Source organism: Anaerotalea alkaliphila, assembly GCF_010179735.1.
Lineage (GTDB): Bacteria > Bacillota > Clostridia > Lachnospirales > Vallitaleaceae > Anaerotalea > Anaerotalea alkaliphila.
Genome location: NZ_JAAEEH010000006.1, coordinates 57,672 through 98,235 on the forward strand (window position 1 = coordinate 57,672; position 40,564 = coordinate 98,235).

Below are 40,564 nucleotides of genomic sequence, written 5' to 3' on the forward strand. Positions count from 1 at the left end.
GACCCACAAGGCGTTCTTCATCGCCCTGCTCTACGGCCTGGTCATCGTGGGCGGTGCCTCCGGAGTCGCCGGCGCCATCCAGGCTCTGCTGTACAGGGGAATGAGCAGCAAGGTTTACATGTATATCGGGACCGTGGCAGGCTTCCTGGCCTTTACAATCTTCCTCGGGTATTTTCCGGACTTCCGCAAGGGGGAGGTCGACGAAAGGCGGGAGACGGCCCAGAAGCAGCCGCGGTTCATCGAGGTCCTCTTCGGGTACATCATGGTCCCGATCGCCCTGGCCCTGACGGTCGTCCTGCTGATCTGGTCCGGCAGGACCGTCGTGACCGGGGAATGGCCCCCGTTCCTGCGGCTTTCCGGCATCGCGGCAAGCTATGCGGTGGGCGGCATCTGGCTGCACATCATGGTCACACAGCACGAATCGGGATTGGCGAAGTTCTACCGGTTGGCTTATCCGGTTTCCGCACTGGTGATCCTGGTGTTCGAGGCTAGGGCCCTGCTGGTCCAGCTGGGAAGGTCGGGCCTTAAGACGGAAGAGTATTCCTTCGGCCTGATCTGGATCATCGCCGTGCTGGCGGCGGTCCTCCTGCTGCTGCTGAAGGCCAATGCCCATACCCCCATCGCCCTGCTGACCTGTGCGGTTGCCGTGTTCTCGGTCCTTCCGTTGCTGGGCTACCATGCGCTGCCGGTGGCGGCCCAGGTCAACCGTCTGGAAACCCTCCTGGTGGACCAGAGGATGCTGGAGGGCGGCCAACTGCTGCCCGCTGCCGCCGAACCGGAGCTTTCGGTGCGAGAGGCCATCACCGATGCGGTCAATTTCCTTGCCTACATGGAGGATGCGAGACTGCCGGCATGGTTCGACAAGCGCCTGGCTGAGGGCAACGTGTTCCGGGACCGGCTCGGGTTCGAGCAGGCCTGGCCGGAGCGGGATGAATTCTATCCCTCCGATCCGGGAGGATATATGGGAACATCCCTGTACCTGCAGGCGGAGGCCATCGACATCGGCGACTATGGATGGGCGGTCAACCTGCTGCAGGAAAAGGGGGGGACCTCGGCCAGGGTGGACGGCAGGAGGGGCGACTACCGGATCCATTGGACGGTGGACCCTCCGACGGGCATACCCAGCCTGAAGGTCGAACTGGACGGCCGGGTGATCCTGGAGGAGGACCTGAACGACTATATCGACCGGATTACCGGAAAGTACCCTCCGGGCCGGGCGGAACCCTTCCAGGCTACGCTGGAGGACATGAGCCTACGGCTGGAAACGCCGGAGGTGGACATCCTGCTGGTGTTCGGCAATGTGGACATCCATGTGGACACCCGGCAGGATACGATCAACTACTGGATCAACCTGAATGCGCTGTATCTGAGGGAGAAATGACTTCGATGCGCCGGCTCAGGGGCGGGTGGCTGTAGGTCAGCCTGACGACCCAGGGATGGGAATCAATTGGGAGATATCCATGGCAAACCGCCTTTCCAAGACCTGCGTTTTGTGCTAATTGCCGTTTGTTTTCTTCTAGTAGTTGGATTTCGCCTGTGCTATATTCATAAGTAGGAAGCGGCAAACTTACGGGGCCTGCTGCATCTGGTTCCGGAATTCCCGGGGCGAATAGCCTATGATCTTCCGGAAGAGCCGGGAGAAGTAGTTCGCATCATAAATCCCTACGGCGGCGGATACGTCGCTCATGGGCAGGGACTCATCCTTCAGGTATTCGATCGCACGGATGATCCGCAGCCGGTTGATGTATTCCACCGGCGGGAGCCCTGTGGCCGACTTGAAGATTGCCCGGAAGTGGCCGGGACTCACGTTCTGGAGGCGGGCGTATGCCGAGAAGTCGATGTGCTCGGCCAGATGTTCCTCGATGAACTGCTGGGCGGCAGCCACGATTTCCCGCCGGGGGTTCTCCCCACCGGGCAGGAGGGCGAATTGGCTCTGCCTAGCCCGGGAGATGGCGATGAGAATCAGGTTCAGGTAATCCTGCTTGACCTGCTGGAAGCCGAAGCCCTGTTCCGTCTGTTCCAGGAGCATGGTGTCCATCATCGACTGGAGGCGCTCCGCTTCCGGCGGGGACAGGTGGATGATGTGCTGCCGGTTCAGGTCGGCCGGGGAGATGGGGTTTCCGGTCTCCGGTTCGGCCAGGTTGCTGAGCAGGCTGCCGAATTGCGTATCCCACCAACCCGGCATCTGTTCAGGATAGAACTGGCAGTTGTACATGCAGACGGGTGTTTCGATGACATAGGCATGCTCCTGGTGGGGAGGGACGAGAAACACATCCCCAGGAATCAAGGGCATGGAGATGTCCTTGTACTGGTGGATGCAGGAACCCTTTGTGATCAGCACGAACTCCTGGAACGTGTGGCGATGGTCCGGCACGGACTCCATCGTCTGGAACACCTCCACGGTTATGCCGCTTGCGTCGGTTCGGGTACAGTTATAGTATGGGATCATTGCTGACCGCTCCTTTTCTTTTGAGGTTGGCATTATCATTATAAAGCATAATAGGAGGAAATGAAATGAAAATTGGTTTCAATGAAGGATGCAACCGTTTTTGCGAAGGACATTCCGTATTGAAGGATCTGGACCTGTGCGAACAGAACGGATTCGACTACATCGACATCCAGTCCGAGTGCCTGGACAGGGACCTTGCGGCAGGAAAGTACACTTTGGAAGAACTGGGTGAGTGGTTCAAGAACCACAAACTGAAAATGCTCTCCTACAATGCCCTGATCTTCTTCAACATGAAGCAGACCCAGGAGGAAAAGGACGCTGTAATGGCGCAGCTGGATGAAATCATCCGCCGCTGCCTGATCCTGGACTGCAAGATGATCGTCGTGGTTCCCAGCATGGACATCACCGTGGAAGCCACCATTCCTGAAATCCGCAAGGATGCGGTTGCCGTGATCAAGGAAATGCTCAAGAAAGTGGAGCCCCATGGAATCAAATTGTCCATCGAATTCGTGGCACATCCCCAGATGACCATCAACCGTTTCGAAGACGCCTATGCCATCGTGCAGGAAGTGGATTCCCCGCTGGTTGGCGTCACCCTTGACCAGTACCATTTCCATGCAATGGCTTCCGAATGGGCCGCGCTGGAGAAGGCGGACGGCAAGAAGATCTTCGTATGGCATCTGAACGACATGGAAGACGTGCCCTGCGGCGCCAAGTACAACACGGACGAGAAGCGCCTGTGGCCTGGAGACGAAAGAGGCTGCCTGGACCACCAGCGTTTTGCCGACACGTTGAAGAAGATCGGTTTCGAAGGGGATGTCTGCACCATCGAAGTTTTCCGTCCCGACTACTACAAGCTTTCCCAGGAAGAGAATGTCAAGACGGCAGCGGAAGTCACCCGCGCGCATGTTGCGAAATACTGCGGCTGATTGTCAGTCTGGAAAGAAACCATCCCAGGATGGGATGAATAGAGGAAACGAAGCCCGCGGCATATGCCGCGGGTTTTCATTTTCCTGGAAGTCCTGTATAATGGAGGCATTGAACACCTTATTGCGGATGAGAAGGGGAGGGCCATAGGGGCTTGCCCGGTTGCGCATGGGATGGTACAATGAAGTGGTTTTGAACATACTGAAACAATCCGGGAGAAGCGATGGAACCAATTAGAGCTGTACAGACCAAGGACAATATCGCAAGGATTTTGCGGAACGGAATATTTTCAGGGGAACTGGTGGACGGGGAAGAACTGGTCCAGGAGCTCGTCGCCGAAAAGCTGGGCGTGTCCCGGATGCCTGTCCGGGAAGCCCTGCAGATGTTGGAACAGGAGGGATTCCTGGAACGGCTTCCCAACCGCCACATGCGGGTGGTCGAAGTGAAGCATAGGGAGATCCTCCAGAATTTTCGGGTCCTGGCCGCTGTGGAGATGGAAATCGCGTTGCTCCTGTTGCTGGAGAAGAAGGACCTGGCGCCCCTGGCGCACTCCCTGGAGGCCTGCAGGACGGCGGCGGCACAAGGAGAGCCGGAGGAATGCGCAGGGTGCGAGATGGATTTCCATCTGCAGCTCTCCGGACTGCTGGAGAACAAGACCCTTTCCCGGCTGCACCAGCGGTTGCTGGGGGGACAGTTCGCCTATGCCTTGCAGTCGGTACCCCGCAACCCACAAATGGCGCTGAAGGGCTTGGAAGCGGTCCTTTGCGCCATGGAAGGAAAAGGGCAGGAAGGCTTGCGCACGAGCCTTGACAACTATTTCGACGAGATTGCGGCAGGCATGGGCAAGGAGGTCAAACCATGAAGAATCTACATCCCATCAAGATGCTGCCCGCCCGGGAGCAGGTCGCTTCCGCATTGCGGAAGGCGATCCTGTCCCGGGAGCTGCAGGAAGGCGAGGAGATCACCTTGGAGAGCACGGCGCAGCAGCTGGGGGTGTCCAGCACGCCGGTGCGGGAAGCGTTCCAGATCCTGGCCCGGGACGGCCTGATCAAGCTGCGCCCGAACAAGGGGGCGGTGGTGCTGGGTGTGAACGAAAAGACGATCCGGGACCATTATGAGACCCGGGCGATCCTGGAACGGGAAGCGGTGGCACTGGTGTGCCGGAATGGCGCAGACATCTCGGACATCGTACACGCCTACGGGCAGATGGTCCGGAGCCTGGAGGAAAACGACATCGAGGCATACACCCACTACAACCAGATGTTCCATTGGGCAATCTGGACAGCCGCGGGGAACGACAAGATCAAGGCGCTGCTGGCGGCGATCTGGAACGGCCTTCCCTTGGGGAGGAAGTCGACGGAAGCGGACTACGCCAGGATTTCCTGCGATGAGCACAAGTCGATTGTGGAGGCCATCCGGAAGCGGGACGCCGAGAAGGCCAAGGAGCATATGAACGCCCACATCCTTCGGAGCATGGAGAACATATTGGCCCGGTTCGAGTAAATGCCTATTGACAAAAAGCCATCAGAAGAATATGATGGTAACTATAATTGGATACATTATCATAAATCACATATCACATATCGCGAACGATATGGAGCGGCCTTTGGAGGCTAGAACAGGAGGAAGTCGTTGTGGGAAAAGTGAAGGCAAAGGATGGCATGGTTTTTTTACACGCGGACAAAGTCCGTTGGAATCCTACGGTCCAGGAACTGGTGGAGACGGCGGTGGAAAGGGAAGGGTGCCTTGTGGCGGAAAACGGAGCCCTGTGCGTCAACACGGGGGCCTATACGGGAAGGTCTCCAAAGGACCGGTTCATCGTGGACGAGGCCTCCGTCCACGACCACATCGACTGGAACAGCAGCAACCTGCCGATCCGACCGGAGGATTTCGAGCGGCTGTACGAAAAGGCCATGGCCTACATGCAGGATAGGGAGCTGTACGTGTTCGACGGCTATGCGGGCGCCGACGGGAAGTACGGGATGCCCCTGCGGGTGGTGAACGAGCATGCCTTCCAGAACCTGTTCGCCCGGCAGATGTTCTTCAAGACCTCCGAAGGGGCCGCCAAGGCGCGGGAGCCCTACAAGCCCGGCTTCACTGTGGTTTCCCTGCCCGGCCTGAAGGCGGATCCGGAAACCGACGGAACCCGTTCGGAAACCTTCATCGCCATCAGCTTCGAGAAAAGGATGGTGCTCATCGGCGGAACCCTGTACATGGGGGAAATCAAGAAGGCCGTATTCACCGTCATGAACTACCTGCTGCCCTTCCAGGGCGTCCTTCCCATGCACTGCTCGGCCAACGTGGGGGAAAGGGGGGATGTGGCCCTGTTCTTCGGACTCTCGGGGACAGGCAAGACCACCCTGTCCGCAGACGGGGACAGGAGACTGATCGGGGACGACGAGCACGGATGGACAGGGGAAGGCGTGTTCAACTTCGAGCAGGGATGCTATGCGAAGTGCATCAACCTGTCCGAGAAGGGGGAGCCCCAGGTATGGAAGGCCATACGGGAAGGGGCCTTGCTGGAGAACGTGGTGGTGGCCCCCCGCACGGGGCAGCCGGACTACCGGGACAACAGGCATACGGAAAACACCAGGGCCGCGTATCCCATGGAGAATGTGGCCGGGGCCGTGCCGGATGGGAAAGGGGGGGTGCCGGAGACCATCCTGTTCCTGACCTCGGACGCCACAGGGGTGCTTCCGCCCATCTCGAAGCTCACCAGGGAACAGGCTGTCTACCATTTCCTGTCCGGATACACCAGCAAACTGGCCGGGACGGAGCGGGGAATCGTGGAACCCAAGGCGACCTTCTCCACCTGCTTCGGGGAACCCTTCATGATCCTGAAGCCCCAGGTGTATGCGGAGTTGCTGGGAAAGAGAATGGAAGAGCATGGGGTGAAGGCGTTCCTGGTGAACACGGGGTGGACCGGCGGAGCTTACGGAACGGGTACACGGATGAAGCTGGAGCACACCAGGGCGATGGTCCGGGCGGCGATCGGCGGGGACCTGGACAGGGCGGACACCTTCACCCATCCGGTTTTCGGTCTGCGGATTCCCCTGGAGTGCCCGGGAGTGCCGGAGGCGGTCCTGAATCCAGCCAACACTTGGGAAAGCCTCAGTGCCTACCACAGGAAGGCGAAGGAACTGGCCCGGCGGTTCGAGCAGAACTTCCGGAGGTTCCAATAGGACCATGCGTATTGAGGCGGACGCGCCAAAAAGGCTGCAGGAGAGACTCCTGCAGCCTTTTTGGCGCGCGTTCTTCGGTTCGGGGTCCGGATGGACCGGTTGTGTCACTGGGGATCGAAGGTGTAACCGATCCCCCATACGGTCTTCAGATGCCTGGGGGTCTGGGGCTGTTCCTCGATCTTCTTCCGAAGATGGCTGATGTAGACCATGATGGAGTTGTCGTCGATGACGGCGTCGTTCCACACGTTCTCGTACAGCTGGTTCTTGGTGAAGACCTGGTTGGGATGTTCCAGGAAGAACTTCAGGAGCTTCAGCTCCTTGGAGGACAGCTGGAGTTCCCGGTCCTCCTTGTAGACCTTGTAGGATTCCGGATCGAAGGTGAAGACGCCGCAACGCAGCACGCCGCCGCCCTTCCCCGTGCCCATCAGCCGGAGGTTGCGCCTAAGGTGGGCCTTGATCCTGGCGGACAGCTCCACCGGGCTGAAGGGCTTGGTGATGTAGTCATCCGCGCCGATGCCCAAGCCCAGGATCTTGTCGTATTCGGCCCCCCGGCCGGACAGGATCACAATGGGCACCATGGGATCGATCTCGTGGAGCTGGCGCAGGACATCCAAGCCGCTTTCCGTACCCAGCATGACATCCAGCAGGACCAGGTCATAAGAGGTGCCCTGCATCCGCTGCTTCGCCTCCGCTCCGGAGGCGGCTTCCGCCACGGATAGGTTCTCGTATTCCAGAGCGGTCCGGACCATCCTGCGGACAAGGGGGTCGTCGTCGACGATGAGGATTTGGGGTTTTTCCATGGTTCTACACACCTTCTCTAAATTATATATCTTAAAAAACTTTAAGGAACCATACATGATTTGTTAAGACGGCCCATGTACTATGGGTATTACAGACAATAAATGCTGAAAAAAACAAGAACAACTGTCTCTTTTGACTGCTGCGGGATTTTGCAAACACAAGCATCGACATTGTGCTACTATGTAGGTACCAGCCTGCAACCTAGTTTATCAAAAATAAACCAATAGCACAACGTTTTTCAACAGAAAGTTGGAAGGAGCATTTTTATGAAGAGCCAGAAAAATAAAATTGCTGCGATTCTCTTGTTTTGCGTGATGATAGCCGCAGTCGGAAGGGCAAGCCAGGTGGCCTATGTGAACTTCAGGGACACCGTCGTCGAACAGCAGCAGCAGCACCTGCTGACGATCGCCAAATCCATCAGCAACAACATGCGCCTGTACATGGAAGGGAAGTCTACGAGCCTGAAGATCCTCGCTTCCACGCCGCGGGTGGTCAGCTTCATGGCGGACCCTGCTTCCGCACATTACCGGGAAGACATCGGGGAAATCCTCCGGTCGGTTCGGGAGGAGCAGAAGCTGAAGGAGATACTGCTGATCGACACCGACAGGAACATCCGTCTGGAACAGAAGGAGGGAAGGGAAGCATCCGTCGTGCTGCAGAGCTTGCAGGTGCAGCACGACATCGAAAGGGTTTTAGAGTCCGGGGAAGCCGTGGTCGGCAGGGTCTACCGTAACCAGGATGGGGAATTCCTTGTGGATCTGCTGCAGCCGGTGCTGGAGGAGGGCCGGCTGGTGGGCGCCTTCATCGCGGTCATCTCCGCAGGCGACATGTATGAGGAGATCGTAAGGCCTGTCCGTGCCGGGGAACAGGGATACGCCATGGTGAAGGACCAGGAGGGGACGATCATCATGCATCCCGTGGAAGAGCAGGTCGGGTACGATGTGATCGACACCAGAAGGGAAGTGTATCCGGAACTGGATTACATCGCCTTGGAGCAGCTGATCGAACGGCAGCTTGGGGGCGAGGAAGGGACGGCGGTCTACGAATCCTACTGGTGGACCGCAGAGGAGTTGGAGAAGATCACCAAGCTGAGCGCTTTCACGCCGTTTCGGCTGGCGGAGGACAATTTCTGGGTCGTCGCCGTGGTGATGTCCTATTCGGAAATACAGCTGCCGATCATGAAGTATCTGGCGGTGGTCATCCTCATGGCCCTGCTGCTTGTGGCTGTCCTCTCGTGGACGATGTACATGGCGGTCCGCATGAAGAAGAACCAGGAAGACAAGGAGGCTTATGCGCTGGAGATGCAGTACCTGAAGAAAATCAACGAGTCCTCCGAGGAGCTCAGGAGGAAGGACAAGGAGCTGCAGCATTCCAACAAGTTGCGGACCATCGGCACGCTGACAAGCGGAATCTCCCATGAGTTCAACAACCTGTTGACGCCCATCATGGGGCATTCGGAAATCATCCTGCACCACATGGACAAGACGAGCCCCTTCTACGAAGGCATCCGGGACATCCACGACTCCTCGGTCAAGGCAAAGGAACTCATCAGCCAGATCCTCGTTTTCAGCCACAACGAGAACGCCCCTGTGGAGGAAAAGAGCTTCAACCTGAACGCCCTGGCAAGGGAGACGATCAGATTCTTCAAGCCGATCCTGCCATCCAGCATCAGCGTCGTGGAGGACATCGAGGAAGGGGAGGCGCTGATGACGGGAAACGATACGGAAATCAGGCAAGTCCTCATGAACCTGTTCACCAACGCCTTCTACGCCATGAAGGAGAACGGCGGAACATTGACCGTCGAGGTCCGCAAGGAAGCGCAGGAGACGGACGGACAGAAAGCTGGGGAACCCGGCCATGCCCGGATTCTCGTGGCGGACACGGGTTGCGGCATGGACGAGGATACCTTGAGCCAGATGTTCGACCCCTTCTTCACCTCCAAGCCTGTGGGGGAAGGCACCGGCTTGGGGCTGTCCATGGTCCATGGCATCGTGGAGAAGTATGAGGGCAGGATCCATGTGGCCAGCGAGCCCGGCAAGGGAACTTCCTTTGAAATCCTTTTGCCGCTGGGCGGAACGGAGCGGGTCCAGGAGGAGGCTGAGGGCCAGGACGGCTGTCTGGGGAGCGAAAGCGTGCTCCTGGTGGACGACAACCGGCTGATCACCAAGGTCCTGGGGAAGGGGTTGGCCCATTGGGGATACAAGGTCAAAAGCTTCAATGAGAGCGTGGAGGCCTTCCAGCATTTCCATGGAAACAGGGAGCAATACGACATCCTGGTCCTGGACCAGTCCATGCCGCACCTCACGGGACTGAACTTCGCAAGGAAGGCGCGGCAGATCCAGCCGGACATCCGGATCATCCTGATCACCTCCTACAAGGACAAGACGGTGGACAGGGCGGTCAAGGACAGGACGGTGGACAGGATCCTGATCAAACCGTTCCTGACGAAGGAACTGGGCAGGTGCATCCGGCAACTGATGGACGCAACCTAAGGAGGTACCGTGTGGACTATATGAATTACAAGGAAAGGCGTGCCCTGATGCACATGAAAAGCGAAAAGGAGGAGGTCCTCCGTTTCCTGGACGGGCAGGGCATCGGGTTCGAGGAGGATGTGGAGTACACCATGGTCTTGGAGGAAGGGGAGAAGGTCGTAGGAACGGGATCCCTGAACCGCAACGTGCTCAAATGCATCGCCGTGGACGGGGAACACCGGAGCATGGGACTGATGAACAGGATTGTCGGCCATCTCATCCAAGAGGCGTATCAGCGTGGGGAGACCCACCTGTTCGTCTACACCAAACCCTCCAACGAGGTGCTCTTCACCCAGTTGGGATTCCACAAGATCATTTCCCTCCACGACGAGGTGCTCCTCCTGGAAAACAGCGGGGACGGATTTTCCGACTACCTGAAGGCCCTGGGCGGTTGCAAGGTCGAGGGGGAACGGATCGCCTCGATCGTGGTCAACTGCAATCCGTTCACGAAGGGACACCGGCATCTCATCGAAAAGGCCGCGGTGGAAAACGACTGGCTGCATGTCTTCGTCGTCTGGGAAGGGAAATCCCTTTTTCCCTCGGATGTCCGCCATGCCCTGGTGGAGGAGGGGACCAAGGACATCAGAAACGTTACGGTGCACAGGGGGAAAGACTACATCATCTCAGCGGCCACATTCCCGTCCTATTTCCTGAAGGAAGGCCAAGACGCCGTGGAGATCCATGGGAAGTTGGACCTCTGCCTGTTCGCGGCATTCATTGCACCGGCCCTGGGAATCACCCGGAGGTATGTGGGGGAGGAGCCCTACTGTCCGGTGACCAAAAAGTACAACGAAATCATGAAGGAAATCCTGCCGGCATACGGGATCGAGGTGTGCGAAATCCCCCGGTTGTCGGCGGATGGAGATGCGATCAGCGCATCCAAGGTAAGGCGGTTGATCCGAAGGGACGACTACATGTCCCTATGGAGGATCGTTCCGGAAACGACCTACCGGTTCCTATTGTCGGAGGAAGGCAGGAAAATAGCCGCCACCATCAAAGAATCCCAAAGCAGACATTGACAGGAGAGGTGAAGGAATGGACATCGTAAAAACAGGCATTGCCGGCACGCTGGAGTCCAGCGACTTGATGGTGACCATCAAGGAATCCGGGGAGGATGGAATCCATTTGGAATTGAAAAGCACGGTGCAGCAGCAGTTCGGAGAGGAAATCAAGGAGGTGGCCCTGGCCGTCCTGCGTCAGTATGGCGTCAAACGATGCAAGGTGAGCATTGAGGACAAGGGAGCCCTGGACTGTACGGTGATCGCACGGGTGCGAACTGCTGTCAGCAGAGCCTGCGGGAATGTGAAATACAATTGGGAGGTCGGGCGATGATCAGTCGATTGAGGCGTACGATGCTGTATGCGCCGGGCAACAACGCCGGCATGGTGCGGGATGTCCACATCTATGGTTCGGACTCCATCATGTTCGACCTGGAGGATTCGGTTTCTGTACACGAAAAGGACTCGGCCCGTTTCCTGGTCTACCAGACGCTGCGTACCATGGATTATGGAAGGAAGGAAACCGTGGTCCGTGTGAACGGCCTGGACACACCCTATGGCCTGGAGGATTTCAATGCGATTGTCCGGGCGAAGCCGGACATCATCCGGCTTCCCAAGACGGAAACGCCGGAGGATGTCATGGAAGCCGACCGGCTGATCACCGGCATCGAGGAGGAGATCGGCATGGAGGTGGGAACCATCAAGATGTTCGCGGCCATCGAGAGTGCCTTGGGCATCCTGAACGCCTATCCCATCGCCAAAGCCAGCAAACGGCTTGTGGGTATCGCCATCGGCGCGGAAGACTATGTGACGGACCTGAAGACCACCCGGTCGAAGGAGGGCGTGGAGCTGCTGATGGCAAGGAGCCAGATTGTGGTGGCTGCCAGGGCGGCGGGCATCTCCGCCATCGATACCGTTTTTTCGGATGTGGATGACGAGGAAGGCCTGATTCGGGAGACGGCGCTGGTCAAACAGCTGGGATTCGACGGGAAGTCGGTAATCAATCCGCGGCAGATCGATCCGGTGCACAAGATCTTCACTCCTGGCAGCAAGGAGATCCACAACGCACTCAACGTCATCGAAGCCATCAAGGAGGCGGAGGCCAAGGGGTCCGGTGTGATTTCCCTAAACGGGAAGATGATAGACAAACCAATTGTTGACAGGGCAAAAAGGGTTCTTGACCTGGCCGTTGTCGCCAGGGCGTACAATCCGGAAAGTGGTGAAGTGCTATGCTGAATGCAGTCGATCGGGAAATCCCCGAATATCTGGAAGGTTACGGAAAGATGAAGCTGTTCGACAAATTCAAGGAAGGGTCCGTCAAGGATCTGGACAGGTTCCAGGACCGGCTTGTCTATCCGAACCGCAAGAAGATCATCTCTTCCATCAAGAGGGCGGTGGAAGCCGTCGGACTGAAGGACGGGATGACGATCTCCTTCCACCACCATTTCCGCAGTGGCGACCTGACCATAAATCTGGTGTTGAACGAGCTTGCCTCCATGGGGTTCAAGGACCTGATCGTGTCCGCCAGTTCCCTGACGGACGTGCACGCGGCCTTGATCCCCCTGGTGCGGGAGGGGGTCATCCGTAAGTTCGAGACCAGCGGCCTCCGGGGAGGGCTGGCGGAATTCATCTCCAACGGAATGATGGAAATCCCCATCCAGATCCGCTCCCATGGAGGCCGGGCCCGGGCGATCGTAAACGGGGACCTGCACATCGATGTGGCCTTCCTGGGTGTGTCCTCCTGCGATGTCTACGGGAACGCCAACGGATTCACGGGACAGAACGCCTGCGGTTCCCTGGGATATGCGAAGGTGGATGCGGAATACGCCGACCACGTCGTCATGATCACCGACAACCTGGTGGAGTGTCCGAACATCCCCTTCAGCATCCCCCAGAACCAGGTGGACCATGTGGTGGTGGTGGACAAGGTGGGGGATACCGCGGGAATCATGTCCGGGGCGACCCGTTTCACCAAGAACCCCAGGGACCTGCTGATTGCAAGGCATGCGGCGGATGTGGTGGAAGCCTCGGGATACTTCTACGACGGGTTCTCCCTGCAGACCGGTTCCGGAGGGGCCTCCCTTGCGACAACAAGGTTCCTGAGCGAAAAGATGGCCCGGCGGGACATCAAGGCCAGTTTTGCCTTGGGAGGCATCACCGGACAGATCGTCAAGATGCATGAGGAAGGCCTGATCGGCAAGCTGCTGGACGTACAGAGTTTCGACCTGACGGCCGTGCAGTCCTTAAGGAAAAACCCCAACCACTATGAGATCAGCGCCGCATACTATGCCAACCCCGACGACGAGGGAAGCGCGGTCAACCAGCTGGACGTGGTCATCCTGAGCGCCCTGGAGATCGATGTGGATTTCAACGTGAACGTGATGACCGGTTCCGACGGGGTCATCCGGGGAGCCTCGGGAGGCCACTGCGATACGGCTGCGGGGGCCTGCGTCACCATCATCGTGGCCCCCCTGCTGCGGGGAAGGATCCCCACAGTCTGCGACCGGGTCCATACCATCATCACCCCCGGAAAAACGGTGGATGTGCTGGTGACGGACCAGGGAATCGCCGTCAACCCCCTCCGGCCGGAACTGCAGGAGCGCCTGATGAAGTCAGGACTGCCGGTCTGTTCCATAGAGGACCTTAAGGAGCGGGCCTACAAGCTGACAGGGGTTCCCCGGGAGATCCGGGTGGAAGACAGGATTGTGGGCGTCGTCAACTACAGGGACGGCTCGGTCATCGACGTCATCCGACAGGTGGCAAAATAGGATGGGAGCAAAAAAGGATCCCTCCGGCAGGCCGGTCAGTCTGGACGAGCTGCTGGAGGCGAGGGAGCGGAGGAAGCGCAAGCAGGAGGAGCTACTCCTAAGGTATGGGGGCGCCCTGATATCCTTCATGGTCAACATGCCCGGGGCATGCAAGGAGACCCTGCTGTCCAGAAACCTGCACGCCCTGGGGGATGCATGGATCCTGGAAATGGTACGCGGGCAAAACATGCCGCTGCTGCATAGGGAGATCGTTGAAAAGAACACCGGAACGGAAGGGTACTACTGCATCGGGATTCCCCCCATGGAATTGAAAAGGGAAGCGCTGAAGGTGGAGGAAGGCCGGCCGGTGGGAAGGCTCCTGGATATCGACGTCCTGGACCAGGAGGGGAACATCCTGTCAAGGAGCCTGTTCCACCTGGAGAAGCGAAAATGCCTGCTCTGCGGGGAAGAAGCCGCAGTCTGTGCCAGAAGCCGGAAGCATGCCCATAAGGACATCCTGGAGCGCATGGAGGAGATGTACCGGGAAGCGGTGCAGGCAGGCGACACGCAAGCTATTTGAAGCCGCAGATGCGGCTTGCAAGATAGACAAGATACAGAGGAAACCAAACAATACATTGAAAATCGGGAGGATTAGAAAAATGGTGAAGATGAAGAAAATGATGGCGGCGGTTGCGCTGACGGCGGTTGCGGCACTGGCTTTGACGGGATGCGGAGAAAAATCGGGGGAATACCCCACCGGCAAGATCGATTGCGTGGTTCCGGGAGGCGCCGGCGGCGGATGGGACACGGCCATGCGCACCGTGGTGAAGACACTGCAGGACACCGACCTGGTTTCCGTGCCGATGCCTGTGACCAACCTGCCCGGCGGCGGCGGCGGAGTCGCCCTGGCGGACCTCCAGAAGAAGGTGGGAGAGGACCGGGTGCTCACAATCTACTCTCCCCCGCTGCTGCTCATCAACCTGAATGGTTCCTCCGAATACGGCTATGAGGAGCTCACACCCATCGCCCAATTGATGACGGATTACGGCGCCTTCGTCGTCTCCAAGGACTCCAAGTACAAGACGATCAACGAGGTCATGGAGGCCCTGAAGGCCGACCCCACCAGCGTGAAGTTCGGGGGCAACTCCGCCGCGGGCAGCATGGACCATCTGCAATTCCTGGTGGCCGCCAAGGCTGCGGGAATCGAGGACCTGGAGAAACTGAACTACATCAGCTTCCAGAACAATGAGGGGGCGGCCCAGCTCCTGGGAGGACACATCGACATGCTGTCCACCGGTCTTGCCGACGTCTCCGCGCTGATCGAAAACGGCGACCTGGTGGGTCTGGCGTCCACAGCGGAGGAGCGTGCGGGAGAAGGCGTGATCGGAGAGATTCCCACACTGAAGGAGCAGGGAATCGACGCGGTGTTCTACAACTGGAGGGGACTGTTCGGACCCAAGGACATGCCTGCGGAAGCGGTGGCTTTCTGGGAAGAGACCTTGGCGACCATGGTGGAAGCACCGGAGTGGAGCGAGGCCTGCGCAAAAAACGGATGGTCCCAGACCTTTGCGAAATCGGAGGAGTTCAAGACGAACCTGGACCGATACAATGAAGAGTACAAGGTGATCCTGGACGAGATCGGAATGCTGAAGAAGTAAACAAATAACCCCTACGGGGACAATTACGAGGTGAATCGATTGAACAAGCATTTGAAAGCCGGAATCGGCACATCGGTTTTTGGGTTGACCTACACCCTGGGGGCCTGGGGCCTGCCCAGGTCGACCGTGGGCAACCCCATGGGACCTGTCATCTATCCCCTTTTCCTGGGGGGCATACTGACCATCCTGGGACTGCTGTCCATCATCATGGGCATCAGGGAACAGAAGGAAAAGGGTGTTGAAAAGCAGGAAGGCTTCAAGGTGACGCAGACAGGCAAGCTGATCTTCATCAGCTGCGCCGCCGCCGTCCTCTACGCATTGACGTTCCAAGGACTGGGCTACGTTCTGGCCACATCCCTGTTCATGATGATCGTGATGTTCGCATTGAACGGCAGGAAGCACTGGAGGTCCAACATTACCGTATCGGTTGCCTTCAGCATCGGGGTCTATCTGCTCTTCTCCAACCTGCTGTCCATACCGCTGCCCACCATGCCGTTTTTAGACATATAGAAAGGAGGTAGAATCCATGCTTGATATTTTTCAGAATCTGTTGATGGGCTTTCAGGTCGCATTGACACCCGAGATGCTGTTTTGGGTAACCCTGGGAGGCGTGCTGGGCACGATCGTAGGCATGCTGCCTGGACTCGGGCCTGCAACGGGTGTTGCGGTGCTGTTGCCCATGACCTTCACCATGGGTCCCACGGCTGCGCTGATCACCATGTGCGGCATCTACTACGGCGCCATGTTCGGCGGATCCAGAAGCTCCATCCTGATCAACACCCCGGGGGACGGCGCCGCCCTTGCGGCAACCTTCGACGGGTATCCCATGGCAAGGACGGGAAGGGCGGAGGCCGCCCTGGCCATGTCGGGGATCGCCTCCCTGATCGGGGGACTGATCGCTGCGGTGATGATGGTCTTCATCGCAGCCCCCGTGTCCCGCTTCGCCATCAAATTCGGACCGGCGGAATATTTCCTGCTGATGATCGCGGCGCTTTCCATGACGGCGTCCATGTCCAAGAAGAACGTGGTCCGGGGATTCATCTCCATGTTCATCGGGCTGATGATCGCCACGGTGGGACTGGACGCCCAGACGGGCACCAACCGGTTCACCTTCGGGATCATGGAGCTCCAGGGAGGCATCGACTTCCTGATCGTCATCATCGCCATCTATGCCCTGGGGGAAGTGTTCAAGAGCTACAAGAGCATCCAGGAAGGCAAAGTCAAGATGCAGACCAAGTTCGGCAAGATCTGGATCACCAAGGAGGACTGGAAGAAGTGCTGGCGGCCCATCCTTAGGAGCACGCCTCTTGGCTTCATCATCGGGGCCCTGCCCGGTGCCGGCGGCACCATGGCTTCCCTGATGGCCTACAACAATGAAAAACAGCTCTCCAAGAACCCCGACGATTTCGGCAAAGGGGAAATCGTGGGGTTGGCGGCCCCGGAAGCCGCAAACAATGCATCTTCGGTGGGTGCGCTGATCCCCATGCTGACCCTGGGGATTCCCGGCTCGGGAACCACGGCGGTCATGATGGGTGCGCTCCTGATGCTGGGACTGCAGCCCGGTCCCCTGCTCTTCACCAACAATCCGGATGTGGCCTGGGGACTGGTCGCCAGCATGTTCGTCGGAAACCTGATCCTTGGAATCGTGAACATCCCCTTGGCAGGCGTCCTGGTCCGTGTGCTGTCGGTGCCCCCCAGAATCCTGTATCCCATCGTCCTGGGGCTGGCGTTCATCGGCGTCTACGCCATCGGCAACAGCACCCTGGACTTCTACCTGATGATCCTGTTCGGCATGCTGGGACTGGGAATGGAGAAGGTGAAGATCCCCACAGCCCCCATGATCCTGGGCGTCATCGTCGGAGGCACCATGGAAGTCGCCTTCCGGCAGGCGCTGTCCATCTCCAACGGAAGCTATTCGATTTTTGTGAAGTCGCCGATTTCCGTTTCCCTGATTCTGATCATCGCCGTATCCATCCTGTTCCCTGTTGTAAAGGAATGGATCGCATCCAAGAGGAAGCCCCTTGTGGCAAGCTTCATGGATGGAGAGGACGGCGGCGTCTAAAAGGAAAGATGAAAATGAGAGATGTTGGTTTGAGCAAGAGGTTGAGCCAGTATGCGGTGCAGGCGATGCTGTATGAAGTCACCGCGACGCCCAAGCCCGGACTGGTGGACCGGGGGAATTCCGGTGCCCACAGGGACATGGACATCTTCACCTTCATGGGCAGCAGTGCCTCCCTGGCGCATTATTTCTTCCAATGCAGCCACCAGACCCAGTCCTATCTGGATTCCACCGGCCCCGGGGAGGCGGACTGCAGGGAGCTGTTCGGCATCCTGCGGGGGCTGGGCCTGGAGGCGGAGAGGAGCATGTTCGACGCCACGAACGGCGTCAACACCCACAAGGGGCTGATCTTCTCCCTGGGGATCATCGTTTCGGCGGCCGCCTACTCCCTATGCAGGAGTGGATGTCCGGATCCGGACATCCACGACATCTGCAGCGTGGTCTGCGCGTTGACGGAGGGGATTTGCGACAAGGACTTCAAGGGCGTGGAGGGCAAAGCCTTCCATACCGCAGGGGAAAAGCTCTATCTGCAGCATGGCATCAAGGGGATCCGGGGGGAGGCCGAGAAGGGGTATCCCATCGTCCGCGACGTGAGCTATCCGGTCATGAAGGAGCTGATGGAGCGTTCCGGCCATCCGATCAACGATATCTTCGTACAGGTCCTGTTCCATATCATGGCCGTGCTGGAGGACACCAATGTCCTGAACAGGCACGACATGGGGGTTCTGGAGGAGGTGCAGGCCGCGGCACAGGAGGTGCTGGGTCTTGGGGGCGTGTTCACGGAAGCGGGAAGGGAGTCCATCCTGGAACTGGACCGGCTGTTCATCGAGAGGAACATCAGCCCCGGAGGTGCGGCCGACCTCCTTGCCGTCACCATCTTTTTCCACCTGTTGGATGTGCAGACCGCACGGGAAGAAGTATAGGATGTTGCAGTTGGATCAAGCGGTTGCCGTTGGCAACCGCTTGATTTTGTGTTTTTCAAGAAGAGGAGGTGGTTTGCGTGGAGACATACTTGTGGATTGCCGCCACTCTGGCCGTGGGTGCCATGGGAGGGGCCTTGGGCAGGAGGCTGCGGATGCCGGCAGGCGCCATGGTAGGAGCCATCCTGTGTGTTGCGGTGCTGGGCATCCTCTTCCGGCAGGCGGATGTCCCTGCCTTGGCCCGCCCGGTGATGCAGATCATGGGAGGGGCCTACCTGGGGCATTCGTTCCGGAAAAGGGATCTGCTGCTGATCGGTTCCATGTACAAGGTGATGGCCGCCATGGTTGCGTTCATGTTGGGCATGAGCGTACTCATGGGCTATGTATTGGCGGAGGCCTGCGGCATCGACCTGGCAACGGCGCTTTTTTCCGTCGCACCGGGAGGACTTTCGGACATGGCGTTGGTGGCCCACGAACTGGACGCCGACATGGCGACCGTGTCCGTGATGCAACTGTTCCGCCTGTTCAGCATCTACCTCCTGTATCCGCCGTTTTTCCGGATGCTTGGGCGGGGGAGGGAGACGGTGCCGAACCCGGTCCGATTGCCCCCTCCTGTCCGTGGATGCGGTGGCAGCTGGAAAAGGATGGCCGGAACCCTGGCGGCCGCCTCCCTGGGAGGGGTGCTCCTCATGGGGGCGGGGGTTCCGGCGGGCGGCCTGATCGGGGCCGTCCTGGGGAGCGGAGCCTTCAATATGATGACTCCCGGCGGCTGTGTGCCCAGGAACCTGCGGTTTTGGACCCAGGTCGGGGTGGGGGCCATGATCGGGACCAGGATGTCTTCGGACACGCTCCAACAGCTGTCCGGGCTGGCCCTTCCCGTACTCATCCTGACGGTGGGCCTCCTTGTCATGACCCTGTGCCTGGGCCTGGTGATCCGGAGGTTCTCCTCCATGGATCTGGCGACGGCGCTGCTCTGCGCGACGCCGGGCGGAATCCAGGAGATTGCCATGCTGTCCGAGGACATGTCCTGCGACACCGCTTCGGTGCTGATGATGCACACCGTCCGGTTGGTGTCCGTCATCGCTATCTTCCCCACCCTCATCCTGGTGCTGACAGCATGAAAATGATGCAAGGGTGGAACAGGGGGACGGTTCTTCCGTACCATCCGGATGCAGAGGGGGTTGCCTTCTCCCGGTGGGGTCTGTTATACTTCTAACTGGACCAGGCGGCGTGTGCAAGTGCAGGCTGTCCAACGGCATTGGAGAAGAAAGGCGTTGTGAGACATGAATTTGTTCATTGAACTGTTGAAAGCGATCCTGCTGGGGGTGGTGGAGGGCATCACCGAATGGCTGCCGGTGAGCAGCACCGGGCATATGATCCTGGTGGAGGAATTCGTCCGTTTGGACGCCTCGGATGCCTTCAAGGAGATGTTCTTCGTGGTCATCCAGCTGGGGGCCATCCTAGCGGTGGTGCTCCTCTTTTTTGGGAAGCTGAACCCTTTTGCCCCCTCCAAGACCTGGGAGGAGAAGAAGGATACGTTGGGGATCTGGCTGAAGGTCCTGGTGGGTGTGCTGCCCGCGGCGGTCATCGGTCTGCTTTTCGACGACTGGCTGAACGAGCACCTCTACAATTACCAGACGGTGGCGCTGATGCTGGTGGTCTACGGTGTCCTCTTCCTCCTGGTGGAGAACAGGAACCGTGGCCGTGCCCCAAGGATTGAAAGTTTCCATGACCTGGGGTACAAGACAGCCTTCCTGATCGGGGTGTTCCAGGTGCTGGCACTGATTCCGGGGACCTCCCGCTCGGGGGCCACCATCATCGGAGGAATCCTGCTGGGCACCTCCCGGTTCATCGCGGCGGAGTACTCCTTCTTCCTGTCCATCCCGGTGATGTTCGGCGCCAGTGCGCTGAAGCTGGTCAAGTTCGGTTTCTCCTTCACGGGGACGGAGATGGCGGTCCTGGGGGTGGGGATGGTGGTGGCCTTCGGGGTGTCGGTCCTGGCCATCAAGTTCCTGTTGGGGTACATCAAACACCATGACTTCAAGGTCTTCGGTTGGTACCGGATTGCCTTGGGGGTCCTGGTGATGGCCTACTTCCTTCTAGGGGCGTAGGTTTTGGAACCGTCCCCTCGGACCATTTTCCTTCCTTGAAGGGAGTGGTGTACAGGAGTATAATGGACGGAGAGCCAACCGAATGGCATCCAGAAGAATAGGGGGAGACGATGACGCAAGGGTTCAAGCCGTACAGCAGGAAATGCCACTACTACGAGACGGACCAGATGGGGGTGGTCCACCACAGCAACCACATCCGTTGGCTGGAGGAGGCCAGGATCGACCATATGGACCAGATGGGCTTCCCCTACAAGAAGCTGGAGGAGCTGGGGGTCATCAGCCCGGTGCTGGAGGTGGACTGCAGGTATGAGGCCATGGTCCGTTTCGGGGACACGGTGTCCATATCCACCTGGGTGAAGGAGTTCACAGGCGTGAAATATTCCCTGGGTTATGAAATCGTCAATCTGGCCACAGGGGAGCGCTGCGCCGTGGCGAAAACGAAGCACTGCTACCTGGACAGGGAAGGAAGGCCGGTTTCGGTCAAGAAAACCGTTCCGGAGCTGCATGACAGGTTCATGGCCGCAATGGCCAGGGACGAAGTCCGGAAAAAAAGGGCATCCCCGGGGAGGTGATAAAATGTTAGGAAGAAAAATGTTGCAGACGGCCCTGCTTGTCCTGCTCGTCCTGCTGCTGGCCGGTTGCGTTCCGGGGGACGGAAGGAACACCCTGGCGAATCCAGCGGGCTTCTTTTGGGGTGTGTGGCATGGCTGGCTGGCGCCGGTCTCGTTGATCATCGGCTTCTTCGACCGGTCCATCCGGGTCTACGAAGTGCACAACACCGGCTGGTTCTACGACCTGGGGTTCTATATGGCGGTGATCAGCGGCTTTGGCGGCGTGGGGATCTTCAGGAGCAGGAAGAAGAAGGACTGACAGAAAAAGGGCATTCGGCGCTGATCGCCGAATGCCCTTTTTCCTGTCGCACTGTTTCCTATAGGATGACCCCGTCCCTGAAGATGGAGATCTCCCGGTAGCCGTGGATTTCGTTCATGGTCTGCCTGCCCGAGGCGACCTCCAGGATCTGGTCGAAGAGGTCGTTTTCCGCCTCCTCGAAGGTCTTGCCCTCCAGCAGTTCCCCCGCATTGTAGTCGATCCAATGGGGTTTGCGGCGGTACAGGTCGCTGTTGGAGGAAATCTTGATGGTGGGCACGGGAGCGCCGAAGGGGTTCCCCCGCCCGGTGGTGAAGAGGATGATCTGGGCGCCGCTGGCCGTCAGGTTGGTGCAGGAGACCTGGTCGTTTCCGGAACCGTTCAGCAGATGCAGGCCCTGGGTGCGCAGCGGGTCCCCGTAATCCAGCACATCCACAACCGGCGCCAAGCCGCCTTTCTGGATGCAACCCAGGGATTTGTCCTCAAGGGAGGAGATGCCTCCCTTTTTGTTGCCGGGAGAGGGGTTCTCGTAGATGGTCTGGCCGTACTTCTTGAAATAGGCCTTGTAGTCGTTGATCAACCGGACCACCTTGTCGAAGACCTCCGGCGTCACCGCCCGGTCCATGAGCAGGGTCTCGGCCCCGAACATTTCAGGAACTTCCGTCAGTATGGAGCTTCCCCCCTGGCGGACCAGCTTGTCGGTGAGCCGTCCGCACAGGGCGTTGGCGGTGATGCCGGAAAAAGCGTCGGAACCGCCACACTTGAAGCCCAGGACGAGCTTGGAGGCGGGGACCTTCTCCCGCTTCATGGTGGAGGCGCATTCCGCCAGCGCCTGGAGCTGCTCCAGGCCGGCTTCATACTCGTCGTCCACGTTCTGGGTGACCAGGAACCGGACCCGCTCCGGGTCGTATTCCCCAAGCACGGGCAGGAAGCTGTCCAGGTTGTTGTTCTCGCACCCCAGGCTCAGGACGAGAACGCCGGCGGCGTTGGGATGGTTGATGAGGCCTTTCAGGATCTTCTGGGTGGTGGCGTGGTCGTCCCCCAGCTGGCTGCAGCCCATGTTGTGGGGGAAGGTGTGGAAGCCCTCCACCAGATGGCCCCAGCGCTTCTGGGCCTCTTCCACCATGCGGGTGGCGGTGGTGTTGACGCATCCCACCGTGGGGATGATCCAGATTTCGTTCCGGATGCCTACGGAACCGTTGGACCGGACATAGCCGTCGAAAAAACGGTCCGCATGGGCCTGGCTGAAGCGCCCGATCAGGTCCAGGTTGGGAGTGTAGGTATAGGTGAGCAGGTCCTGCAGGTTCGTCTTCAGGTTCTGGGTATGGACGTGCTCCCCTTGGAGGATGTCCGTGCTGGCATGCCCGATGGGCTGGCCGTACTTGAGGATGTCCCGGCCCGCAGGGATGTCCTGCAGGGCGAACTTGTGCCCTGCGGGGATGTCGGACAGGAGGGTCACCTCACCGACCTCCGTCTTGCAGACGGTTCCGGCCGGCAGGTCCTGGAGCGCCACGCCCACGGAGTCGGCGGGGTTGATGAGCAGGAAGAGGTTCTTTTCTTTTTCCATGGAATCAGGCCTCCTGGTCCAATGTCGCGATGACGGATGCTACGGGCATGGACTCCAGTTTCCGGACATATCCGGCAACCTTCGCCGTCAGTCCAGGGAGGAGGTTCAGGTCCTGTCCTCCCCAGAATGCGGGGTTCCCCAGGGTCTGTTCCACCAGGGCGTCGATTTCCAGGTTAACCCAGCCGCTGGCGAAGAACTCCAGTACGGAGGCGTCGTCCCGGATGGGATAGGCCGTGCCGTCCCCACGGCGGCCGCTGCAGGCCCCGTCGGTCAGGGTGCCCTTGTAGAAATGGATCAGCGCCGCCAAAGCGAAGGAAAGATGGGACGGGGGAGTCCCCTTGCGCTTGGCGTATTCCGTCAGGGAAGGCAGGCAGCGGGCATGGAATTTGGAACAGGAGTTCAAGGAAATGTCCAGCAGCCGATGGTGGATGTAGGGGTTGGCGAAACGCTCCTTGACCGCGCCTGCGAAATCCACAAGCTCTTCGTTGGGCATGTCCAGGGTCGGTATGATTTCGTCGAAAATGGTCTCGTCCAGGAATCCGGCGAAGACCGGGTCTTCGATGAAGTCGCGGACGGTCTCGTGGCCGGCAAGGTAGGCCGCAAGGACCGTGGAGGTGTGGGCGCCGTTCAGGATCCGGACCTTCCTTTTCTTGTAGGGGGAAGCGTCTTCCGTCCACAGGACGTTGGCCTCGTTCTTGTGGATGGGAAGGATGTCGGCCCAATCCTGGGCGCCTTCGATGACCCACAGGTTGAAAAGTTCGGAAGTCACGATGAGCTGGTCCTTGTAGCCCAACTTCCCTTCGAAATACGCCACCTGGTCCTTCGGATATCCGGTCACAATCCGGTCAACCAGGGTGTTGGTGAATTTGTTTGCGGTTTCCACCCAGTCGATGAAGGCCTGGCCCAGATTCCATTCCCGGGCATACTGGAGCACGATGCGCTTCAATGCGGTCCCGTTGTTGTCGATCAGCTCCACAGGAAGGAACAGGAGCCCCTTGTCCGCCGCACCGTCGAAGGCCTTGTAGCGCTCGAAGAGGAGGGCGGTGACTTTGGCGGGGAAGGAGGAGGGAGGGGTGTCCTCCAGACGGTCGTCCGGCTGATGGGTGATGCCTGCCTCTGTGGTGTTGGAGAGGACAACCTCCAGATGGGGGCTGCGGGCAACTTCCAGCAATGCCTGGTAATCCTCGTAGGGATTGATGCAGCGGGAGACGGAAGTGACCAACCTGGTTTTTTCCACCGGATTACCGTTCTCCAGTCCTCGCATGGCCAAGGTGTACATGCCGTCCTGCCGGTTCACCAGGTCGCAGAGGCCTTGGGGGACGGGCTGGCAGATGACGATGCTGCCCTGGTAATCTCCGTTTTCGTTGGCGTTGTCCACCATCCAGTCGGCGAAGGCCCGGAGGAAGTTGCCTTCCCCGAATTGAAGGATCTTCTCGGGATAGTTTCCATAGGATTTCTTAACGGTCTCTTGAATCGATAGCATCAATGGTTTACCTCCATGGTTTGATGTTTTGCCGTAGGGTTACGGCAGGTGCTTTTGCTCTAAGCTGATTATACACAAAGTATACATTGTTGTATACAACAAAATTGAAAAAAGCAAATTCCCGCTAAATGGAATAATTGCTTTTCATCAGCACCTGGAAGGCGGCGTCCTTTGCGGCGACCAGATGCTGCCGTAGGACTTCCGCCGCCTGGGTGTAATTCCGTTTGAGGATTTCGTTGTGGAGACGGATGTGTTCCTTCTGGGTTTCCATCAGCCGCTCGGGCAGCTGGTTGCCGCTGAGGATCCGCAGGCGCAGGTTGTGGTCGTAGATGTTCTGGTAGCATTGGATCAGGTACTTGTTCTCGCAAAGGTTGACCAGGATCCGGTGGTACTCGTCGTCCAGCCCGTAGAAGCGGCTGACGTCTTCGGGAGCGCAGGACTCCTTGTCCACGTGCAATCCGTCGATGAGCTTCTGCATCCGGTCCAGCAGCTCCGGGGTGATGCGTGTCCCGTAATTGGCCAGGATGTAGGGTTCCAGGAGGATGCGGGTTTCATAGATGGTGTTGATTTCGTTGATGGTCACAGGGGCCACCATGACCCCTTTCTTCGGAATGATGGTCAACAGGTTCTCCTGCTCCAGCCGGCTCAAGGCATCCCGGACCGGCGTTCGGCTGGCGTTGATTTCCTTGCAGAGGAACTCCTCGTTGATGAACATGTTCGGGGCATACTCGCAGCTGAGGATTTTGGACTTGATCAGGGTGTATGCTTGCTGTTTCAGACTTGGGGCCATGGTCCACACTTCTTTCTTGTTTAGGATAGAGGGTCGATTGTTGAAAACAATGATAGCACAAATGTATACATTTGGAAAGTGGTGGAATCAACTTGTTTGTTGGGGAAGCAACCATAAAAAACGACAATATGTCCGATGAAAAAAAGGAAATGATGTAAAAAATGTCAAAACCCTATTGACAATGGAGGCGAGTGGAATTAATATGGTAGCAGTGATGTATACAACACAGGACACAAGATAAGGATGCTGGTCAGCCAGCGATGCTGTTTGGAGGTATGAAGAAATGAAATCAATCGTAATCGACCAGCCGGGTTCGGTCCGGATCCAGGAAGTGGAGATGCCCAAACCCGGAAAAGGGGAAGCCCTGCTGCGCATCCTCTACGGGGGAATCTGCGGAAGCGATTTGGGGACCTACCGGGGAACCTTCGCCTATGTTTCCTATCCAAGGGTGCCCGGGCACGAATTCTCCGCAGAGATTGTGGAAATAGAACCGAACGACCGCAACCTGGAAAAGGGCATGGTGGTGACCTGCAATCCCTATTTCAACTGCGGAACCTGCTATCCTTGCCGGAAGGGGCATGTGAACTGCTGTACGACCAACCAGACCATGGGCGTGCAGAGGGAAGGGGCCTTCTCCGAATACATCACCATGCCCATCGAGAGGATTTACGACGGGAAAGGGCTTCCGGCAGTAACATTGGCCTTGATTGAACCCTTCTGCATCAGTTATCATGGAGTCTCCAGGGCGAATGTGGAAAAAGGGGACCGGGTTCTGGTGATCGGTGCCGGTACCATCGGCGCATTCGCCGCCATTGCGGCCAAGCAAACGGGTGCGAAGGTCTACATGAGCGACATCGCCCGGGAGAAGCTGGAGTATGCGAAGCGCTTCGGCATCGACGGGGTTTTGCTGAACGACAGTCCCGCCCACTTCGAGGAGCAGGTGCAGCAGATCACCGACGGCGGCGGATTCGACGTGGTCATCGAGGCGGTGGGATTGCCGGGGACCTTCCAGAACAGCATCGACGCCGCAGCTTTCGGAGGGCGGGTCGTCCTGATCGGTGTGGGCAAATCCAACCTGGACTTCAATTTCACGATGATCCAAAAGAAGGAATTGAACGTGTTCGGATCCAGGAACGCGCTGAAGAAGGACTTCGAGGAGCTGATCGAAATTGTGCGCTCGGGAAAAATAAACATCGAGCAGGTCGTAACCAACACCTACAAGATGCAGGATGCTCCAAAGGCCTTTGAGGATTTCGACAAGAACGCCGCTTCCATGCTGAAGGTCATGCTGGAATTCTAAAGGATACGAAATGGAAGCATCCATTTTAGTATAGAGTCAAAACAAAAAAAGAGGAGGATTTAGAAATGAAGAGATTGATTGCATTGGCTGCAACCCTGGCGCTGGTGGTCGGATTGACAGCATGTGGACAAAAGGCTCCGGAAACAGGCGCAAATGGAGCGGCAGGAACGAATGGAGCAGAGGCGCCTGCGGCGCAGGTCAAGGTGCAGATTGGATTCGAGAATTCCATCTCCGAACCCGTAGGTCAGGCGCTGGTCAAATGGCAGGAACTTGTTGCGGAAAAAGGGGACGGATCCATGGTCATCGAGCTCTTTCCCGACAGCCAGCTGGGAAGCAAGAGCGAACTGATCGATTCCATGCTGCTGGGTGAGCCGATCGTCACTCTGGCGGATGGAGCCTTCTATGCCGACTACGGTGTGCCGGATATGGGAATACTGTTCGGCCCCTTCCTGTTCGACAGCTGGGATGAGTGCTGGGAACTGGTCGAAAGCGAATGGTATGCGGAGCAGAGCGGTCTTCTGGAAGAAAAGGGGCTGAAACTGTTGGCTTCCAACTGGAAGTACGGCGAGCGTCACACCATCACCAAGACCCTTGTGGAATCCCCTGAGGACCTGAAGGGGCTTAAAATCCGTGTGCCCAGCAACCAGATCCAGACGGAAGGCTTCAACGCCCTGGGAGCCACAGCGACCGGAATGGCGTTGAACGACGTCTACCAGGCCCTCCAGACGGGAACCATCGACGGCGCGGAAAACCCGCTGGCGACACTCTACGGCCGCAAGCACCACGAAGTGGCCACCTACCTCCTGCTGGACGGTCATGTCAAGAACTTCACCACCTGGGTTACGGGCACCATGTTCTTCGACAGCCTGACGCCGGAACAGCAGGAACTGCTGGTTTCCACCGGAGAAGAGGCCGGATTCCACAACAACGACCTGGTGGACGCGTCCACGGAAGAATACCTGCAGATGATGATCGACGAGGGCGTAACCGTAACCGAAGTGAGCCCGGAGAACCTGGAGAAATTCAAGGCCGCATCCGCATCCTTCTATGAGAAGGGAAGCAGCTTCGGTTGGTCCGAGAACCTGTACGAGACGGTGAAAGCGGCCATGGGTTCCAAATAATCCCAGCCTCTGTGAAAGATATGGTGAAGACTGTTGGAAAGTAAGAATAGGGTACTTGTTGTCTTGAGGAATCTGGACCTTGTTGTCGGAGGCATTGCCCTGGCGGCACTGGTGGTCCTGACATTCTCCGGAGTGATCATGCGCTACGCGTTCTCCCAGCCGTTCACATGGCTGGAGGAGGTCCAGCTGTGGTGCATGGTGTGGATCGTCTACATAACCGCCGGCGCCGCATTCAGGACCGGCAGCCACGTGGCCATCGAAATGGTTGTGGACATGTTTCCTGTCAAGCTGCAGAAGGTGATGGAGGTCCTGATTTCCATTGTGGTGGTCGTGGTCATCGCCTATCTGTTTGTGCAAAGCGTAGGGTTCGTAAACCTCTTCCTTATGAATGGAAGGACAACGAACATGTTGAGCGTCCCCTTCGCCCTGATTTACGGAATCGTGCCGATTTCAGCGATTTCCATGCTGTTCAATTTTTTCTATGCGGCCTGGCATGAATACAAGAGGCTCGGAACGAAAAGGGAGGTGGGAGAATGAATGAAGTGGTATTGCTGTCGGCAGTCGTGCTGCTTGTCCTGCTCTTCCTGAAAGTGCCGGTGTTCATATCCATCCTGGGAGGATCCATCCTCTACTTCGTGTTGACGCCGGGAACCAATCCGATCGTGTTCGCGCAGCAGGCGGTGGGGGGCAGCGAGAAGATTTCCCTGCTGGCCATCCCCTTCTTCGTTGGGGCGGGCGTCCTGATGAACTACACGGGCGTGACGAAAAGGATCATGGACTTCACGGAAGTGCTCACGGGAAGGATGAGCGGCGGACTGGCCCAGGTCAATGTGCTGCTCTCCGCCCTGATGGGCGGTCTCTCCGGTTCCAACATCGCCGATGCGGCCATGCAGTCCAAGATGATCGTGCCGGCCATGGAGCAGAAGGGATTCTCGAAATCCTTCGCATCGGTGGTTACGGCCACTTCCTCCATGATCACCCCCCTGATCCCTCCGGGAATAGCCATGATCATCTATGGGAGCATCGCCAACGTCTCCATCGGAAAGCTTTTCATCTCCGGGGTGGGGATCGGCACACTGCTGACGGTGTCCCTGATGGTCCTGGTGTGGGTAATTTCCAAGAAGCGCGGCTATCTGCCCATCCGGACCGGGAAGCTGGACCGGCACCAGGTGATCAAGGCCACCCGGCCTGCGTTGCTCCCGATGCTGCTGCCCGTCATCATCATCGGGGGAATCCGTCTGGGGGTCTTCACCGCAACGGAAGCGGGCTCGGTGGCAATCCTGTACGCCCTGTTCCTGGGGATCATGTACAAGGAGCTGCGGATGAAGGATTTCATCCAGTCGATCAAGGAAACGCTGACAACGACCTCCTCCATCATGCTGATAGTGGCGGCCGCGACGGTGTTCTCCTGGATCCTGACGAAGGAAAGGATTCCCCAGCAGCTGACGGAGTGGATTGTGGGAACGGTCAGCAACAAGTATGTGTTCCTTCTAATCGTGAACGTCTTCCTGCTGGTAGTGGGCATGTTCATCGAAGGGAATGCGTCCATGATCATCCTGGTTCCCCTATTGGCGCCCATCGCCCGGGAATTCGGCATCAACGAAATCCACTTCGCCATGACCTACATCTTCAACAACGCCATCGGTGCGATTTCGCCCCCCATGGGGACGCTGATGTTCGTCACCTGCGGCATCACCAAATGCAAGACCAAGGACTTCATCAGGGAAGCGGTTCCCTTCTACCTGCTTCTGCTGATCGTGATGCTGCTGATCACCTACGTGCCGTTCTTTTCCACGGTGCTGGTGGACCTGCTCTACTAGAAGGAAAGACCCCCTTCTCCGGAAATATTGGAGAAGGGGGCCTTTTTATTGACTTTTCCGGTGGAAGGAGTAGAATTAAGTTATCACATCGCAGTGTTCCAACGATGGACACCGGCATCAACGCAACATGGCCACAGGAGGATGGAGGTAGATTTCTATGAAAAAGATCATCGTACCCATCGACGGCTCCAAGTATGCGGACCTTGCCGTCGGGAAGGCCAGGGAGTTCGCCGAGACATTCGACTGCAAGGTCGTCCTGCTCCATGTCTATGACCTGCAAGGCTTGTACATGAAGTTCCAACTCACGCCCAGAAGCCGCCCGGCCGATCTGGACAAGCCCCAAAAGGACTCCCGTGCCCTGTTGGAGGCCGCCCGCCAATCCCTGGAAGAGTTGGGGGACCGGGTGGAGACGGTATCCCTGGAGGGGGACCCGGCCGACACGATACTCGAGTATATCGAACATAGGGAAATGGACATGGTGATCATGGGGTCCCATGGGGTGAAGGGGATGAAGCGGGTCCTCATCGGAAGTGTGACGAACAAGGTGATCCACCACACCGACAAGCCGGTGTTGATTGTCCGGTGAGGTGGCCCTCCTGCCCTTGACTTTTGCTGTGGAAGGAGTAAAATTAAAGTAGGCGTATCAAACGGTTGCATTAATAACTGCCATCTATGCTTAGTTGTACCGGGAAGGACGGTGATAGCCGTATGAAAAAAATCATTGTACCTATCGACGGGTCCAAACATGCGAACCTTGCCATCGAGAAGGCCAAGGAATTCGCCCAGAGTTTCGACTGCAAAATCGTGTTGCTGAACTCCTATGATGTGCATAATCTGTACATGGACCTGCAGGTCGCCAACAGGATCAAATCCATCGACTTGGACAAGCCCCAAGAGGATTCGAAAGCCCTGCTGGAGACGGCCAAGCAATCCCTGAAGGACTTCGGGGAGCGGGTGGAGATGGTTTCCGTGGAAGGGGACCCGGCCAATGAGATCATCAAATATGTCGAGGGCAGTGATGCGGACATGGTGATCATGGGATCCCATGGCCTGAAGGGTGTGCAACGGTTCCTCATCGGCAGTGTTACGAACAAGGTCCTCCATCACATTGAAAAGCCCATACTGATTGTAAGGTGAAAGGGCTATCGGAAAAATCCGCAGTCGTCTAGTGGAAGCACGGGAAAGGAACAATTCCTATGCTTCCACTTTTTGTATGAAATAAGTTTCATGAATGAGCAGCATGGGTTTGAAATTGTTTGACAAATACATGTCGGTATACTATCATAAATTGTGAGAGGATTAGGCTTTTGTCTGGTAGTGTGGGTTTAAGGTACCTCATATGTAGACAGTGAAACTGAAATGGGTTTTGAGGTTATTGGGCAAAATGCCGAAAAAATGAAATAGTTGTGAAATATCCGCCGCTTTTTGGAACGGACGGACCGGGGTGGCGAAATGAGTTTGTTGGTAATTTAACATATATGGGAGAGAGCGAGGGGAATTTGTATGAATGAGAACGTGATTGCGTTGGCAAGGATTAGGCAGCACTACAGTGTGCTGAGCCAGTCGGAAAAAAGGATAGCCTCCTACATCCTGGAGAACCATGAGAAGCTGACGGAGAGCACCACCGCGGACCTGGCGGAAAGGACGGGCACCAGTCCGGCCACCATCGTGAGGTTCTGCAGGTCGCTGGGTTTCAAAGGGTTTTCGGACTTCAAGCTTTACCTGAGTCAGGACTACTTCTCTTCCTCGGGCAAATCCATCCGCGTCGAACAGGATGAAAACATGGCCGAAATCAAACAGAAGACATTCCGTTTCAACCAGAACAGCGTTGAAGACACCATGTCCCTCTTGAGCAACGAGAGTCTGGAACGGGCGGTCAAGGCCATCGGGGAGAGTTCCCAGGTGCTGATTGTGGGGGAAGGGGGGTCTGCCAGTTCGGCCCGGATCGGATTCGAGGCGTTTCTCCAGATAGGGATACACAGCATGTACCTGGAGGATCCTTTTTTTCAGGTGATGGCAATATCCAGAATGCCTGAGGATGGGGTGGTCATAGGAATCACCCATAGCGGCAGGGCGAGGAATGTCATCGATTCCATGAAAGTCGCAAAGGAAAAGGGGTTGACGACAATCGGTCTGGTCGGGATTGTGGGGTCCCCCGTGATGAAGTATACGGATATCCCCCTCTTCAACGGGGTAACGGAACACCTGTATTTCAGCGATACGATAGCGGCAAGGATCTGTGAGTTGAATGTTTTTTCGACGCTCCATGCCGCCCTTTCCCTGCAGCGGAAGGAGATCCTTGGGGATTACAGGCAGGAAATCAGCAGGCTTTTGAACATCAAAAGGGTGAAAAAATGAACCGTTTGCATCGGAAATGCAGAGCGGGGGCGTCCAATGCCATTGTTGGACGCCCCCTGTTTTTTGTATTACAGGAAATTGCTGCGCAAACGCGGCGGAGCCGAGAAATGTTTCATGAGAATTAGAAACTAAAATCTGCATATCCCTAAAAAATGAAAGAATGAACAGAGTGTGTCTAAAATATAACGAACTAAAACCCTTTAAATACTGCTTTTGCAAAGAAAACGGAGAAAACCCGCATCTGAAAAAAATTCAACGTTTCTTAAAATATGAAACAGATAACACTAAAAAGTGAAATATTGGTATTGACAATTGCTGCTTGGCGGGTCTATAATAAGCGCAAAGAGTGGCAGATGCGACAACGGGATGCATGAAAGAACCACCTTGGTTGTGAGAAGTGTCTAAAAAGGAGGATGCAATGAACAAGCGGAAACAAGAGGTTGTCTTGCGCAAATCAAGTATTAGGAGGAACGACGTATGAAGAGGAAACTGGTGGCCATTGCGGCAAGTGCGCTGATCCTGATGTCTGCATTGACAGGATGCGGCGGTACGGGTGGAGGCGCAGGGACGGGAGATGAATCGATCTATCCCAAAATGAAGCTTAGGATGACGGTCAATGGAACGGATATCGCTACGGACACAAAGGTGGCGCACCGGTTTTCGGAATTGGTCGGCGAGGCTTCTGGTGGGAATATTGAAATCAAGGTGTTCTCCAATGACCAGCTGTCCGGAGGCAACGCTACAAAAGCGGTGGAAATGGTCGCCCAAGGGGCTACGGAAATCTCCGCCTATGCGAGCAGTGTCATGGGGGTGCTGGACCAGAGGCTTCGGGTCGGGACCATCCCCTGGATTTTCGACAACTACCAGGAGGCCAGGGCAACCATCGATTCAACCGGCGGGGCGTACTATTCCAAGCTTCTGGCGGAGAAGGGGCTGACCTACATGGGGTCGTTCCACAACGGGTTCCGGCAGATTACGAACAGCAAGAGGCCGGTCAGGACCCCGGAAGATGTGAAGGGCCTGAAGATCCGGGTTCCTGGCGGGGATGTCTACATCAGTTTCTGGAAGGCGCTTGGAGCGGATCCGGTGGCCATGAGTTGGAGTGAGGTGTTCACGGCCATCCAACAGGGGACCATCGACGGGCAGGAAAACGGATTCAGTGTCACCAATTCCGCGAACATGTACGAGATACAGGACTACATGACCGTGTGGAACTATACGTATGAAAACTACCTTTTCATCATGAATTCTGACAGGTTCGACAGCATGACCCCTGAAACGCAGTCTTTGCTCCGTGAGAAGGCGCTGGAGGCCTCCGAATGGGGGAGGGACCTGGTTGAGGACGAAGAGAAGGTGTTGATGGAAAAATTCAGGGAAGCCGGCATGGAAGTTACGGAACTTGCGTCGGAGGAACTTGTTCCTTTCAAGGAGCTGATCAAGGACCTGCAGGTGCGTTTCATTGAAACATATGGAACGGAAGCGGCAGAAGCCTTCGGATTGCAATAGGAAGAAAAGGGGGTAAAAAATGAAAAGCAAATTCGACATGATTGAAGAGGTCATTGCGGTCCTCGCTTTGAGCATCATGACCTTCCTGGCGTTCATCAATGTGGTCGCCAGATACATATTCAGCGCATCGCTCTCCTTTACGGATGAGATGACGACGAGCCTGTTCGTCCTGCTGACGCTGGTGGGGGCGTCCATTGCCGCAAAGCGTGGCGCGCACCTGGGATTGAGCATCTTTGTGGAGAGAATGGGCGTATCGGCACAAAAGAAATTGAAGGTGACGGCTAATCTTCTTGGCATCCTGTTCACTGTTGTGCTCTTCTATTATGGGGTTGTCATGGCCTACAATGAATTCAAGCTGGAGCAGCTGACGGCGGGGATGCAGCTGCCGGAATGGATTTTCGGATCCTTCGTCCCTCTGGGCGCTGCCCTCCTGTTGGTGCGTTTCATCCAGCAGACAAAAAACGCATTGAAAGAAGAGGTGAACTAGTATGACGACAGCGGTATTGTTTCTGACCTTCCTTGTGCTCCTGCTCATGAATGTCCCTATTGCCATAACGCTGGGGCTTGCGTCCCTTGCGGCCCTTCTGGCGGAGAACATCGACCCCATCATTGTTCCCATGAATGTATACGCGGCCACGAGCAAGTTCGTGCTGCTGGCGATCCCCTTCTTCATCCTGGGCGGAAATGTCATGGAAAAGGTTGGGATTTCGGGAAAGCTCATCGTGCTGGCGGAGAAGTTTGTCGGACATATGAAGGGTGGCATGGCCATTGTGTGCGTGTTGGTCGCGACTTTCTTTGCGGCGATTTCCGGCTCGGGGCCGGCGACGGTGGCCGCATTGGGCATGATCATCATTCCTGCCATGGTAAAAACGGGTTATTCGAAGGATTTCTCGTCGGCGCTGATGGCGTCCTCGGGAGCCATAGGGGTCATCATACCTCCCTCCATCACATTCGTGGTCTATGGTTCCATAGCGGGTGTTTCCATCGGGACCCTTTTCATTGGAGGGATTATCCCGGGCATCCTGATGGCCCTTGGACTCGTGACGGTTGCCCTCCTTGCGGGCAGGAAGCTGGACATCGTCACCATGCCCAAGTCCAGCTGGAAGGAAAGGATGGTGGCTTTCAAAGATGCGATCTGGGGACTGATGATGCCTGTGATCATCTTGGGAGGAATCTATGGAGGGATCTTCACTCCGACGGAAGCTGCGGCGGTGTCGGCGGTCTACGGTCTTTTTGTGGGTCTGTTCATCTATAAAAGCATCAACCTGAAGGACCTGTACAAGCTGCTGGTGGACTCCACCGCCCAAACCTCGGTCGTCATGCTGATTACGGCAACGGCCAGCCTCTTTGCCTGGGTCATTACCGTATCCGGCATCGGGGAAGCCATCAGCTCCATGTTCATCAATGTCACCGGCGGGAATGTGATCATATTCTTCATCATCGTGAATATCATCCTGCTCATTGCGGGTGCGTTCCTGGATTCGACATCGGCCCTTTTCATCTTCACTCCCTTGTTCCTGCCGGTGGCCATCGCTCTGGGAGTCAACCTTGTCCACCTGGGTGTGGTCATGATCGTGAACTTGGCGATTGGCTTGATTACGCCTCCTGTAGGGGTCAACCTCTATGTGGCCTGCGGCATTGGGGATATCAACTTGCATAAGATTTCGGTGGCGGTCGTTCCTTTGGTCGTTACGGCCCTGCTTGTCCTGCTGCTTGTCACCTATGTTCCGGGAGTTTCCATGTTCCTGACCGGGTTCATGGGCTAGATGAAAAGGAGAAAAAGCCTCTGGAGATTGATACGGAATCGAATCTTGGAGGCTTTTTCTGCACAGCAAGCGTTTCATAAATATAAAATAAAAAAGAAAAATACAATCAAAATAAAAAGAATAAAAATCGATAGCATGCCATAATAATAGCAAATAACCCCTAATAAAAAGGAAGTAATCCCTGATTGCAAGATTGGCATGCTAAAATTAAATGAAATGCATTTTATTAAAAAATGAAAAATAAAGTTGACAAGGCACTTCGTCGGGTTTATCATGAAAACATGAAATGGCAAACGATGCGGCAGTGCCTAAAACAAGGAGGAGTATGAAAATGTTGGATTTTAAAGATCAAGTGGTTATCGTAACGGGTTCGGGTTCGCCCAAAGGAATTGGAAAAACGATTGCAGCCAAATTTGCCAGGCAAGGGGCGACGGTAATCATTGCGGACATGAACGAAGAGGGAATCAAGGATGCGGTGCAATCCATCGAATCCGAGGGCGGCAAAGCGTTCGGTGTGAACTTGAATGTCACCGACAAGGAATCCGTCGACAAGATGGTGGAAACGGTCATGGACAAGTTCGGAAGAATCGACGTGCTGGTCAACAATGCGGGGATTTCCCAGAAGGTCACCGTCGAGGACATGACTTATGATGACATGTACCGGATTTTCAATGTGAACGTGTTTGGATTGATCCTTTGCACACAAGCAGTGCTGCGGCCCATGAAGAAGGCTGGGTACGGTAGGATCGTATCCCTTTCCTCCGTGTCCGGCAAGCGCGGAGGCGGTGTGTTCGGGGGAGCCCATTATTCCGCTTCGAAAGCTGCGGTCCTCGGATTCTCCAAGAATCTTGCCAGGGAAGTTTCTGAATTCGGAATCACAACCAACTGTGTCTGCCCTGGTCTGATCAACACGGAAATATGGAAATCCCTTCCCAAAGAGTTGGCCGACAAGGTCATCGATGGAATCCCCATGGGACGCCCCGGCGAGACGGACGAAGTGGCAAGCGCCATCGTGTTCCTGGCTTCGAAGGAAGCTTCCTATATAACGGGGGAGGAAATCGACATCAACGGCGGCTCCCACATGGACTGACAAGGTCTTGCCGGTGACGAAATCGTTTGGTTTGAGCATACAAGGAGGATGGAAATGAAAAGCATGGAAAAAAGAGTGGCTTATTTGCGGGAACGCGCAAAAGAACTCAGGAAGTCGGCGTTGACAATGATCTACGAGGCACAATCCGGACATCCGGGAGGGGCCTTTTCCATAGCGGATATTGTTGCGGCATTGTATTTTGACGAAATGAACATCCGGCCCGAAGATCCCCAGTGGGCGGACCGTGACCGTTTTGTGCTCTCCAAAGGGCATGTGTGTCCCATCGTATATGCGGCTCTGGGGCATAAGGGATATTTTGGGCAAGAGCATCTGCACACATTGCGGCAGGAGGGGGCCATCCTCCAGGGGCATCCCTGCATGAAGAAGTGCCCCGGCATCGACATCTCCACAGGTTCCCTGGGTCAAGGCCTTTCCTGTGCGGTGGGTATGGCCATTGCGGGCAAGCGGGACAAGAAGGATTACCGTGTCTTTGCGGTAGTGGGCGACGGGGAGTGCAACGAGGGCCAAATCTGGGAAGCGATCATGAGCGCCTACACCTACAAGCTGGACAACCTGGTCCTGGTCATCGACAACAACCGTCTCCAGATAGATGGAACCTGTGACGAGATCATGCCCAACATCGACCTGACCCGGAAGCTGGAAGCCTTTGGGTTCGAGACTTTCGACATCGACGGACATGACATGGAAGAGATTCTGGCGACCCTGGCGAAGTGCAAGGCCTCCAAAAACGGAAGGCCGAAGTGCATCAACGCCCACACCATCAAGGGCAAAGGGGTGTCCTTCATGGAAGACGAGTTGGCATGGCACGGCATCGCCCCCAATCAGGAGCAGTACGAGCAGGGGATGAAAGAGCTTCGTGAAGCGTGGTGCAGTGAAGAAAATGAAGAAGAGGATCCCACGACGGTGGAAGAGTACCTGGAGGGAATGAAGGAATTGGAAGGAGGCGCGAAATGATGGCGGGCAAACTGATTGCGACAAGAGAAGGTTTCGGCGAAGAGATCGTAACCATGGGCAAACAGAACAAGGACGTCTATGTGGTGGACATCGATATCGGAAAGTCCTGCAAGACTGTGAAATTCAGATGTGAGCTTCCGGAGCAGTACATCAACGTAGGGATTGCGGAGCAAAACGGCGCCGGCGTGGCGGCGGGCTTGGCGACTACGGGAAAAATCCCCTTTGTTGTGACCTATGCGGTGTTCGGATCCCTGCGGATGGTGGAGCAGATCAGGCAAGAAATCTGCTACCCGAACCTGAACGTGAAGATCGCCTGCTCCCACGGCGGTCTGACTCCGGCCAACGACGGTGCGAGCCACCAGGCCATCGAGGACATGGGCGTGCTGCGCACGATCCCCAACATGACGGTGATCATGCCTGCGGACTATGTCGCCACAAAGAAGCTGGTGAAGGCGGCGGCTGAAACCTACGGCCCCATGTTCCTGCGTTTCACCAGGGATGCGGTTCCTGTGATCTATGACGAGGACCAGGAGTTCGAAATCGGCAAGGCGGTCAAGATTTCCGAAGGTAAGGACATCGCCATCATAGCCAACGGGGACACGGTCCGGCTTGGACTTGAAGCCAAAAACCTGCTGGAGGCGGAAGGGGTCGGCGTTACGCTTCTGGACATGCATACAATCAAGCCTCTGGATGTGGATGCGGTGTTGGAAGCGGCGGCGAAAACCGGAAGGATCATCACGGTGGAAGACCACAACATCATCAACGGTCTGGGAAGCGCAGTGTGCGAGGTCGTTTCCGAGGAAGCCAACGCGAAGGTGAAGCGGATTGGAGTGCAGGACCAGTTCGGAATGTCCGCTCCCTACGAAAGGCTGCTGGCCATGAATGGAATCACAGTGGAGAACATTGTGGCGACAGCGAAAGAGATGCTTGGAAGATAAGGAAATAGACGGAAAAGGGAGTGTTGGGCGCTGCGTAGATTGGTGCCCTACTCCCCTTTTTCTTATGTACCGATGGAAAGGAGTAAAACATGTCGGAATCAGCGGTCATTTTTGATTTCAATGGAACGCTATTGTGGGATACGGAAGTCCAGAACAAGGCGTGGGATGTGTTCCTTGCCGGGCATGGCATCTGGATGTCGGATAAGGCGAAATGCCGCCGTATCTATGGGAAGACCAACAGGGAAATCATGAGTGATATTTTTAAAGGAAAATGTGACGAAGGGCAGCTCCTGCAGCGGGCTCAGGAGAAGGAGGCGGTGTATCGGGAACTCCTTGGGAAGGCGGACCTGCAGCTTGCGGAGGGGGTGGTGGAGCTTTTCGACCGGCTGAAGGCGGAGGGGATTCCGTTTGCCATAGCCACCGCATCGGGCTGGGAGAATGTGTCGTTCTATATCGAGCGGTACGGTTTGCACCGGTGGTTCGCGCCGGAGAGGATCGTCTACAACGACGGGACGCTGAGAGGGAAGCCCCATCCCGACCTCTTCCTGCGGGGGATGGAGCGTTTGGGGGTGCGAGCGCGCAAGAATGTGGTCGTATTCGAGGATTCCATGGCGGGGATCCAGGCTGCGGAGGCGGCGGGGGCCGGCGCCGTGGTGGTGGTGGACAGCGGTGGCGTCGACTGCGGCCTGTGGGAAGGTAAACGCCATGTGATCAGGAGCTTTCTGGAGTTGCGGGGAATTGTCCTGTGACCGCTGGAAGCACAAACGAAAGGGCTGTCGCACTGGTTGATTGGCGCGACAGCCCTTTTGTTTGCGGTTGTTCCAAATGGTGGGAAGCCCTCAATGGCATTCCGTCGGATGCAGAGACTTTGCATATTCGTAAGGAGAGGTTTTGAAAATCTTCTTGAAGCATACTGCGAAATACCTGGGATCCTTGTAACCGACCAGCCTGGCCACATCGTTCACCTTGATGTCCTGCTTTCCGAGCAGGATTCGCGCGTGTTCCAGGCGGGCCTTTGTGAGGTGGTCGATGAATGTCGTTCCGGTTTCCTTCTTGAAGAGTTTGCGGAGATAGTTCGGGCTGATGAACAGCTGGCTTGCCACATCGTCCAGGGTGAATTCCGGGTTGGAAATGTTCTGGCTGATGACCGCGCACACCTTTGTGGAAATTGTGGGGTGGGGGGCGGAAGCCTCTCTCGAACGCTCCAAAAGCAGACGGGCGAACTCCATGAAATGGTTTTCCATGGCGTCGAGACAGCTGGTGGATTCCAGGGACTGTTCCAGGGCGTACAGTTCCTGGTAGGAAATCTGCCCGGCGAAGGCGTCCTGGTCGCTTGTGATTGCCTGACAGGTAAAGAGGATGGCTTTGCGCACGAAATAGGCGTTGTCTTTGTGCTTGTCGCGGAAAAAGGAAAAGAGTTCCGCGGACAGCATCTTGAAAGCGGCGATGTTGCCTACTTGGACGGACAGGACCATTTGCTTCCACAACTTGGAGGGGGGATATGCGCAAGCCTGGCTGGCGACGGCGTGGGCCTCCTCGTAGTTGCAGACTGCAGGCGCCTCTTCCGTGAAGCGATACCGGCAAGCTTCCAGTGCCTGGCGATAGGATTGGTTCAAATTCCGGATGTCGCTGGTGGTGTTCCCTGTGAAGAAGTGCAATGTTCCCAGGTTCTCCTTTTGGAAGTGCTCGGCGATTGTTGTCAGGACGGAGTTGATGTCCATGAAGTTGCGCAAATGTTTTGGGCCCGTCAGGTTCAAAGCGATTGCGCAGGTGTCCGCCGCGATGGGGAGACAGACGGGTATGGCGATGCCGTTGAAGTGTTTTTCCAGGTACTTCTGTAGGAGCCGGGGGTCCGCAATGCCTTTGCTTAGGACGCAGCAGTATCCGTGGTAGTTGGAGGCGAGGGGGGCGAATCCGTGAAAACGGTCGGCGGCATCCCCCTCCGCGAGGAGGGCCCGGTAGATTTCTTCCGGGTGGGTCAGCCTTGTGGGTGTGTTTTGCTTGTGGTCTGCGTGCGTGATGGGGTGCATGTTCGTTCGCCTCCATATGCGTAATGGTGGAATGGTTATGCTGGAAACAGGGGGATCAAAGGCGCCTTTGGTGTTTGGGTGCTGTGAGAAATGCGTTTCACAATCATGTAATAAATTCTGAAGGTGTTTGTTTGTTTTATAGTAGAATAATACCATAAAAACAGGGAATAGACAATAATGTTTTAAATAATAATGAAACAATATTCCAATATAAAATAGCTATATATGAAATGCATTCATATGCTATGGTAGATAACGGTAAAGAAGATGCTGAAAAGCGATGATGCATATGGAGCTGCTGGATTTCGTGGAGAAAGAGTTGGGAATCGACCGGATCATCAATCCGGACCTCGCCACGGCCAATGCCATGGTCAAATACCTGTGGGAAGACCTGGCCTATTTTTCCGGAGAGTTTGCAAACGGGAAAATAAAAGAGGGGATCCTCTGATTCACATATGATAATGTCCTATTGTAACGCAAATGATTATGTCCCACTTCCGGTCATGGTGTACAATGAACCTCATGCGACAAAATACAATACATCGAGGTGGCCGCTATCAGAAAGGTAGA

Annotated in this window: 40 protein-coding genes (1 of these 40 running past the window's edge); 34 read left to right on the top strand and 6 right to left on the bottom strand. The window is 56.5% G+C overall.

Going from position 1 to position 40,564, the window contains the following annotated elements; genetic code table 11:
• Positions 1-1,381, top strand: the 3' portion of a protein-coding gene (locus tag GXN74_RS03580; protein WP_162369554.1) for a DUF4153 domain-containing protein. It extends 476 nt beyond the left edge of the window; 1,381 of the gene's 1,857 nt are visible here — the last part of the coding sequence; its start codon lies beyond the left edge, outside the window; the stop codon is at positions 1,379-1,381.
• Positions 1,382-1,567: 186 nt separating this feature from the next.
• Here the strand turns inward: GXN74_RS03580 and GXN74_RS03585 are convergent, their stop codons facing one another.
• Positions 1,568-2,449 (bottom strand): AraC family transcriptional regulator, encoded by an 882-nt coding sequence (locus GXN74_RS03585; protein WP_162369555.1) that lies wholly within the window; start codon positions 2,447-2,449, stop codon positions 1,568-1,570.
• A 65-nt stretch (positions 2,450-2,514) separates the two neighbouring features.
• On the opposite strand from GXN74_RS03585, the gene GXN74_RS03590 reads away from it, so the two are divergent.
• From GXN74_RS03590 to pckA, 4 genes are all read left to right on the top strand, one after another.
• Positions 2,515-3,378, top strand: a complete 864-nt coding sequence (locus GXN74_RS03590) for a sugar phosphate isomerase/epimerase family protein (protein ID WP_162369556.1) — start codon at positions 2,515-2,517, stop codon at positions 3,376-3,378.
• Positions 3,379-3,599: 221 nt separating this feature from the next.
• A complete protein-coding gene (locus GXN74_RS03595) occupies positions 3,600-4,238 on the top strand; it encodes a GntR family transcriptional regulator (RefSeq protein ID WP_162369557.1) in 639 nt (212 codons plus the stop codon).
• Entirely contained in the window at positions 4,235-4,879 is a 645-nt protein-coding gene (locus GXN74_RS03600) for a GntR family transcriptional regulator (protein ID WP_162369558.1), read from the top strand. Before GXN74_RS03595 ends, GXN74_RS03600 begins: the two co-directional genes overlap by 4 nt.
• A gap of 158 nt (positions 4,880-5,037) precedes the next feature.
• Positions 5,038-6,558: a phosphoenolpyruvate carboxykinase (ATP) gene (gene pckA, locus GXN74_RS03605; protein WP_162369591.1), complete on the top strand. Its 1,521-nt coding sequence runs from the start codon at positions 5,038-5,040 to the stop codon at positions 6,556-6,558.
• A 104-nt stretch (positions 6,559-6,662) separates the two neighbouring features.
• Here pckA and GXN74_RS03610 read toward each other — a convergent pair whose 3' ends face one another.
• On the bottom strand, positions 6,663-7,358 hold the full coding sequence (locus GXN74_RS03610) for a response regulator transcription factor (RefSeq protein ID WP_162369559.1): 696 nt from the start codon (positions 7,356-7,358) through the stop codon (positions 6,663-6,665).
• A gap of 267 nt (positions 7,359-7,625) precedes the next feature.
• Here GXN74_RS03610 and GXN74_RS03615 point away from each other — a divergent pair, with 267 nt between their 5' ends.
• The 14 genes from GXN74_RS03615 to GXN74_RS03680 all read left to right on the top strand — a co-directional run bounded on the left by GXN74_RS03615 (position 7,626) and on the right by GXN74_RS03680 (position 21,253).
• On the top strand, positions 7,626-9,851 hold the full coding sequence (locus GXN74_RS03615) for a sensor histidine kinase (protein WP_162369560.1): 2,226 nt from the start codon (positions 7,626-7,628) through the stop codon (positions 9,849-9,851).
• A 20-nt stretch (positions 9,852-9,871) separates the two neighbouring features.
• Positions 9,872-10,909, top strand: coding sequence for a [citrate (pro-3S)-lyase] ligase (citC, locus tag GXN74_RS03620; RefSeq protein ID WP_246208578.1), 1,038 nt, complete (start codon positions 9,872-9,874; stop codon positions 10,907-10,909).
• Between the two features lie 16 nt (positions 10,910-10,925).
• Positions 10,926-11,222, top strand: a complete 297-nt coding sequence (gene citD, locus GXN74_RS03625) for a citrate lyase acyl carrier protein (RefSeq protein ID WP_162369561.1) — start codon at positions 10,926-10,928, stop codon at positions 11,220-11,222.
• Positions 11,222-12,124, top strand: coding sequence for a citrate (pro-3S)-lyase subunit beta (citE, locus tag GXN74_RS03630; RefSeq protein WP_162369593.1), 903 nt, complete (start codon positions 11,222-11,224; stop codon positions 12,122-12,124). Before citD ends, citE begins: the two co-directional genes overlap by 1 nt.
• On the top strand, positions 12,118-13,656 hold the full coding sequence (citF, locus tag GXN74_RS03635; RefSeq protein ID WP_162369562.1) for a citrate lyase subunit alpha: 1,539 nt from the start codon (positions 12,118-12,120) through the stop codon (positions 13,654-13,656). The genes citE and citF overlap by 7 nt, the downstream gene beginning before the upstream one ends.
• A gap of 1 nt (position 13,657) precedes the next feature.
• A complete protein-coding gene (gene citX / locus GXN74_RS03640) occupies positions 13,658-14,215 on the top strand; it encodes a citrate lyase holo-[acyl-carrier protein] synthase (protein WP_162369563.1) in 558 nt (185 codons plus the stop codon).
• 79 nt (positions 14,216-14,294) lie between these two features.
• Positions 14,295-15,293 (top strand): tripartite tricarboxylate transporter substrate binding protein, encoded by a 999-nt coding sequence (locus GXN74_RS03645; RefSeq protein ID WP_212505694.1) that lies wholly within the window; start codon positions 14,295-14,297, stop codon positions 15,291-15,293.
• Between the two features lie 39 nt (positions 15,294-15,332).
• Positions 15,333-15,803, top strand: coding sequence for a tripartite tricarboxylate transporter TctB family protein (locus GXN74_RS03650; RefSeq protein ID WP_162369564.1), 471 nt, complete (start codon positions 15,333-15,335; stop codon positions 15,801-15,803).
• A gap of 16 nt (positions 15,804-15,819) precedes the next feature.
• Positions 15,820-17,355, top strand: coding sequence for a tripartite tricarboxylate transporter permease (locus tag GXN74_RS03655; protein ID WP_162369565.1), 1,536 nt, complete (start codon positions 15,820-15,822; stop codon positions 17,353-17,355).
• A 14-nt stretch (positions 17,356-17,369) separates the two neighbouring features.
• Positions 17,370-18,275 carry a triphosphoribosyl-dephospho-CoA synthase CitG gene (gene citG, locus GXN74_RS03660; protein ID WP_246208575.1) on the top strand — a complete coding sequence of 302 codons (906 nt, stop codon included), beginning with the start codon at positions 17,370-17,372 and terminating at the stop codon, positions 18,273-18,275.
• 77 nt (positions 18,276-18,352) lie between these two features.
• Positions 18,353-19,393, top strand: a complete 1,041-nt coding sequence (locus GXN74_RS03665) for an AbrB family transcriptional regulator (RefSeq protein WP_162369567.1) — start codon at positions 18,353-18,355, stop codon at positions 19,391-19,393.
• A 162-nt stretch (positions 19,394-19,555) separates the two neighbouring features.
• On the top strand, positions 19,556-20,383 hold the full coding sequence (locus tag GXN74_RS03670; RefSeq protein WP_162369568.1) for an undecaprenyl-diphosphate phosphatase: 828 nt from the start codon (positions 19,556-19,558) through the stop codon (positions 20,381-20,383).
• 110 nt (positions 20,384-20,493) lie between these two features.
• Entirely contained in the window at positions 20,494-20,955 is a 462-nt protein-coding gene (locus GXN74_RS03675; protein WP_162369569.1) for an acyl-CoA thioesterase, read from the top strand.
• A gap of 4 nt (positions 20,956-20,959) precedes the next feature.
• Positions 20,960-21,253: a hypothetical protein gene (locus tag GXN74_RS03680; protein WP_162369570.1), complete on the top strand. Its 294-nt coding sequence runs from the start codon at positions 20,960-20,962 to the stop codon at positions 21,251-21,253.
• A 58-nt stretch (positions 21,254-21,311) separates the two neighbouring features.
• On the opposite strand, the gene GXN74_RS03685 is transcribed toward GXN74_RS03680, so the two are convergent.
• The 3 genes from GXN74_RS03685 to GXN74_RS03695 all read right to left on the bottom strand — a co-directional run bounded on the left by GXN74_RS03685 (position 21,312) and on the right by GXN74_RS03695 (position 25,090).
• A complete protein-coding gene (locus GXN74_RS03685; RefSeq protein ID WP_162369571.1) occupies positions 21,312-22,817 on the bottom strand; it encodes a UxaA family hydrolase in 1,506 nt (501 codons plus the stop codon).
• Between the two features lie 4 nt (positions 22,818-22,821).
• Entirely contained in the window at positions 22,822-24,300 is a 1,479-nt protein-coding gene (locus GXN74_RS03690; protein WP_162369572.1) for a tagaturonate reductase, read from the bottom strand.
• A 124-nt stretch (positions 24,301-24,424) separates the two neighbouring features.
• On the bottom strand, positions 24,425-25,090 hold the full coding sequence (locus GXN74_RS03695; RefSeq protein ID WP_162369573.1) for a GntR family transcriptional regulator: 666 nt from the start codon (positions 25,088-25,090) through the stop codon (positions 24,425-24,427).
• Positions 25,091-25,373: 283 nt separating this feature from the next.
• On the opposite strand from GXN74_RS03695, the gene GXN74_RS03700 reads away from it, so the two are divergent.
• From GXN74_RS03700 to GXN74_RS03765, 14 genes are all read left to right on the top strand, one after another.
• A complete protein-coding gene (locus tag GXN74_RS03700; protein WP_162369574.1) occupies positions 25,374-26,390 on the top strand; it encodes a zinc-binding alcohol dehydrogenase family protein in 1,017 nt (338 codons plus the stop codon).
• 65 nt (positions 26,391-26,455) lie between these two features.
• Positions 26,456-27,511: a C4-dicarboxylate TRAP transporter substrate-binding protein gene (locus tag GXN74_RS03705; protein ID WP_162369575.1), complete on the top strand. Its 1,056-nt coding sequence runs from the start codon at positions 26,456-26,458 to the stop codon at positions 27,509-27,511.
• 33 nt (positions 27,512-27,544) lie between these two features.
• Positions 27,545-28,048: a TRAP transporter small permease gene (locus GXN74_RS03710; protein WP_162369576.1), complete on the top strand. Its 504-nt coding sequence runs from the start codon at positions 27,545-27,547 to the stop codon at positions 28,046-28,048.
• Positions 28,045-29,331, top strand: coding sequence for a TRAP transporter large permease (locus GXN74_RS03715; protein WP_162369577.1), 1,287 nt, complete (start codon positions 28,045-28,047; stop codon positions 29,329-29,331). Before GXN74_RS03710 ends, GXN74_RS03715 begins: the two co-directional genes overlap by 4 nt.
• Positions 29,332-29,488: 157 nt before the next feature.
• Entirely contained in the window at positions 29,489-29,917 is a 429-nt protein-coding gene (locus tag GXN74_RS03720; RefSeq protein ID WP_162369578.1) for a universal stress protein, read from the top strand.
• Between the two features lie 122 nt (positions 29,918-30,039).
• Positions 30,040-30,468 carry a universal stress protein gene (locus GXN74_RS03725; protein ID WP_162369579.1) on the top strand — a complete coding sequence of 143 codons (429 nt, stop codon included), beginning with the start codon at positions 30,040-30,042 and terminating at the stop codon, positions 30,466-30,468.
• Positions 30,469-30,834: 366 nt separating this feature from the next.
• Positions 30,835-31,689 carry a MurR/RpiR family transcriptional regulator gene (locus GXN74_RS03730; protein ID WP_162369580.1) on the top strand — a complete coding sequence of 285 codons (855 nt, stop codon included), beginning with the start codon at positions 30,835-30,837 and terminating at the stop codon, positions 31,687-31,689.
• Between the two features lie 477 nt (positions 31,690-32,166).
• A complete protein-coding gene (locus tag GXN74_RS03735) occupies positions 32,167-33,195 on the top strand; it encodes a DctP family TRAP transporter solute-binding subunit (protein WP_162369581.1) in 1,029 nt (342 codons plus the stop codon).
• 19 nt (positions 33,196-33,214) lie between these two features.
• On the top strand, positions 33,215-33,682 hold the full coding sequence (locus tag GXN74_RS03740; RefSeq protein WP_162369582.1) for a TRAP transporter small permease: 468 nt from the start codon (positions 33,215-33,217) through the stop codon (positions 33,680-33,682).
• Between the two features lies 1 nt (position 33,683).
• Positions 33,684-34,961: a TRAP transporter large permease gene (locus GXN74_RS03745; protein ID WP_162369583.1), complete on the top strand. Its 1,278-nt coding sequence runs from the start codon at positions 33,684-33,686 to the stop codon at positions 34,959-34,961.
• Positions 34,962-35,292: 331 nt separating this feature from the next.
• The gene (locus tag GXN74_RS03750; RefSeq protein WP_162369584.1) at positions 35,293-36,051 is read left to right on the top strand and encodes an SDR family NAD(P)-dependent oxidoreductase; all 759 of its coding nucleotides are present in this window, start codon (positions 35,293-35,295) and stop codon (positions 36,049-36,051) included.
• 63 nt (positions 36,052-36,114) lie between these two features.
• Positions 36,115-37,026 (top strand): transketolase, encoded by a 912-nt coding sequence (locus GXN74_RS03755; RefSeq protein WP_484476977.1) that lies wholly within the window; start codon positions 36,115-36,117, stop codon positions 37,024-37,026.
• Positions 37,023-37,964 (top strand): transketolase C-terminal domain-containing protein, encoded by a 942-nt coding sequence (locus tag GXN74_RS03760; protein ID WP_162369586.1) that lies wholly within the window; start codon positions 37,023-37,025, stop codon positions 37,962-37,964. The genes GXN74_RS03755 and GXN74_RS03760 overlap by 4 nt, the downstream gene beginning before the upstream one ends.
• An 89-nt stretch (positions 37,965-38,053) precedes the next feature.
• Entirely contained in the window at positions 38,054-38,713 is a 660-nt protein-coding gene (locus GXN74_RS03765) for an HAD family hydrolase (protein WP_162369587.1), read from the top strand.
• 90 nt (positions 38,714-38,803) lie between these two features.
• On the opposite strand, the gene GXN74_RS03770 is transcribed toward GXN74_RS03765, so the two are convergent.
• Entirely contained in the window at positions 38,804-39,994 is a 1,191-nt protein-coding gene (locus tag GXN74_RS03770; RefSeq protein WP_162369588.1) for a helix-turn-helix domain-containing protein, read from the bottom strand.
• A gap of 280 nt (positions 39,995-40,274) precedes the next feature.
• Here GXN74_RS03770 and GXN74_RS03775 point away from each other — a divergent pair, with 280 nt between their 5' ends.
• Complete coding sequence (locus GXN74_RS03775; RefSeq protein WP_162369589.1) at positions 40,275-40,442, top strand: hypothetical protein; 168 nt, start codon at positions 40,275-40,277, stop codon at positions 40,440-40,442.
• The last annotated feature ends 122 nt before the right edge of the window (positions 40,443-40,564 follow it).

Bases quoted from the DNA above. Each gene is read 5' to 3' on its own strand.
- GXN74_RS03585 (WP_162369555.1), bottom strand. From the start codon at position 2,449: ATGATCCCATACTATAACTGTACCCGAACCGACGCAAGCGGCATAACC.
- GXN74_RS03590 (WP_162369556.1), top strand. From the start codon at position 2,515: ATGAAAATTGGTTTCAATGAAGGATGCAACCGTTTTTGCGAAGGACAT.
- GXN74_RS03595 (WP_162369557.1), top strand. From the start codon at position 3,600: ATGGAACCAATTAGAGCTGTACAGACCAAGGACAATATCGCAAGGATT.
- GXN74_RS03600 (WP_162369558.1), top strand. From the start codon at position 4,235: ATGAAGAATCTACATCCCATCAAGATGCTGCCCGCCCGGGAGCAGGTC.
- pckA (WP_162369591.1), top strand. From the start codon at position 5,038: ATGGTTTTTTTACACGCGGACAAAGTCCGTTGGAATCCTACGGTCCAG.
- GXN74_RS03610 (WP_162369559.1), bottom strand. From the start codon at position 7,358: ATGGAAAAACCCCAAATCCTCATCGTCGACGACGACCCCCTTGTCCGC.
- GXN74_RS03615 (WP_162369560.1), top strand. From the start codon at position 7,626: ATGAAGAGCCAGAAAAATAAAATTGCTGCGATTCTCTTGTTTTGCGTG.
- citC (WP_246208578.1), top strand. From the start codon at position 9,872: ATGAATTACAAGGAAAGGCGTGCCCTGATGCACATGAAAAGCGAAAAG.
- citD (WP_162369561.1), top strand. From the start codon at position 10,926: ATGGACATCGTAAAAACAGGCATTGCCGGCACGCTGGAGTCCAGCGAC.
- citF (WP_162369562.1), top strand. From the start codon at position 12,118: ATGCTGAATGCAGTCGATCGGGAAATCCCCGAATATCTGGAAGGTTAC.
- citX (WP_162369563.1), top strand. From the start codon at position 13,658: ATGGGAGCAAAAAAGGATCCCTCCGGCAGGCCGGTCAGTCTGGACGAG.
- GXN74_RS03645 (WP_212505694.1), top strand. From the start codon at position 14,295: ATGGTGAAGATGAAGAAAATGATGGCGGCGGTTGCGCTGACGGCGGTT.
- GXN74_RS03655 (WP_162369565.1), top strand. From the start codon at position 15,820: ATGCTTGATATTTTTCAGAATCTGTTGATGGGCTTTCAGGTCGCATTG.
- citG (WP_246208575.1), top strand. From the start codon at position 17,370: ATGAGAGATGTTGGTTTGAGCAAGAGGTTGAGCCAGTATGCGGTGCAG.
- GXN74_RS03670 (WP_162369568.1), top strand. From the start codon at position 19,556: ATGAATTTGTTCATTGAACTGTTGAAAGCGATCCTGCTGGGGGTGGTG.
- GXN74_RS03675 (WP_162369569.1), top strand. From the start codon at position 20,494: ATGACGCAAGGGTTCAAGCCGTACAGCAGGAAATGCCACTACTACGAG.
- GXN74_RS03680 (WP_162369570.1), top strand. From the start codon at position 20,960: ATGTTAGGAAGAAAAATGTTGCAGACGGCCCTGCTTGTCCTGCTCGTC.
- GXN74_RS03685 (WP_162369571.1), bottom strand. From the start codon at position 22,817: ATGGAAAAAGAAAAGAACCTCTTCCTGCTCATCAACCCCGCCGACTCC.
- GXN74_RS03690 (WP_162369572.1), bottom strand. From the start codon at position 24,300: ATGCTATCGATTCAAGAGACCGTTAAGAAATCCTATGGAAACTATCCC.
- GXN74_RS03695 (WP_162369573.1), bottom strand. From the start codon at position 25,090: ATGGCCCCAAGTCTGAAACAGCAAGCATACACCCTGATCAAGTCCAAA.
- GXN74_RS03700 (WP_162369574.1), top strand. From the start codon at position 25,374: ATGAAATCAATCGTAATCGACCAGCCGGGTTCGGTCCGGATCCAGGAA.
- GXN74_RS03705 (WP_162369575.1), top strand. From the start codon at position 26,456: ATGAAGAGATTGATTGCATTGGCTGCAACCCTGGCGCTGGTGGTCGGA.
- GXN74_RS03715 (WP_162369577.1), top strand. From the start codon at position 28,045: ATGAATGAAGTGGTATTGCTGTCGGCAGTCGTGCTGCTTGTCCTGCTC.
- GXN74_RS03720 (WP_162369578.1), top strand. From the start codon at position 29,489: ATGAAAAAGATCATCGTACCCATCGACGGCTCCAAGTATGCGGACCTT.
- GXN74_RS03725 (WP_162369579.1), top strand. From the start codon at position 30,040: ATGAAAAAAATCATTGTACCTATCGACGGGTCCAAACATGCGAACCTT.
- GXN74_RS03730 (WP_162369580.1), top strand. From the start codon at position 30,835: ATGAATGAGAACGTGATTGCGTTGGCAAGGATTAGGCAGCACTACAGT.
- GXN74_RS03735 (WP_162369581.1), top strand. From the start codon at position 32,167: ATGAAGAGGAAACTGGTGGCCATTGCGGCAAGTGCGCTGATCCTGATG.
- GXN74_RS03740 (WP_162369582.1), top strand. From the start codon at position 33,215: ATGAAAAGCAAATTCGACATGATTGAAGAGGTCATTGCGGTCCTCGCT.
- GXN74_RS03745 (WP_162369583.1), top strand. From the start codon at position 33,684: ATGACGACAGCGGTATTGTTTCTGACCTTCCTTGTGCTCCTGCTCATG.
- GXN74_RS03750 (WP_162369584.1), top strand. From the start codon at position 35,293: ATGTTGGATTTTAAAGATCAAGTGGTTATCGTAACGGGTTCGGGTTCG.
- GXN74_RS03755 (WP_484476977.1), top strand. From the start codon at position 36,115: ATGGAAAAAAGAGTGGCTTATTTGCGGGAACGCGCAAAAGAACTCAGG.
- GXN74_RS03760 (WP_162369586.1), top strand. From the start codon at position 37,023: ATGATGGCGGGCAAACTGATTGCGACAAGAGAAGGTTTCGGCGAAGAG.
- GXN74_RS03765 (WP_162369587.1), top strand. From the start codon at position 38,054: ATGTCGGAATCAGCGGTCATTTTTGATTTCAATGGAACGCTATTGTGG.
- GXN74_RS03770 (WP_162369588.1), bottom strand. From the start codon at position 39,994: ATGCACCCCATCACGCACGCAGACCACAAGCAAAACACACCCACAAGG.
- GXN74_RS03775 (WP_162369589.1), top strand. From the start codon at position 40,275: ATGATGCATATGGAGCTGCTGGATTTCGTGGAGAAAGAGTTGGGAATC.